The organism is Pseudoalteromonas sp. UCD-33C (genome assembly GCF_001306895.1).
Classification (GTDB): domain Bacteria; phylum Pseudomonadota; class Gammaproteobacteria; order Enterobacterales; family Alteromonadaceae; genus Pseudoalteromonas.
The window spans coordinates 1-46,975 of record NZ_LJTB01000018.1; the positions used below are offsets into that span (position 1 = coordinate 1).

The 46,975-nt window shown below is 40.2% G+C and carries 49 protein-coding genes; 42 read left to right on the forward strand and 7 right to left on the reverse strand.

Going from position 1 to position 46,975, the window contains the following annotated elements; translation table 11 throughout:
- Positions 1-255 precede the first annotated feature (255 nt).
- From AOG26_RS19275 to AOG26_RS19355, 17 genes are all read left to right on the forward strand, one after another.
- Positions 256-804, forward strand: coding sequence for a hypothetical protein (locus AOG26_RS19275; RefSeq protein ID WP_054563950.1), 549 nt, complete (start codon positions 256-258; stop codon positions 802-804).
- A 113-nt stretch (positions 805-917) separates the two neighbouring features.
- Positions 918-1,298, forward strand: a complete 381-nt coding sequence (locus tag AOG26_RS19280) for a hypothetical protein (protein ID WP_054563951.1) — start codon at positions 918-920, stop codon at positions 1,296-1,298.
- Between the two features lie 116 nt (positions 1,299-1,414).
- Positions 1,415-2,041: a DUF3885 domain-containing protein gene (locus AOG26_RS19285; protein WP_054563952.1), complete on the forward strand. Its 627-nt coding sequence runs from the start codon at positions 1,415-1,417 to the stop codon at positions 2,039-2,041.
- A 114-nt stretch (positions 2,042-2,155) separates the two neighbouring features.
- Entirely contained in the window at positions 2,156-2,653 is a 498-nt protein-coding gene (locus tag AOG26_RS19290) for a hypothetical protein (protein WP_054563953.1), read from the forward strand.
- Positions 2,654-2,870: 217 nt separating this feature from the next.
- Positions 2,871-3,149, forward strand: a complete 279-nt coding sequence (locus AOG26_RS19295; RefSeq protein WP_054563954.1) for a hypothetical protein — start codon at positions 2,871-2,873, stop codon at positions 3,147-3,149.
- 133 nt (positions 3,150-3,282) lie between these two features.
- A complete protein-coding gene (locus AOG26_RS19300) occupies positions 3,283-3,813 on the forward strand; it encodes a hypothetical protein (protein WP_152966996.1) in 531 nt (176 codons plus the stop codon).
- Between the two features lie 377 nt (positions 3,814-4,190).
- The gene (locus AOG26_RS19305; protein ID WP_054563956.1) at positions 4,191-4,493 is read left to right on the forward strand and encodes a hypothetical protein; all 303 of its coding nucleotides are present in this window, start codon (positions 4,191-4,193) and stop codon (positions 4,491-4,493) included.
- Positions 4,494-4,603: 110 nt separating this feature from the next.
- Positions 4,604-4,975, forward strand: a complete 372-nt coding sequence (locus AOG26_RS19310; RefSeq protein WP_054563957.1) for a hypothetical protein — start codon at positions 4,604-4,606, stop codon at positions 4,973-4,975.
- Between the two features lie 124 nt (positions 4,976-5,099).
- Entirely contained in the window at positions 5,100-5,534 is a 435-nt protein-coding gene (locus AOG26_RS19315) for a hypothetical protein (RefSeq protein ID WP_054563958.1), read from the forward strand.
- Between the two features lie 107 nt (positions 5,535-5,641).
- Entirely contained in the window at positions 5,642-6,112 is a 471-nt protein-coding gene (locus AOG26_RS19320) for a hypothetical protein (RefSeq protein WP_054563959.1), read from the forward strand.
- A 98-nt stretch (positions 6,113-6,210) separates the two neighbouring features.
- Positions 6,211-6,714 (forward strand): hypothetical protein, encoded by a 504-nt coding sequence (locus AOG26_RS19325; protein WP_054563960.1) that lies wholly within the window; start codon positions 6,211-6,213, stop codon positions 6,712-6,714.
- Between the two features lie 81 nt (positions 6,715-6,795).
- A complete protein-coding gene (locus AOG26_RS19330) occupies positions 6,796-7,248 on the forward strand; it encodes a hypothetical protein (RefSeq protein ID WP_054563961.1) in 453 nt (150 codons plus the stop codon).
- A gap of 84 nt (positions 7,249-7,332) precedes the next feature.
- Positions 7,333-7,596 (forward strand): hypothetical protein, encoded by a 264-nt coding sequence (locus AOG26_RS19335; RefSeq protein ID WP_054563962.1) that lies wholly within the window; start codon positions 7,333-7,335, stop codon positions 7,594-7,596.
- A gap of 175 nt (positions 7,597-7,771) precedes the next feature.
- A complete protein-coding gene (locus AOG26_RS19340) occupies positions 7,772-8,212 on the forward strand; it encodes a hypothetical protein (protein WP_442960165.1) in 441 nt (146 codons plus the stop codon).
- 73 nt (positions 8,213-8,285) lie between these two features.
- Positions 8,286-8,513, forward strand: a complete 228-nt coding sequence (locus AOG26_RS19345) for a hypothetical protein (RefSeq protein WP_054563964.1) — start codon at positions 8,286-8,288, stop codon at positions 8,511-8,513.
- Between the two features lie 126 nt (positions 8,514-8,639).
- Positions 8,640-9,140, forward strand: coding sequence for a YcxB family protein (locus AOG26_RS19350; RefSeq protein ID WP_054563965.1), 501 nt, complete (start codon positions 8,640-8,642; stop codon positions 9,138-9,140).
- A gap of 433 nt (positions 9,141-9,573) precedes the next feature.
- Positions 9,574-10,476 (forward strand): alpha/beta fold hydrolase, encoded by a 903-nt coding sequence (locus AOG26_RS19355; protein ID WP_054563966.1) that lies wholly within the window; start codon positions 9,574-9,576, stop codon positions 10,474-10,476.
- Here AOG26_RS19355 and AOG26_RS19360 read toward each other — a convergent pair.
- From AOG26_RS19360 to AOG26_RS20620, 3 genes are all read right to left on the reverse strand, one after another.
- A complete protein-coding gene (locus AOG26_RS19360; protein ID WP_054563967.1) occupies positions 10,409-11,893 on the reverse strand; it encodes a tetratricopeptide repeat-containing sulfotransferase family protein in 1,485 nt (494 codons plus the stop codon). The genes AOG26_RS19355 and AOG26_RS19360 overlap by 68 nt on opposite strands.
- 145 nt (positions 11,894-12,038) lie before the next feature.
- A complete protein-coding gene (locus tag AOG26_RS19365) occupies positions 12,039-14,624 on the reverse strand; it encodes a TonB-dependent receptor plug domain-containing protein (RefSeq protein WP_054563968.1) in 2,586 nt (861 codons plus the stop codon).
- Positions 14,625-14,921: 297 nt separating this feature from the next.
- Positions 14,922-15,074 carry an oxidoreductase-like domain-containing protein gene (locus AOG26_RS20620; protein WP_082401749.1) on the reverse strand — a complete coding sequence of 51 codons (153 nt, stop codon included), beginning with the start codon at positions 15,072-15,074 and terminating at the stop codon, positions 14,922-14,924.
- Positions 15,075-15,180: 106 nt separating this feature from the next.
- On the opposite strand from AOG26_RS20620, the gene AOG26_RS19370 reads away from it, so the two are divergent.
- Together AOG26_RS19370 and AOG26_RS19375 are read left to right on the forward strand one after the other, a co-directional pair.
- Positions 15,181-15,591: a hypothetical protein gene (locus AOG26_RS19370; RefSeq protein WP_054563995.1), complete on the forward strand. Its 411-nt coding sequence runs from the start codon at positions 15,181-15,183 to the stop codon at positions 15,589-15,591.
- Positions 15,592-15,679: 88 nt separating this feature from the next.
- Positions 15,680-17,041 (forward strand): leucyl aminopeptidase family protein, encoded by a 1,362-nt coding sequence (locus AOG26_RS19375; RefSeq protein WP_054563996.1) that lies wholly within the window; start codon positions 15,680-15,682, stop codon positions 17,039-17,041.
- Between the two features lies 1 nt (position 17,042).
- On the opposite strand, the gene gloA2 is transcribed toward AOG26_RS19375, so the two are convergent.
- Together gloA2 and AOG26_RS19385 are read right to left on the reverse strand one after the other, a co-directional pair.
- Positions 17,043-17,429: an SMU1112c/YaeR family gloxylase I-like metalloprotein gene (gene gloA2, locus AOG26_RS19380; protein WP_054563969.1), complete on the reverse strand. Its 387-nt coding sequence runs from the start codon at positions 17,427-17,429 to the stop codon at positions 17,043-17,045.
- Positions 17,430-17,500: 71 nt separating this feature from the next.
- A complete protein-coding gene (locus AOG26_RS19385) occupies positions 17,501-18,574 on the reverse strand; it encodes a ketoacyl-ACP synthase III (protein ID WP_054563970.1) in 1,074 nt (357 codons plus the stop codon).
- A 151-nt stretch (positions 18,575-18,725) separates the two neighbouring features.
- Here AOG26_RS19385 and AOG26_RS19390 point away from each other — a divergent pair, with 151 nt between their 5' ends.
- The 14 genes from AOG26_RS19390 to AOG26_RS19455 all read left to right on the forward strand — a co-directional run bounded on the left by AOG26_RS19390 (position 18,726) and on the right by AOG26_RS19455 (position 33,562).
- Positions 18,726-20,036 carry a metal-dependent hydrolase family protein gene (locus tag AOG26_RS19390; protein ID WP_054563971.1) on the forward strand — a complete coding sequence of 437 codons (1,311 nt, stop codon included), beginning with the start codon at positions 18,726-18,728 and terminating at the stop codon, positions 20,034-20,036.
- An 8-nt stretch (positions 20,037-20,044) separates the two neighbouring features.
- Positions 20,045-20,449, forward strand: coding sequence for a nuclear transport factor 2 family protein (locus AOG26_RS19395; protein WP_054563972.1), 405 nt, complete (start codon positions 20,045-20,047; stop codon positions 20,447-20,449).
- A 17-nt stretch (positions 20,450-20,466) separates the two neighbouring features.
- Complete coding sequence (locus AOG26_RS19400) at positions 20,467-21,678, forward strand: ATP-binding protein (RefSeq protein ID WP_054563973.1); 1,212 nt, start codon at positions 20,467-20,469, stop codon at positions 21,676-21,678.
- On the forward strand, positions 21,675-22,208 hold the full coding sequence (locus tag AOG26_RS19405; protein ID WP_054563974.1) for a response regulator transcription factor: 534 nt from the start codon (positions 21,675-21,677) through the stop codon (positions 22,206-22,208). Before AOG26_RS19400 ends, AOG26_RS19405 begins: the two co-directional genes overlap by 4 nt.
- A gap of 152 nt (positions 22,209-22,360) precedes the next feature.
- Positions 22,361-22,765: a DUF1761 domain-containing protein gene (locus tag AOG26_RS19410; RefSeq protein WP_054563975.1), complete on the forward strand. Its 405-nt coding sequence runs from the start codon at positions 22,361-22,363 to the stop codon at positions 22,763-22,765.
- Between the two features lie 39 nt (positions 22,766-22,804).
- Positions 22,805-23,056: a hypothetical protein gene (locus AOG26_RS19415; RefSeq protein ID WP_054563976.1), complete on the forward strand. Its 252-nt coding sequence runs from the start codon at positions 22,805-22,807 to the stop codon at positions 23,054-23,056.
- Between the two features lie 112 nt (positions 23,057-23,168).
- The gene (locus AOG26_RS19420; RefSeq protein WP_152966998.1) at positions 23,169-23,630 is read left to right on the forward strand and encodes a hypothetical protein; all 462 of its coding nucleotides are present in this window, start codon (positions 23,169-23,171) and stop codon (positions 23,628-23,630) included.
- Between the two features lie 158 nt (positions 23,631-23,788).
- Entirely contained in the window at positions 23,789-24,058 is a 270-nt protein-coding gene (locus tag AOG26_RS19425) for a CBU_0592 family membrane protein (RefSeq protein WP_054563978.1), read from the forward strand.
- Positions 24,059-24,241: 183 nt separating this feature from the next.
- On the forward strand, positions 24,242-26,224 hold the full coding sequence (locus AOG26_RS19430) for a TonB-dependent receptor plug domain-containing protein (RefSeq protein ID WP_054563979.1): 1,983 nt from the start codon (positions 24,242-24,244) through the stop codon (positions 26,222-26,224).
- 23 nt (positions 26,225-26,247) lie between these two features.
- Entirely contained in the window at positions 26,248-27,987 is a 1,740-nt protein-coding gene (locus AOG26_RS19435) for a sensor histidine kinase (RefSeq protein WP_054563980.1), read from the forward strand.
- Entirely contained in the window at positions 27,984-29,354 is a 1,371-nt protein-coding gene (locus tag AOG26_RS19440) for a sigma-54-dependent transcriptional regulator (protein WP_054563981.1), read from the forward strand. Before AOG26_RS19435 ends, AOG26_RS19440 begins: the two co-directional genes overlap by 4 nt.
- A gap of 213 nt (positions 29,355-29,567) precedes the next feature.
- Positions 29,568-30,527: a porin gene (locus AOG26_RS19445; RefSeq protein WP_054563982.1), complete on the forward strand. Its 960-nt coding sequence runs from the start codon at positions 29,568-29,570 to the stop codon at positions 30,525-30,527.
- Between the two features lie 57 nt (positions 30,528-30,584).
- The gene (locus tag AOG26_RS19450; protein WP_054563997.1) at positions 30,585-32,015 is read left to right on the forward strand and encodes an SLC13 family permease; all 1,431 of its coding nucleotides are present in this window, start codon (positions 30,585-30,587) and stop codon (positions 32,013-32,015) included.
- Positions 32,016-32,149: 134 nt separating this feature from the next.
- Entirely contained in the window at positions 32,150-33,562 is a 1,413-nt protein-coding gene (locus tag AOG26_RS19455; RefSeq protein ID WP_054563983.1) for a coniferyl aldehyde dehydrogenase, read from the forward strand.
- Between the two features lie 18 nt (positions 33,563-33,580).
- Here the strand turns inward: AOG26_RS19455 and AOG26_RS19460 are convergent, their stop codons facing one another.
- Entirely contained in the window at positions 33,581-34,303 is a 723-nt protein-coding gene (locus AOG26_RS19460) for a tetratricopeptide repeat protein (protein WP_054563984.1), read from the reverse strand.
- 545 nt (positions 34,304-34,848) lie between these two features.
- On the opposite strand from AOG26_RS19460, the gene AOG26_RS19470 reads away from it, so the two are divergent.
- Positions 34,849-35,697, forward strand: a complete 849-nt coding sequence (locus tag AOG26_RS19470) for a DUF6279 family lipoprotein (protein ID WP_152966999.1) — start codon at positions 34,849-34,851, stop codon at positions 35,695-35,697.
- A gap of 224 nt (positions 35,698-35,921) precedes the next feature.
- Positions 35,922-36,953: a GGDEF domain-containing protein gene (locus tag AOG26_RS19475; RefSeq protein ID WP_054563987.1), complete on the forward strand. Its 1,032-nt coding sequence runs from the start codon at positions 35,922-35,924 to the stop codon at positions 36,951-36,953.
- A 10-nt stretch (positions 36,954-36,963) separates the two neighbouring features.
- Here AOG26_RS19475 and AOG26_RS19480 read toward each other — a convergent pair whose 3' ends face one another.
- Positions 36,964-37,908, reverse strand: coding sequence for a LysR family transcriptional regulator (locus tag AOG26_RS19480; RefSeq protein ID WP_054563988.1), 945 nt, complete (start codon positions 37,906-37,908; stop codon positions 36,964-36,966).
- Positions 37,909-38,026: 118 nt separating this feature from the next.
- On the opposite strand from AOG26_RS19480, the gene AOG26_RS19485 reads away from it, so the two are divergent.
- The 7 genes from AOG26_RS19485 to ppiC all read left to right on the forward strand — a co-directional run bounded on the left by AOG26_RS19485 (position 38,027) and on the right by ppiC (position 46,215).
- Entirely contained in the window at positions 38,027-39,193 is a 1,167-nt protein-coding gene (locus AOG26_RS19485) for an efflux RND transporter periplasmic adaptor subunit (RefSeq protein ID WP_054563989.1), read from the forward strand.
- Positions 39,194-39,199: 6 nt separating this feature from the next.
- The gene (locus AOG26_RS19490) at positions 39,200-42,346 is read left to right on the forward strand and encodes an efflux RND transporter permease subunit (protein ID WP_054563990.1); all 3,147 of its coding nucleotides are present in this window, start codon (positions 39,200-39,202) and stop codon (positions 42,344-42,346) included.
- Entirely contained in the window at positions 42,339-43,745 is a 1,407-nt protein-coding gene (locus AOG26_RS19495) for a TolC family protein (protein ID WP_054563998.1), read from the forward strand. The genes AOG26_RS19490 and AOG26_RS19495 overlap by 8 nt, the downstream gene beginning before the upstream one ends.
- A 13-nt stretch (positions 43,746-43,758) precedes the next feature.
- Positions 43,759-44,781: a zinc-binding dehydrogenase gene (locus AOG26_RS19500; RefSeq protein WP_054563991.1), complete on the forward strand. Its 1,023-nt coding sequence runs from the start codon at positions 43,759-43,761 to the stop codon at positions 44,779-44,781.
- A gap of 26 nt (positions 44,782-44,807) precedes the next feature.
- Positions 44,808-45,182 carry a thiol-disulfide oxidoreductase DCC family protein gene (locus tag AOG26_RS19505; RefSeq protein WP_268795271.1) on the forward strand — a complete coding sequence of 125 codons (375 nt, stop codon included), beginning with the start codon at positions 44,808-44,810 and terminating at the stop codon, positions 45,180-45,182.
- 58 nt (positions 45,183-45,240) lie between these two features.
- Positions 45,241-45,873: a lysoplasmalogenase gene (locus AOG26_RS19510; RefSeq protein WP_054563993.1), complete on the forward strand. Its 633-nt coding sequence runs from the start codon at positions 45,241-45,243 to the stop codon at positions 45,871-45,873.
- Positions 45,874-45,936: 63 nt separating this feature from the next.
- On the forward strand, positions 45,937-46,215 hold the full coding sequence (ppiC, locus tag AOG26_RS19515) for a peptidylprolyl isomerase PpiC (protein ID WP_054552145.1): 279 nt from the start codon (positions 45,937-45,939) through the stop codon (positions 46,213-46,215).
- The last annotated feature ends 760 nt before the right edge of the window (positions 46,216-46,975 follow it).

Below are 46,975 nucleotides of genomic sequence, written 5' to 3' on the forward strand. Positions count from 1 at the left end.
GTAGCAATTAACTTCCAACAGTTTTTTTTAATGCCTATAGAGTTTACCGTTGTAAGTGCTCTAACAAACTTGTGTCAGATTATAGTTATTCTGTTTTTGTTCACGCCAAGTTCAAATGTTTGGTTCAAAAACAAGAAAGGCGCACAATACACATAACAAGTTACTCAAAAGGACGCAAAACGCTTGGCTTGCGCTCCTTCGTAGCTAATTTTAGCCAAGCATTTATGCGCCCATTAGTAAGGCGTTAGAAAGCCTATGAAGAATTTGAGTTACCTTTTAGCTTTGTTGTTTTTATTTGGTTGCGGGAAGAAGGAGCCGGATCCTGTTTGGGATTGGGGGTATTTACCTTCGCCAGAAATATCGAACTCTAAACGGGAGCAATGTGCTCACGAGTATTACCAGTCTTTTCCAATTTCGACAGATAGTGGAGAAAGCCTTAGGATTGGACAAAGCTCAATTTCTGGCCGTTCTCATAAACACTATATTGGTTCTGGCTGTATGGTTGCTAAGGTAAGCACAAAAGTCTATTTGGATGCTGATAAACAAGCTAATAACTTTTACTCGGTTTCTGTTTCAATGCCAACTTTAGATGATAGATGCAGGAGTAATTCTGACATACCAGCATGTAAGGAAAGCTCAGTTAGTCACACAGTCTTATTTTCTAGAGATATTTTAGCTAGTGAGATTGGTGACTATTTTAAAAGTAAGACTATGAATCAAATCGTAAGTTATGACGAATATAGCCGTGTTGTAACTTTTCAACTTAGAAATAAAAGTCTTGAGTATAGAATCCAGACTTTCTAACAAAGCAAATTAAAAGTGCGGACAAAAAATAGTTGGCTTTGTTCGTACCTCACAAATTTTAGCCAACTGTTTTTAGCCGTTAATTTGCGGCGTTAGTAGCCTCGGAGGCTTTGGTGGAATTTGACGACTTAAAGTCAATCATTGATGTCAGCAGGGATCTGGAACTGACTCTTAAATCACCTAATTGGGAAGTGATAAAATACCCAATCTCTGTCAGTGGGAGCTGGATGTCAAAAGAGCTCTTTCTGAAAGTATTTTCAGAGACATCTGAGTATAAGAATAGTGATGAAGTATTTGCTTTTGAGTCTTTTGAGCGCATGTATAAAGCAACTGGGAAAACTAACAGGCTAAATGCCGAGTTCAATTTAAACTGGGCAGACTTTAATAATTTTCAGGAGTCTACTGAAATTCTTTATTTTTATTTAGTCCCTCAAAATTTAAGTTGGGTGCTTTACGGTAACCGCGACTTTTGGCAGTTTGCAAAAGGCTACTAACAAGTTACTCAAAAGGACACAAAACGCTTGGCTTGTGCTCCTTCGTCGCTGATTTTAGCCAAGCATTTATGCGCCCATTAGTAAGGCGTTATATTCACTTTGGAAGTACTGAGTAAATGGATGACCCTGAAATCAAATTAGAACGATCGTTGTTTTATAAATGTCCTTTTGGATTGAGATTTGAGATAGGTCCATCCGATCTAGAAATTTGGAAGGATGAAAGTAAGTCTTTAAATAGTGAGTATTTTAGCGTTGCACTAGAAAGAGCAATGAGTATCTTCCACGCTGTATTTGAGCCAAGTGATAACATTGCTATTGCGTATCAAATTTTTTCTGACGGACGAAGAAAAATAAAGAAGCGCAGTTTTATCTTCAAGCAGTTGCACTCACTCGATAATGCCAAAATCGATCTATCCGATCATCGGGAAATCTATTCTGAAGACTTAGATTACAAAAGTGAATGCTGGAAAAGAGCAACTATTTCGGGTATCAAAACTACTGAAATAAACACCGAGCAACTTTTTAAAGCTGCAATTAACACTGACTTTTCTAGTTTAAGGCCTCATCTCAATGGGGAGTGTTATCTGATAAACAGAACAAAGCAACTTGTATTAAACCTCTATGATGACCGAGGTATGGATGTAGTTTCAAATCGCAGAGAACCTTTAGATTCTCTGTATAAGAGTCATAATCATTTAATACTCGATTATGACAGGGAGTCCATCGACAAGGTGTTTTCGTGAATATAACAAGTTACTCAAAAGGACGTAAAACGCTTGGCTTGCGCTCCTTCGCCGCTAATTTTAGCCAAGCATTTTACGCCCATTAGTAAGGCGTTATAACACTATGAGGAACGGATGCGTAATTTAATATTATCCCTGATTGTATTCACTGTTGCTGGATGTAATTCGACATCAAATGTTTCAAAAGTGCAGGTACAACCTAAAAACTCTAAATGCGACTTAATTGCTGAGACTGTAGGGCCTATGGTTGCTACTAAATGGGCACTTAAGGAAACAAATAAAACTCAAAAAGATAAAGAGTTAGGTGATTGGAGAATGCTTGGCTTAGTGCATCATGACGCATTTGAAAAAGCTGGGTTTAGTCTCGATGAAACTAAAGCAATAGCTAAAGAAGTGTATGAAATCGATATATCCGATCAAATGGAGTATGACATTCTTTCTTATCGTTATTTTTATAAGGCACAATGTCAACTACAAGCGAAGAACATTAAACCTTTACCTCTAGCTGATACTTATAAAACTCTGGATCAATGTTGGTACCCTGATAAAAACAAAGGTTTAAATGAAGAGATTTGTTTCAAACAAGTTTTATCCGGTGAAATCGTGTTATAAACAAGTCGCTAAACTAGGACAAAATTAAATAAGCTCGTCGCTTCGCTCAATTGTAGCTTATTCAATTTTGCCTGTTAGCTAAGCGTTATACGTAATGAGAATATTCACCTTAATTTTAGCTTTCTTTGTTTCTGCTTGTTCTTCCATAGAAGATGTGTCAAACAAAGATTTCGTAAATATAAGTATGGGCTCTGTTTCATCCACGAAGCCTTTGTTTGTGTGTGGTAATAACCTGGATAGTGAATTAACCAATCAATTGGTTATTAACTGGGGATTCGAAAAGTGCCAGTCAGGCGAGCATGTTATTAGCATTCCAGAAAACTCGCCTTTGAAAATAACGAAGGTTGTAAAGCATACACATACAGCGTTGTTTACTCGTGAACGTTGGCTTGCGCTTGGTAACTTCGAAAATACAGAGTTTTACTATTACCTAGATTGGGTTACTCAAACAGATGGTACTTTTTTTAAACAGTCAAGCAATGTACCTTGGCGATGATTACGTCTAACAAGTTGCTCAAGTTCGTTCGTAAACTCACTGGGACAATTAACAGTTGGCTTGGCGCTTCGCGCAAGTTTAGCCAACCGTTAATTGCCCCTAAGCAAAGCGTTATGTTTCTATGGAGGGGGAAGTGTCTACTAGGTTAATTATATTCTTATTCTTATTTTATCCAGCCGCTTTATACGCAAAAATTGGACCTGTAACTTGGGAAAGTTTAGTTGATGGTTCTGAAATAGTTGCTTTAGTAAAAATTAAGAATATTGAAGTAGTCGATGATGGTCATGGGACGACAAAAGTAATAATAGTTGATTTATTAAAAGGCTCTCAAAGCTCTAATGAAATTAATGTAAGTTGGCATTTAAGCACTGTTAGTAGTGCCTTATATGATATTCATGGTTACCACCTTTTATTTTTAAAAAAGACTGAAGATGGCAAATATAAGCAATCAGTAATAGGTAGATCGTTTTGGAAACTTTATGGTCGAAACAGAGAAAATTTGACTATCAGTCTAGAAGCAAAGGATCCTCGCTTATCTACGATTATAGAGTTACCGAGTGAATTTTATAAAATTGAGTCAGTACCAGTTAGGAATGGTACAATAGGCTATATAGATTCACGTATAGTTAGTTACAAGAAATTAAAAAAGTACTTTAATCAATAAACATAACAAGCCAAGTCAACAGGACAATTTTAAGCTGGCTCCCGTCGCTGCGCTCCTAATTTTAGCCAGCTTAAAAGTTGCTTCTGCTTGAGGCGTTATGTGCTCAGCAGATAGGGCGTTACCAAATAAATATTCTAAAACGTTTTTGCTCCAAGACGAGTTAACCTAAATGATCTAAGGGCAGCTTTGAGTGAATAGCTGACGTTGAATACTTTCTTTTGATATAGTTTTTATATTCAGAATTTACAACTTTCCTCTTTACTCAGTAATATGAGCAGTTGTGTGGTAGAGATATGCGTGATTTGCGCACTATTTAAAATGTTATGTGCTCATGGGAGTTTCCTAGCTTGAACGAAAATTATAAGTATGCAGCCCATATGATTTCTTGGGTAGAGAAGCTTGGTGTGCCGGAAATCCCTTTGGCAAAAAGTGCATTTTCACAACTAAAAGGTTATTGGGTTGAACATATAAATCTTAACCTTGAGCAGTTAAAAGAGGATTTGTGGTCATGGGTTGATAGTAACGATGGTTACAACATATCTGTCCCAGAAGTAGCAAAGATGAGAATTATTTTGTGCTTAGCTTATGAAGAAAATCGTGAGTTAGAAGATGTTGGCTATTTTGAAGATTTATTAGTAAATCTTGGCATCTCACATGAAGATGCATACAAACGCACATAACAAAGTGCTTAAATGGCGGGCACAAAAAGCTTGGTTGTGCTCGTTCCTAGCAAACTTTAGCCAAGCATTTTGTGCCGTTTAGCACGGCGTTATATTTTCATGGAGGAGCGGTGAACTTAGGAAGCTGGGATAGCGCAATTATCAAAAGCTTGGCATGGGTAGCCTTAGGAATAATTGTAATAACTCTTGTTATGGGTTCACTATCCACAACCGCTAGTGATATTGCTGGCTTATTTGTATCAAGTTTACTTTTTCTGGGTGTCTATTTAATTCTATCTTTGGTCGGGTGGCTATGTGTTGGCTTCCCTGTTCATTGGTTAATTTGTAAATATGCAAATGCTTCTTTCAAGGTCTATGTGGTAGTTAGTATCTTAGTAAGCTTAATTTTGTACTTTGTTCAAAGTCAGGATTCTATATTATTTGCTCTGACGGCATTGTCTCAAGCAATGATATTTAGGTTCTATGTGTATAAGAAAACATAACAAGCCAATTCAGTAATGGGACTGCTAACAGTTTGCTCGGTTCCGCTACGCTACACAATTTTAGCAAACTATTATCAGCCCCTGATTGGGGCGTTATATTTTACGGAGAGTCTGAGTCAATCACATGTTCGGAGCATTAATTAAATACCTATATAGCCAAACTAGACAAGAGTTACATTCCGCTTTAACTGTTCTTGTTTTTGCAGCAGCTTATGGAATTGGATTCTTATTCCTATGGCTAATATTCCCACTTTTTGGTTGGCAATTTAATGTTAACTTTGAACTAAGCGGTTATTTCATAGGTTGTATCGGTTCTGGAGAATTAGCTCGTGGAATTGCTAAGTTTACATTGCCTATTAAACACTCAAAAGGTTCGCATGTAACGAATGCTATTGCAGGAGCTACTACAGTTGGCTTATTTTGGCTTTGTGTCACTTTGAAGTGGAATCATGAATTATGGACAGTACCAATTGCGTTCATTGTCGGTGGCTTTTTCTATATTTCTTTAGAGTTTGCGCAACGTTTTGATAATTGGTGTAATAGTAAAATAACAAGCTAATAATGGTAAGGACGCAAAAAGCATGGCTGCGCTTGTGCCTTTCGAATTTTAGCCAAGCTTAATCCGCCCATTATACGGGCGTTAGCTTTTAAAGTAAGGATTGACTATTGAGGAATGTTTTAGCTGTTATAATTGTCACTTATATTTTTTATGGGTGGATTGGTTATTTTTGGGATAATTCAGAAGGATCAAATAAACTAGCTAAATTTAGTAGTCTTACTCTTGAAGATATTGTCTCAATTGAAGCGATAAATTCTGAGTATATTAATGTGACAAATTCAGCATTAAATTCCACCCAATCAAAAGAACTATTAATTAATGCTATTACTAGTGCGGAGCAAGCATCAACCGCTAAGAGACCACCCAAAAACACCAAACTATATATTAGAATTAAAACAAAGAACGACACCATAGGTTTGAATCTGATGGTTCCACTTACCAAAAGAGGTGAAATGTATTTTGTCGTTGTAGATCGGGTTTATGATGGTGAAAGTTACACTCAGAATAGTTATGGTCGCTTTATAACTACTGGGCTTTATGAATTTTTAGTTGAGGCAAAGTTAGTAAACGAGAGCTAACAAGCAATTAAACAGGGATAAAAACTTGCGGACTATTCGCTTCGCTCAATTTTACCCCACAATTTTTTAACCGTTAATATAGCGTTAGGCAATCAGGCATGTCCAAGTTTACATATTATAGAAATCTTATATTAGCTGCTGTTTGTGTTGCTCTTGGTATATCTATTAGCTATGTTCAACTAACTCAAAAAAACGGTGGCTTCCCTTATAAAGAAGAGCTGGTTAGTCGTGATGGGTATATCGATTGGGTGCAGGAGTATGATTACGGAATTCGCTTTGCATTTGTAGATGATAATTATAATTTCAATTATCCTTCTAAATCTAACGGCCAGAGTATAGTTTATGACTCATTATTCAACTCTAAAGGGAAAAGAGTTGAGGTTCTATTTGAACCTAGAGAAAGTACGAAGCCAATATATACAACTAAAGAGTTTCACGATGTATTTGAAGTCAAGATAGAGCAAAATGTAATCCGTTCCTATGCCGAATCAGAAAAGACGTGGAAATCAGATAACCTACTTATGCCGTTTATATTGGTACTATTTTTAATTGGTGGGCCTTATATATGGTGGAAAACCAAGAAAGAGTACAAGAATGCCTAACAAGCTCATGTTGTCGGACTGCTTTTCTGCTGCGCTCCAAATCAGCCGAAAATGTGGGCGTTAAGTATATTGCAGGGAAGTATGATTAGACTTTTAGCTTTATTATTTTTTATTCTACCGTGCTGCTCAGTTGCTACTACTGATGTGGTATTTATTTCCGAGAAAATAATTACGCCTGAGCAAGCGAGTGAATTCGGCATTCACAGGCTAACCGCTGGCAATGACCAGAGCTGGAACGTATTAGTTTATCCTTCTAAAAACGCTAATAATGAGCCAGTCACAGAAGCATCAATGACATTCACTATTAAAGAAAAAGAAGTAGCATTGGTACTTCCTAAAATCAGTAATTTTGAACAGACTAGTTTCAAACGTTCAGATGTCGTTTTAGATACCAACTCTGATGTAGCTGTAAGTTTCGCAGTTACATATGGCTCTCAACGCTTGGTACTAGTTAATATTACCCACTTAAAATCGAGAGATTATGAAACGTTTGCAATGCAATATAACAAACGCCTTATCTCTGAAAATGATTAGTTATCATGGTTTTGGAAAACAACACAAAAAGCCATGCCAACACATTGCTTGTTAAGCAGGCGTTATACATATAAAGGATTCAACTTGGTAAATATTGAAAGTACGGCAGGAATTGTTGCAACGGTAACATTATTAATACTGTTTATGTTCTTTGCTGCCAATCTAGGAATGATCGTTCTAGAGCAGAAAATATCCACAGGCAGCCTACAAGCATTTGGCTCAGGTTTGGTGAAGATGCTCAATAAAAGTGACAATCCTAATAGTTACAAGCAAGCGAGGGTTTACTTGGTTGGAAGTGCTCTATCATTTTTTGCATTCATGGCTCTTTTGGAGTTTGGCTATGCATAACAAACACCTCTATAGGTCACTTTTGAGCTATCAGATATAGTGATTCGCCTAATGATATTGGCTCTGCTCCATAATTTGATATTGCACTAACTTTTATGTTGGTGATGACATAAATACTAAAATGTTATAAATAGGAGGAGTAATTATCGAAGAAATTGAGGAATGGATACATCAGGTGAATTCCTCACATAGGGAAGTGCGTCGGTCTTGCTCCGTCTTTGAAGAGCATTTCAACGGTTTCTACTCGCCTGAATTTCTGAAGACAGCGTTTTTCGTTGTTACCGACGAAATCCCAAAGCCTGATTTTCCAGGACTCCGGGAAGCAGGTTTAGGAGACTTCATCGACATGGATGTGGGAGGTATTACCTACAATGATACCTATTACGTAAAGAAAGAAGCTGCAAACGAGCTTCGGCTGCACTTCCATGAATTGGTTCATGTGCTGCAATGGCGTGAGCTCGGGCCTCAAGGTTTCATAGAGCGTTACATTCGAGAGATTCAAGATTTTCGGTATGACAACGCTCCACTAGAAAAGATGGCCTACGCCTTAGATGGGCACTACCAAAGCAAGGGGCGGCATCTCGGTGTTGAGCAGTTTGTCCGAGAAAATTTATAACAATTCGCGTCACTCGGGCGCACTAAAGTGCGCCGGTGCGCTCCGCGTAATATAACACTCGGGAATCGGAGAAATGAGTAAAATCTTACTAATAATCGGTATAGCTCTAGCAGTTGCAGGTGCACTGGTGTTTATTGCTGACTTCTTACCAGTTGATTTCCTAAAACAGAGCTCAGAAGAAAGCTATCTAAAAATTGAAGCTAGTAAATCATTTTCTCTAATAAGTTACAGGTTACATTTTCTAGTTGTTGGTATTATCTGTTTGTTGGCTTATAAATTTAAAAATGTAATTGGCTTTTAATGTGTTATTTAACAAAGCAAATTAAAAAGGGCGGACAAAAATCAGTTGGCTTTGTTCGTACCTCACAAATTTTAGCCAACTAATTTTTGCCGTTTATTTGCGGCGTTAGATATTCAAGGACGTTAGGTGCAAATTTCATATAAAAATAACTTAGATGATCTGTTAGCTCTAAGTGAAGATGCAATCTCTAATAATAAGCAATGGGCTAAAAAGAAAGCATGGAGCATTTACTATATGCCTTTGCTCATACTTACAGTATGCTCATTATTTGCATTTTTGATGGATAAACCAGCGTTTTATGGTGGCGGTATTGGCGGAGCTCTCTTTTCTTCTATTTGGTCATATTTTTGCTACAAAAATTACCCTAAGAAAATGGCTAAAGAAATAGAACAAAAAGAGGTGTTTTGTGAACACATTATTTCTTTATCTCCTGAGGGCGTAAAAGAAAAAACGGCTAATTCTGAAAGCTTCAATACTTGGGAGTCTTTAACAAGAGTTATATATAATGATGACCATGTGTTTATATATAACACGCCCGTAACTGCGCACATAATTCCTAAAAGAGAAGTTGGTGAACAATCGTTTCAAGACATAAAAAAACAAATTATGGCGTACAAGAATACCTAACAAGCGCATCAAAAATGACGTCAAACGCTTGGCTGGCGCTCATTCTTCGCTAATTTTAGCCAAGCATTATCCGCATTTTATGCGGGCGTTACGAATAAATGCTCTAACATTTTTTCCAAGTATGGTCATGCTCAACATCTGTTCACACTGAATGATGGCCTTTGGAACGCTCATGGCAAAAGGCCATCTCCTCCGCATATGTTAATTACGTAACATAGAAATCATCAAACAATTAGCCAAAGGCTTATGTATCTCGAACTTCTAACATCAATGAATATTGGCTCTGCATTGGTGTTACTATTTAATCAAAATCTCATCGTGCCTGAGATTCTCATTTTGAATGGCAATCGCCACACCAAAAACTTGCTTTGCAGAAGAGACTGGCGTAATTTAACACTGGTACGATGAGTCTATAAGAATAAAAAGGTCAAACGTGACGATTAAACAAGAATCGGTGTTTATTAAACTCGCCGAAAGCCAAACCTTACATTTACGCCGTATTAGTAAGACTGATGCGAAAGGCCCTGCGGTGTTTTTTATGCATGGTGCCGTTGAAAATGGTAAAATCTTTTACACCCACAGCAATAAAGGTTTAGCGCCATTTTTAGCTGAGCATGGCTATGTTTGCTATGTGGCAGATTTACGTGGTCGTGGTGAGAGTAAACCTGCGATTTCAAAGCATGCAAAGTATGGTCAAACCGAGGCTATTTTAGAAGATATCCCTGCATTTTTAGATAAAATTAAGCAGCTTGAAGGCGAGCCTGCGCGTTATTGGGTGGCACACTCATGGGGCGGGGTGTTAATGAACAGTGTGTTTGCCCGTTTTCCTGAGTTGATTGATGATGTGAAAGCCTGCGGTTATTTTGGTTCTAAACGGTCTTTGTATAACCATCACCCAAGCAAGTATATTCAAGGTAATTTGATTTGGTATGGTTTGGCGCCATTAGTTGCCCGTAAGCATGGTTTTGTGCCGGCTAAAAAACTGAAATGGGGCAGTGATGATGAAACCCGTAAGTCACATTATCAAAGTATGCAGTGGGCTAAACGTAAACCTTGGGTCGATACTGACGATGGCTTTGATTACGCCAACGCATTAGCTGATAAGGCACTACCGCCCATTATGCATGTGGCAGGTGTTAAAGATAAAGCCCTATGCCAGCCGATTGATATTGAAAAGTTTATGGAAGAGTCGGGCATCGGCAAGCAAACGATGACCATTTATGGGTGTAAGTTTGGCCATAAGGTCGATTATGATCACATAAATATGCTTACTCACCCACAGGCGCGTTTTGATCAGTTTGCTGACTTGTTGAACTGGTTTGAGACTCACGCATAAGCGTGTGCAATGCGCTCTCGTAGCGTTTGTATTTCTCTAATGCTTTATCAGTTAACGGCTGTCTTACAGCCGTTTTGCTGAGCGTTGCCACCGGTTTTTTTGACTTATAAAAATCTAAAAACTGTGTACTGTACTCAATGTTTAAGAACTTACACAGGGCTGTTAGTGTTTGTTCGCTGTCATTGATAAGTGCTTCATAGCTTAAATCAAAAACCGCCTCTGGCATCACGTTTTGCCAATGCTCCATTAACTGCTGATACAAATCAAAGTATTGCTTAAACTCTGGGAGTGAACAAAAGTAAGGTTCGTTTTCAGCAAAATAGTTGCTAAACACCGACCAAGCAATTGCATTATACTCGCGCTGCATATTAATAAACTTGGCGTTAGGAAAGAGTAAGTAAATCAATCCAAGTGACTGATAGTTAGCAGGCAGCTTATTGATCATAAAGGGGCGTACAACTGGCGCTTGTTTTATTCGTTCGATATAAATATTACGGGCATTGTTAATTAGCCCTTGGTTTAGCTCTGCTAAGCAATCTGGGTAGGGGAGTTGTGTTTGTTGTTCAAGGTATGCAACAACCTGATTACTGATACTGGCATCTTCGCCAAGGCTGGCAAAATCATCATGGCTTGCCAGCATTTGCTCTACCAGCGTTGAGCCACTTCTTGGCATACCAATAATAAAAATGGGTGTAATTGTGCCGGTGAATGTTTTGTCTCTGGCATCAATTAGTTCAGCTGTATTTTGCTCTATGATGCGCTGATAAAAAGGCACTAAGTCACGGGTTTTAAACTGCGTGAGTTTTGTTTGTAGCTTATTAGCTAGGCTAAAGTAGTTAAAAGCTTGTTCTGTATCATTTAACTGATCGTAGCTTTTACCCAGTGCATAATAACACACCATTTTTAAGCGCAGGTTATTGGTCAAAGTTAAAAATTGGTGTAGCTCATTTATGTAATTTTGTTCATTGTTAAAACGCCCAAACTGCACTAACTCAAATAAAATGTACGCCTTTACAGGGTAATTTCCCATACCAAGGGCATGCTTTAAAATACCGTAGGCTTTGTCTAACTCGCCATAGGTTAAATAATGTTGGGCAAGATAGTAGTGTGGCTCAGGGTTGTGGCTGGCAATTGATTTTGCATATTCGAGTACGGTTAAGGCATCTTGTGGTGAATGCACGCCATTAAAAGCATCGGCAAGAGCATGGAGCGGTTCAAGCATATGAGGTAATCGTTCACAGGCTCTTTGTAGAAGGTAAACAGCAGCATCATAACGTTCTAAACGCAGTGCAATACGGCCCAATCCAAATAACGCTTCGCCGTTTTCAGGATCTGAATCGAGAATGGTTTTAAAATGAAACTCGGCCTCTTTAAGCTTGTTTTCATTCAGTAGTTGATTCGCTTTTTCTAACAGCATAGGAATGGCGGGTTATTTGTTATTTTTATTTACTATAAAACGAAAAAGGCGAAATGTCTTTCGCCTTGGTTAACTATAAATATCCAGAATAAATCCGGGGTATCGACTTTCTAGGTTGATTGTTCAACCTAGAAAGCTGTTCTATTTAGAAAGTATACGTAGCTTTCACGTAATAGAAGCCGCCGTTGATACCATATGGCGACGTTTCGTAGTATTTACCACCCCAGTTGTTGTTAGGGATGTCAGTACTGTCATAGAAATCAAGTTTCTCTGCTTCTTGGTCGAATAAGTTGGTCGCACCAACAGAGAAGCTAAGCTCTTCAGTTAGGAAGTAAGTTACTTCTGCATCAATCGTCACTGCAGCATCAGCTGTTTTCGCTGTTGCATCGTAATCTACGTGTACGCCTTGGTATTCGCCATAGTAGTTAACACGTGTAAATGCAGAGAAATTCTCCCACTGTTGTGCCCAGCTAAGCGTTGCACGGTGATTTGGTAAGTCATTTTCTAAACGGCTTACTTTAAACTCACCAGTAATGTCTGTTGACTTAGTTACTTCAGTGTCGTTCCAGTTGTACGCTAAGCTGAATGTTGAGCTACCGCCTAACAAATCAGTTGAGTAGTTAGCTACAGCATCAACACCTTGCGTTGTTGTATCGAAGTCATTAGTGAAGAAGCTTACTTGCGCTAAGTTTTGTACGTTTGGTACGCCTGCTGCTTCAAGTGTGTCTTTATCAGCTTGGCTTAACTCAATTTTATCTGATTGACTGATACGGTCATCAACTTGGATGTTGTAGTAGTCAACTGTGAAGAATAAGTCACCAAGTGTCCAAACTGCACCAAATGTATAGCTTTGTGATTCTTCAGGTTCAAGCTCTGTACCACCTAATTGCACAGCAATTGGGTTTGTTGGTGGTAAAAGTGCTGAGTCAACAAGTACACCGCTGCTTAGGTTTGTTTGAACGTTACTTACATTTGCTTGACCAACAGTTGGTGCACGGAAACCTGTACTGATTGAACCACGAATGTTTAAGTCTTCAGTTAAGTGGTATTGACCAGTTAACTTGTAGTTAGTTGTTGAGCCAAATGAATCATAATCTTCATAACGTAGTGCTAAGCCCATTAAGAAGTCTTCTGTGAATGGTGCTTCAACATCAACGTATGCAGCATAGTTACGACGTGTATACTCGCCCGCATCAGATGGTTTGAAACCAGGGAAACCATTTGAACCGATACCAAAACCTTGTTCTGTTAGTGGGCCAGCTGTGAAAGACGCTTCGTCACCAGAAACAACTGTGAATGTTTCTTCGTGCCATTCTAGACCACCGGCAACGTTTACATCGTAAGCTAAGCCAAAGTCAAAACCTTTTGATAAATCTGCATTAAAGTTTTTCTCTAACTGTGAGTATTTACCTGGGCTGAAATCGCGCGGGCTTTCTGGGCCTAATGATGCATTGATTGTGTCGTAGATGAAGTAACGAGATTCGTTGTAACCAACTGTACCGCTTAAGTCATAGTAAGCACCTTCAAGGATACCAGATGTGATTTCACCTTTAGTACCAATTGTTAATGCGGTATCTGTGATGTTACCACCGAAGTTAGGTGTAAAACCGCCCGGAAGCATTTCGTTAAATGCAAAACAGTCTGGGTTGTTAGCAACACCATTGATGTAATCTGGGTTATCTAAAACGTTGTCATCAATCATGATATCGGTAGGACAGTTACCGCTCATATCGCCAGTTAAATCACCAACAAGCAGTGTTTCACCGCCGTCATTTGAGTAAACACCTGGGCGAGTGTGTGGGTTACGATAGTAGAAACCACCACGTACGTCACGCTCAGAGTAGTTACCAAACATGTAGAATTCAGATGAGTTGCTTAACTCAAGACCAATGTTACCAAAGATTGTAATATCATCATCAACTTCAGGTGCACCCCAAATTTGTGCTAAAGAAGATACTTCAGGTACACCTGCTGCGTTAAGTGCCGCCGCATCAGGGCGTTGTACTGAACGGCTAGTTGCATCAGCTGTTTTGTATTGGAAGCTTAAGTTAGCAAAACCACTATCGGTAAATGGTAGACCCACGTTACCTGAAATTTGTGTTGTATCGCCATCACCTTCGTAGTATTCGCCTTGACGAATTTCGAATGAACCACCTTCAGAGGCATCTTTTAATACAAAGTTCATTACACCAGCGATTGCATCAGAACCGTATTGTGCCGCAGCACCGTCACGAAGTACTTCTACTTGCTTTAGGGCAATACTTGGAATAACTGAGATATCAGCACCTTGAGCACCATCATTGATACCACCACCTAAGAAGGCAATAACTGATGCGCGATGACGACGTTTACCATTAACAAGTATTAATGTGCTGTCAGAAGGAAGACCACGTAAGTTAGCAGGGCGTACAAGTGACGCTGCATCACTAATTGGGTTTTGGTGAACGTTAAAAGAAGGAACCGAGCCTTTTAAAAGCTCTAGCATATCGGTGTTGCCGCCTTTATCTAGCTCTTCACCACCGATGATATCTATCGGTACTGGTGAATCGCCGATTGAACGTGGCGCAGAACGAGTACCAACCACGGCAATTTTTTCTACATTTTTATTAACTTTCGTTTCTTCTGCTGCTTGCTCTGCAGCAACAACTGAACCCGACACAAACAGGCCAGCTGTTGTTGTCGCTAAAGCAAATTTAATTGCTTGTTGTAGCGCATTATTTTTGAATTTCATTCTGACTTCCCCAGTTAGAATATTTATGATTATGTCACCGAAGTTAAATAATAAACTTGGTGTAAATCTCTTATACAGCCTGTAAATTTATTTTGCAAATTGTTAATGTGATGTTGTTTTTGGCGTTTTTATTTGCACGTTATTATTGTTTTTTTAATTATGTGCATGAAATCAAAGGGGATAATTTATTCTTATTTTTTCTTTTAAGCGTAAGAAAGTATATAAAATATCTAAAAATATTTTAAAAAAGGAATTTTTTGATTGGTTTTTAAGCGAAATTGGATTTGGAACGGTCTATTAGGCTTGTTGCGGAATGTTGTTTAATTGCCATTGCTTTAATTTTTCTCGGTATTCATCCCAAACACATGGGCAACAACTACCACCACCACAACATTCATCTGGGGCCGGCTTTTGGGGTTTTGGCTCAGCCTGTTGTATAGGTGTGTTCATGTTTAATACTGAAAAATAATTACGAATAGAGTACTAAGAGTAAAACAAAAACTAATATAAGTAAATTATGCTTTGTGAACTTAACATGCTGTGTGAAAATAGCCAAATGCGATTATACAAAGTTATTCATCGAGCCCCATTCAGAGTGGCCAAAATTACCAAAAAGCGTCAGACACTACGCTTCAAGCGCGCTATGGTAGCACTTAAAATCGCACTAGCCCAAGAAAAGCAAGAAACAAAAGAGATGCTTCATATCTATAGGCGATACACCCAAGGCCAAGCTACTAAAGAGGAATTGCATACTGCCAATGAGCAATTTTTAGATATATTAAAAGGGCTCGGTTTGGGCGTATTTGCTGTATTACCTTTTGCCCCAGTGACAATTCCTTTGGTTGTAAAACTGGGTCAATGGGTTGGTGTTGATGTGCTACCTAGCTCATTCAATATCAATAAGTCGATTAAAGAGATTGATCAACAAGTAGAAAAAGAAGAAAAAGAGAAGCAAAACAAAGACTGATTAGGTTTTGCTTATCTGATTTTGCCTATACCTTTTGTATCAAGATATTGGTATGCTTAAATACCTTTTCTTTATATCGAGTCGTTTAATGAGTTCATTAATTCGCCATTCTTCTACGGGAATTCCCCTGTCATTTATTGCTAAAGCTGACCTATCAACGTGGTTAACCGAGCAGCCGCAAGCCTTACAAAATTGGCTAACAAATTGTGATTTTAAAAACAAAGGCATGGCCTTAATTGCTGATAGTGAAACCGGTTCTCTTGAGCATGTGTATTGTTTAGTTAATGATTTACAAGACTTTTGGTTAGCGGGTGACTTATCAACAAAACTGCCAGCAGGTTGTTATCAAATTCAAGGTGATGACAAGTTTGTAGAACAAGTAGCGCTGGGTTTTGTGTTAGGTGGTTACGAGTTTAGTGAATATAAAGAAAAACCATCGCCACGTGCCACACTAGCTATTAAAGATGAAAGCTTAGTTAAGCGTTTATCGCAGCATGCAAGTGCCATTAATTTAGTGCGTGATTTAGTTAACACGCCTGCTGCAGATATGATGCCGCAACACCTATCGCAAGTGATGGCTGATTTAGCCGACACCTTTGATGGTGAGTTTAGCGAATGGGTTGGTGATGAATTATTAGAGCAAAACTACCCAACAATTCATATGGTTGGTCGCGCGTCTGAGAATAAGCCTCGCTTACTTGATTTACGTTGGGGCGCAAAAGATGCTCCACAAATTACATTAGTTGGTAAGGGTGTTTGTTTTGATTCTGGTGGTTTAGATTTAAAACCAAGCTCAGGCATGCGAAATATGAAAAAAGACATGGGCGGTGCCGCGCATGTTATTGGTCTTGCGCAGTTAATTATGGCTGCCAACCTACCAATTCGTTTACGCGTATTGGTACCTGCAGTTGAAAATGCGGTTTCTCGAAATGCATTTAGACCGGGTGATGTGATCAAAACTCGCAAAGGGATCACAGTAGAAATTGATAACACGGACGCTGAAGGTCGTTTAGTGCTGTGTGATGCACTTGCTGAAGCACAAAACGATAACCCTGATCTTATCGTTGACTTTGCTACCCTTACTGGTGCTTGCCGTGTAGCCCTAGGTACTGAATTACCGGGCTTTTTTGCAAATAACCGTGATGTTGCTAACAAATTGATGGATGCAGGCGAAAGCTGCCATGATCCTGTATGGCAACTTCCGTTATTTGATCAATATAAAGCATTATTAAAAAGTGACGTAGCTGATATTGCTAACTGTGCTTCCACTCCTTTTGGTGGTGCGATCACTGCAGCTCTTTACTTAAAAGAGTTTATTGAGCCAAGCACTCCTTGGGTTCACTTTGATGTCATGGCTTGGAATCTACGTGCATTACCGGGTCGCCCTACAGGTGGTGAAGCATTGGGTATTCGCGCTGTGTTTAATTACCTACAAGATCGCTTCCAATAATCTAGAGTTGGTAAAGCTCTAAAGGTAAATCATCGGGATCGGCAAAAAATGTAAATTGCTTCCCGGTGATTTCATCCACTCTTATTTCTTCAACCGAAATGCCTTGTTGTTCTAAGTACTGCTTAGATTTTGCAATATCGGCAACTTTAAACGCCAAATGGCGTAGCCCTTGTGCCTCTGGATAGCTTGGTCTTTGTGGCGCTCCAGGAAACGAAAATAATTCTAATTGGCTACCATCAGGAAGTGCTAAATCTAATTTATACGAGTCACGTTCAGCACGGTATAGTTCGTGGGTAATCGGCAGTTGTAATACTTCATTATAAAAATGCTTTGATTTTTCATAGTTGCTACAAATGATTGCAGCGTGATGTATGCCTAATAATTCCATTATATAGTCCATTTTTTGCTCATAAAAAAACGCGGACTAAGCCGCGCTTTTCTACTAAAGAGTGTCGAGGATTACTCTGCCGCTTTACATGCTGCAACAGCTGGTGCAACAAGTTCAAGGCCTGTTTTATCACATTCAGGTAAAGCTGCATCAGACACTGCAATAGGTGTCACGCGCTCGCCCCATTTAATGTAACTCGCCGCCCAAGTTAAACCAGCGCCAAAGGCTGCTGACATAATGTTTGAGTTTGGCTTGATAAGGCCTTGCTCAACAGCTTCACAAATTGCAATCGCAATTGTTGCAGCAGACGTATTACCGTAGTCGGCAATGTTTACCATTACTTTTTCGTCAGCTACTTTCAAGCGTTGCTGAATCGCTTGGATAATACGTAAATTTGCTTGGTGAGGAACTAATACGTCAATGTCATCAAGCTCTAACTGTGCTTGGTTTAGCACGTCGTCACAAGCTTCACTCATTCCCTTAACAGCACGTTTGAAGATCTCGCGACCTTCAAATAATAAGTTAGACGGGCCAATTGGCTCGTATTTATTTAAATCGCTACCAAAGTTTTCGATGTGCAAGATATCGCGATCTTCACTGTCACACCCGGTTTTAGTCGCAAGTAAACCAGATGGTGTATCTGAGGCTTCTAATACAACGGCACCAGCACCATCACCAAATAATACAGCACTGTCGCGGCGCGCCCAGTTGATGTACCAAGTCATGCGCTCAGCAGCAATAACGACCGCTTTTTTGATCATGCCTGCACGAATTTGTGCCGTTGCTGCTTGTAATGCATATAAAAAGCCTGAACATGCAGCGTTAGTATCCATTGCTGCTGCGCCAACCGCACCAATATTTTTCTGCACTAAAGAGGCCGTATTTGCCACCATAGTTGATGGTGTACAAGTCGCAAGAAGCACAAGATCAATGTCTTTACCATCAACACCAGCACAAGCAAGCGCTTGCTTTGCGGCAACGGTAGCTAAATCGGCAGTAGAAACATGGCTGACACGGCGAGATTTGATGCCTGTACGTGTTGTGATCCATTCATCATTGGTATCAACAATATTGCTAATTTCATCATTGCTGATGCTTGCTGGTGGTATACATTTACCCCAGCCAGTAATTTGGGCATAAGACATAATGTGTTCTCTTTATGTGGTCAGACTTGTTAAATTTTTCCGAAGTTATATCAAAATTCACTTGTTAACACTAGTTCATTGCTGCGCTATGTCGTAAATAATGGCATTTACTCAGTATTTAAGTTAAACCTAGTATAAAAAAGAGGCGATTATGAAAAAAATAAACCTAAAAATAAGCACATTATCGGTACTGTCTTTATTATCTTCGTTTGCTGTTAATGCACAAACCACCATTATTCATGCTGGAAAGATGCTGGTAGGCACTGATCAAGATGTCAAAGAGCAGCAAACGCTGGTTATTGAAGACAATAAAATTGCCGCAATAAAAGCTGGTTTTCTAACAAAGCAGCAATTAAACCTCAGTGATGCAGATGTTATTGATTTAAAAAATCAGATGGTATTGCCGGGTCTGATTGATATGCATGTTCATGTAACCTTTGAGCGAGATGCAAAACGTAACCCACATCAATGGGCAACTGAATACGAAGCCGATTACGCACTTCGTTCATTAAAGTACTTACAACGTACGGTTGATGCAGGTTTTACCTCGGTGCGTGACCTAGGCAGCAGTTATCAAGTTATCTTCCCATTAAAGCGAGCAGTTGCACGTGGCGACATTGTTGGCCCGCGCATTTTTGCTGCAGGCGATATGATCACACCGACCGGTGGTCACGGTGATATGCATGGTTATCGTCGTGATATCACCAAAGCGACAGAAGGGGGTGGCTTGGGTGTGTGTGATGGCGCAGCCGATTGTACTCGTGCAGTGCGCGATGTAATTAAAAGCGGTGCCGATGTGATTAAAATAACCGCGACAGGTGGTGTTTTAAGTAATACAGCGGCAGGGGTTAATCAGCAATTTACTGATGAAGAACTCAGTGCCATTGTAAACACAGCCCATCATTTAGGCCGCAAAGTGACCGCTCATGCTCATGGCACAGAAGGTATAAAAGCAGCACTTAGAGCGGGTGTTGATTCAATCGAACATGGCTCTTTTTTAGATAAAGACACGGTTAAGCTTTTCAAAAAGCAAGACGCGTATTTAGTTCCAACCTTACTCGCTGGCGCAACAGTAAAAGAAGAAGTGCTAAATAACCCTAATATGCCAAAAGCAATTGCTGATAAGGTCGAAGTAGTAGCGCCAAAAATGGAAGCATCGTTTAAATTAGCGTTAAAAAACAAGGTTAAAATAGCCTTTGGTACAGATTCAGGCGTATCTAAGCATGGTGATAATGCTAAAGAGTTTGAGTTATTAGTTAAATACGGCATGACACCAAAGCAAGCAATTAAATCAGCCACCGTTGAAGCTGCTAAACTATTAGGTCAAAGTGATAACCTCGGTGACTTGAGTGTTGGTAAACAAGCAGATATTATCAGCGTGAATATGAATGTGCTTGATAACATTAGTGAACTTAGTCAGGTTCAGTTTGTTATGAAGGGCGGTAAAGTGCTCAAACAGTAAGGGTTACTATGGGCGGTAAAATTAAAGAGACGTTATTTAATCATTTAATTGATGCAGAGCGGCAGCTTCTTGAGCCAGAGGTACGGCAATCTGCTGAAGCGCTTGATGCATTACTTGATGATGATTTTATTGAAATAGCCGCTGATGGCACGTCATTTAATAAGTTCCAAGTTTTAACCCGCCTGCCAACTGAGGTGGTACCGCAGTTTTATAATCAACATTTTAAAGGCCGAATGCTCAGTGATGATATTGCACAGCTAAGCTATCAAGCGGCCTTTAGACGTTCAGCTCGCTCAGAGTTTAACTACTCAGTTCGTATGTCACTGTGGCGTTTTAATGGTAAACAATGGCAAATGGTGTTTCATCAAGGAACGCCTTGTGCTGTTTTTACAATTTCAATGGACGATGATTAAGCTTTAAAGAGTCCGTTATGCAAACCGATCCGGCGATCAGTCGCCTACTAATTTTAAGAAGCGCCGCAATCGCCGTGCAGTTTATTGCTGTTATTGCGGTATATTTTCTTTTTGAATACCAAATCCCCTTACTGCCTTTACTTGCTGTAATTTGTATTGAAGCAATCTTTCAGCTGTTAAGTATATTTGCTTACCGAAATGTCACGAAAGCCAAGCCTGCAGCTGTGTTGATGCAGTTGACAGCCGACTTATTGTTTTTAACTATTTTGCTTTCACTAAGTGGTGGGGCAACCAATGCATTTGTTTCGTTATTACTGTTACCGATAATGATAGCGGCGGTGACTGTTAATGCGAAAGGGCTTGCTTACACAGCTGTGTTAGCAATCGCAGCTTATAGTTTTTTACTGATAAAAATGCCCGAACATACCATGCACCAAATGCAGATGACTCATCATTTTATTGGTATGTGGATTAACTTTGTTATAAGCGCCATCGTTATTGCCTTTGTAATTGGCACATTAAACAGCACGTTAAGAGCCAGAGAAGCTACTATTGCACGTACCCGCGAGCAACAATTAAGGCATGAGCAGTTATTAACGCTTGATGGGGCAGCAGCACAAGTAACGCACCAACTTGCAACGCCGATAGCAAACTTACAGTTATTATTTGAAGAGCTAAAAGAGCAACAAGCTGATGACCCTATTGTGCAAGAAATGGCTAAGCCATTAGCCCAGTGTAAAGAGCAACTTGCTCATTTTAGGTCACTTTCAAATGCACTAAGAACCGGTGAAACACAACAAGTGATTAGTGCTAAAACACTGCAAAACACGATTCAAGATGCGATGACTCTGCATTTTCCTGAGCAAAGCTTACAGTGGCTAAATGACGCCCCTGATTGTTCGATTTTAAGTGATGCCATGCTGTTACCGGCTATTTTAAACTTGTTGCAAAACGCCGTATCGGCAAATAACCATAATCAGCAACACAACATAGAAGCTAAATGGCAAATTGATGAGCAAACACTTTCATTGTTGTTACGTGATTTCGGTCAAGGATTTAGCGAGCAACAAATGGCATCATTAGGCGGTCAGCTCATGCCAAGTAGCGATGGAATGGGAATGGCAGTTATGCTTTCTAATGTAACCTTAGAGCGCTTAAATGGCTCATTAACACTAAGTAATCACCCACAGCAAGGCGCGATTGCGATGGTTAGTTTAAAAATTGTATGAAACTTTTAATTATTGAAGACGATGTAAACCTAGCCAGCACGCTTGCGAGGCGCTTTACAAAACAAGGCTTCACATGTTCACTTGCTCATAACGCGGAGCAAGCTTTACAAAAAACAACCACTTTTGAGGCAAGCCACTTTCTGGTGGATTTAAAACTTGGGGATGATAACGGCCTTGCGCTAATTAAACCTTTAAGAGAACAATTTCCTTCAGCTCGTATCGTATTGCTCACGGGGTTTGCCAGTATTGCCAGTGCAGTAGAAGCGATACGTTTAGGTGCTGATGACTACTTACCAAAGCCTGTCGATTTTAATTCATTATTAAAAACAATCTTGGGTGATGTTGAATCAGGCGTTTCGTTGGAGAGCACAGAGCCAAGCCAAATAATGTCGCCAGAGCGTCTTGAGTGGGAGCATATTCAACATGTATTGCATAGCAACAATGGTAATATCTCTGAAACTGCGCGCCAACTGAATATGCACAGAAGAACCCTACAGCGTAAATTGCAGAAAAAACCCGTACAACACTAAATTGATTGTTTATTAAACTGAAATAATTCTGCGGTTAATCCTAAAGTATGGTTTAGATATTAATAGGTACAAAACTCAGCCTTTTTGATTTGCTGCATCGCTGATCCTTAACTAAAGTCAAATTAAACCTGTTAGTTGTATGAGTCTGGCGTATGCATTTTTCAGAACTTAATTACTTCGCGATCTTTTTTGCTGCCCTTGCATCTTTCTTATTGGGCGCTGTGTGGTATTCACCTTGGCTTTTTAAACGTATTTGGATGGAAAGCTGTGGTTTAACTGAACTTGACCTTCAGAGCATCAATCCGGTTATGGTGTTTGGCGGCAGCTTTGTTTTATGTTGTTTAATTGCATTTAGTTTATCGTTATTTATTGGCGCAAATGTCAATGTGGGAGTGGCTGTTGGCACAGGGTTTATTATTGGCTTGTGCTGGGTTAGCTGTGCCTTAGGTATTGGCTATATTTTTGAACAACGCCCATTAAAATTGTTCTTAGTTAATGCAAGTTATTCAATATTACAGTTTTCTGTTATCGGCTTAGTTTTGGGGCTTTGGCCTTAACATGTTAAGGTAAGGTTTTATTTTAGCAATGTAGTTGTAATGGCAAAACCAAACAAAAAAGGCCCGACCAAAACAGTCGATATTTTTTGCTCACAATGTAAAACCCAGTTATTTAAATACCGCAAAGGCGGAAAAGGGGCGTTGGTTAAGTGTTTTGTTGAACGTATTAGCCAAGACTTTACCAATGAAACAGGTATCTGCCCTGACTGCCAACGTCAATTCGCCCGCGAAACAATGATCCGCGGTGCACCTGCTCTAAAAATTATCGGTGGTAAGGTAACGCATAAGTAGATTAGTATTTGCCACATTTTTGATGTTTAATTTAAAGTTAGTTAAAGAGTATTAATACCATTTCTGTAAATTGGCTTTACTGGGAAACACGATCAAGAAGGAAAAGATTAACTTGGTTAAACATGGATTTGCTGCTTTGCTTATGGTTTTTGGCGTTTTACCCATTTTGACTTCATGTGGAGAGACAGCTTCAAAAATAAACATAAATGAATATGTGTTCGTAAGAGCTATAAACCCAAGCGATAACCTATACAAATATGGCGCATTTAGACTTAAGCCTATAGAAAATAAAGCTAATCTCGTCCAATTTGATTGGATTACTGTCGAGTCCCCAAACAGCATATTGAAAATAGAAAGTGACACTACTCATTTAGGCAAATCATCCTTTTATGTGGCAGATGGTCTAAAGTTTGATGTTTTTTACCTTTCTTTATCTATTGCTGATCGAACCTCTTGGTGGGTAAATGAAGTGCCTGCGGAGTTTAAAACCATGTATACCACTGAATTTTGTCAATCATCTTTGACAAAGTTAGAGCAGCTTAACCATGAAGATCTGAGTATTTGCTTTGAGTAAATATTAACTGTAATTAAAATACGGACATTTATCCTCGTTTATCCCTCATGCTCTGATACTATTGACCGGTTTGCTGTTTCAATGAATGAAAACAACCCTCCCCATGGATTGGGCCAGTTGTATGGGTATAAACACATGAACAAAATGGACTCACGCACGTGATAGCACTTTTATTTGATATTATTGGCATGACAGGCACATTCTTAGTGGTTGGTGCTTTCTTTTTATTACAACTGAATAAAGCATCGCCAACCGGCCTTGTGTATAACATGATGAACTTAACAGGCGCGATTCTGTTACTAATTAGTCTTTGTTATAACTTTAACCTTGCTAGTTTTGTTATCGAAATTTTCTGGATAGCGGCGTCACTTATTGGTTTATATAAGTACATCAAGGCAAAGCGTACTGCTAATGTTGAAACAGCTTAATTAAGCTTAGCTCAATAAAATTAAAACCCATTTTTAGCTGAAAGTGGGTTTTTTTGTATCCACTTTCGAGAACTCTTCAACTAAAACTATAAAAACATTGCAAGCTTGCCAATCTTTTGTATTAATAGTGTAAACAAGGTGTTGCTTTTGCAGCATAGGCTATTAGTACAGGTATCTCGCAGCGTGAAGCTTTTAAGATGTTCAGCACTTTTTTCAATTGCAGTTGCCTCAACCATTCCATTGGTTGCAAACGCGACTGACGAGCAAGACTTATTCTCTTTAAGTTTTGAAGACTTGCTTAATGTGCAAGTCGATATTGCTAGTAAAACCAGCGAAACCTTGTCATCTGTTCCTTCAACCATGAGTGTATTTAGCCGTAAACAAATTCAAGCGCTTGGTGTTGATAACGCCTATGAGGTAATGAACTTTGTGCCAGGTATGCAATCAACCCGTGGAGATTGGGTGGGTGCTGTGCCTAAAGATCATGCTCGGGGTGTATACCTTGATAGCGGCAATGTACTGGTGATGATCAATGGTGAGCGTGTCAATGAATCATCATTTGGTAAAGCCTCTGTTTACATGCCTTATATTCCTATTGAAATCATTGAAAAAATAGAGTTTATTCGCGGTCCTGGCTCGGCGCTGTATGGCAGTAATGCGTTTTTAGGGGTGATGAATATTGTTACCTCTAAAGAGCGAAATACTCTGCAACTTGTGGTTGGCAACAATGGTCGCTACGGGGCAACAGGGCAGTTTAATACCTCTTTTAGTGATGATACCGCACTCTTCGCGAGTTTTTCTTATGATCAAAAAGACGGCGAAAGCTACCCGCAAGGTGTAAAAGATCCTCTTGAAGCAATATACCTAGAAGCAGGTGTTGATTACAAAAAGCTGCAATTACGTGCTCGTTACAACGAAACATCCCTTGATGAATTTTTAAACCTTGCTGGCTATTCAACACAAAATCAACACACCAGTGATAACACTTTTGTTGGCATTAAATATAACTGGATTAATAACGACAAGTTAAAGCTGGATTCTAGTTACTCGTACACTAAACATAATATCTCTAGTGCTGGTTTAATCGCTGCTTTTGACGATATACCTGACTTTTTACTTGGCCCAGCTTGGCAAACAACTGATAGCAAATTTGAGACTGAACTGAGTTATCAATTTGAAAACCAATGGCAGCTTGCAGCAGGTATAGAATACGCAGAGGCTAAACAGGTCGAGGCTGGGGTGCGTACTAATTACTATGATGATGAGTCGATGTTAGTCATTATTGACCCCGCTTATTATCAGCAAGGTATTGTGACTGTGATGGACTTTCCTGAATTTGCATCACTTAAATATACCTTCGAAACATATAGCGCCTACGGGCAGTTAAAAATACCTTATTCAGATTCACTTACTTTATTTGTAGGGGCACGCTATGACGATGTGAAAGACATCGACAGTAAACTTTCGCCTCGCCTTGCGGGCGTTTATGTAATAAACCCAGAGCATACCGTAAAAGTGCAATATGGCGAATCGTTCAGAACTCCGGTTACTAATGAGCTTTTTTCAAATGATGATGTCACCGTAGGTAACTCGTCACTTCGCTCTGAGTCGGTCAAAACCACTGAGCTTGTTTGGCATTATCAAACCTCAGAGTTACAAGCTAATGCGGTGCTTTTTTATAATGAACTCAATGATTTTATAAACATTGAGCCAACGCAATCTAATGATGCCTTGTTTACTTTTACAAACTCATTTAATACTCAAAACAGTGGTATCGAGCTTGATGGTACTTGGCAATCAAGTAAAGAGTTTTCTGTAACGGGCACTTACACGCAATACTTTGAAGATCCAATTAATGCGAGCTTTAAGCGTTTTGCAAGCTTAGTGAGTAGTTATAACTTATCTGACAGCTGGCAAGTGAGTTTAAACTTATTGTGGCGTGATAAAGTTGAGGTAAGTTCGGTTACCGGTGCTCACTTCAAACAGTCTGCCTATAGCTTATTAGGTGGCAGCTTAAAGTGGCAGTTAAGCGCTAACAGCCAACTGATGCTGAAAGCAGAAAACCTGTTAGGCAAAAAATATAACGTGTTTGATCCACGAATGGACAATGGCGCTGTCGCTGGTACAACAGAAGATTTATCGTTACACTACCAGTTCAATTTCTAGTTGCGCTGCTCGCAAAGGTTTGAATGTCGTCATTAAGTAAAAAGTTAGTTATTGCAGGTGCAATGCTTTTATTGTTGCTTGTGTTAGTTTTTTACGTTGGACGCGCTCACGACTATCAACAAGCAGAGCAACAAAGCCGTGTTCAAGCTACTCAGTTAAGTCATTACTTTTCAAGCGAATTAGCCCGATTTAAAACAATTCCGACCTTAGTCAGTGCCAATGATTTAGTTAAATCTTTTGTGGTTAAGCAAGGTATAGGCGAGCAGGCTGTTAATTATTATTTAGAAGATATCCAACGTGCTAGTGGTGCATCTGACGTCTATTTAATGGATTTAACAGGCTCGGTGGTGGCAAGTAGTAACTGGCAAGTTGATTACACCTTTTTGGGTAGTAACTTTGCTTTTCGACCTTATTTTTATTTAGCCAAGCAGGGTGAAAAAGTAGCTTATTTTGCTTTAGGTATGCGCTCAAGTGAGCGGGGCATTTACTTTTCAGAGCCGGTTATTGATAAAGGCAAAGTTATTGCCGTTGTCACTTTAAAAGTGAATGCTAAAAAGTTTGAACAAGACCGCCAGCTACTTAATGCATCAGACAGCACCCACTTTTATATTGCACTAGAAGATAGCGTTATTGTGATGTCAGACGTTGAGGACTGGCGATTGAAGTCACTTGAATCGCTTAACGACGAACAAATGACTGCTTTGGTTAAGTCGCGCCGCTACTTGTCTCATAAACCGAGTTTACTTAATCACAATCATAAGCCTTTAAGTGAACAAACCGCACAGCAAAATATTCAGCTTAATGGCAAGCAAGCGCGCTTTATTAGTGCCACAGAAACAATAGACATTATAAACGCCAAAGCCAGTGTGCTGGTGGATGTAACTAATGTGGAGCTTGCGCAAATACCTCGACTGCTTTGGTTTAGTGTGTTTTATGCTATTGCTGTTGTGCTTATTCATATGGCGATGGTGCGCTTTGCGGGTTACAAAAAGCTCTTGTTTTCAAGACATAGCCTTGAGCAAGAAGTAATTGAACGAACCCAAGCGCTCGAAAAAGCGCAAAAAGCACTGATCCAAACAGCCAAGCTTGCAACGATAGGTCAATTAAGTGCGGGCATTAACCATGAAATCAATCAGCCCTTAAGTGCCATGAACACTTATTTAGTAAGTGCAAAGAGGCTGCTTATTAAAGGCAATATTGAGCAAGCCAGCGAAAATTTAGTGCTGGTGCAATCTCTAATAGAGCGTGTTCACAAAATTGTCGCTCAGCTTAAGCATTTTAGTAAACCCGCACAAACCCAACTTCGGCAGCAAAGCTTAGCGAGCATGTTAAAGAATGCGTTAATGATCGCCAGCGCCCAGTTAAAGCAAGACGATATCGAGGTAAAAGCTGCTGATATTGATGCAAACATAACGGTGTGGGTCGATAGCGTTAAGTTTGAACAAGTCTTGGTCAACGTGATCACCAATGCTAGCCAAGCAATGAGTGAATCTGAAAAGCGTGAATTAAGTTTTGATCTCGAACTATTCGACGACCGAGTGAAGCTATCAATTCTTGATACAGGCCCAGGTATTGATCAACATGCATTGGGTAATATCTTTGAGCCATTTTACAGCACTAAAACCAGTAACGGTTTAGGTTTAGGTTTATCTATTTCACGACAAATTATCGACTCATTTAACGGTCGATTATCTGCGCATAACCGCCCTGAAGGCGGCGCACAATTTATAATAACCTTACAAACAAATAAGGAACCATCATGAGTGTAGTTGCATCGACCTGTAATCAGGTAATCGTTATTGATGACGAAGCGGTGATACGCGATTCATTAAAGCAACTCCTTGAGATTGAAGGTTATCAAGTTCAGTGTTTTAGTGAGCCAACGGCGGCACTTTCAAAATTGAGTCGTCGCTTTGAGGGAATTGTATTAAGCGACATAAACATGCCCAAAATGGACGGTTTGGCATTTTTAGAACAAGTTAAGGCCTTTGATAGTGAGCTACCGGTTATTTTTCTTACCGGCTTTGCCGATGTATCTGTTGCCGTTAAAGCCATGCAACTTGGCGCTTATGATTTATTCGAAAAGCCACTCACAGAGCAATTGTTAGACTGTATCGCGCGCGCTTCAGAAAAACGTGCTTTAGTGATGGAAAACCGCGCCTTAAAAATCGCAGTAGAAAAAACCTCTGCGCCCGGTGTGCGAATTTTAGGTGAAACTGAGCAAATGCAACAAATGATGCATTTACTCAATGCGGTTATCGACACTCCCGCTGATGTTTTAATAGAAGGTGAAACTGGCACAGGTAAAGAATTAGTTGCCCGTTACTTGCACGATCAAAGTAACAGATCAGCGGCTAATTTTGTTGCCATAAACTGCGGCGCAATCCCTGAACAGCTTATCGAAAGCGAACTTTTTGGTGCAGCCAGTGGCGCATATACAGGTGCTACGCAATCTCGCCAAGGTAAGTTTGAATTTGCTAAAGGCGGTACTGTCTTTTTAGATGAAATAGAGTCAACGCCTGCAAGTTTACAAGTAAAGTTATTAAGGGTGCTTGAAGAGCGTAAAGTAACGCCTGTAGGTGATAACCACGCCATTGATTTAGACGTGCGTATAGTTGCTGCCACCAAAGTAGACTTAATGACACTAGTCGAAGCTGGGGAGTTTAGAGCCGATTTATATTACCGATTAAACTTAGTTAAAGTGAGTATTCCGGCATTACGAGACAGAAAGGCCGATATTCCACTGTTGTTTAAACATTTTAGCTCGATAGCGGCAACACGTTTTCATAAACCACCTGCACCACTAAGTAGTGAAGCAAAACAACGACTTCTTGCCTACGATTGGCCGGGTAATGTACGAGAGCTTAGAAATCAGGCTGAACGTGCGGTATTGCTAGGCTCTGATCTGGCCTTTGCCTCGTACAGTGATGCAAATAGTGACAACGAGCTTGCTCAAGACTTAAGCCTTGCCGAGAAAATTAGTTTTTATGAGCAATCACTTATCGAAGAAGCGCTCGAGCGTAATAACGGCAGCATAAAAGAGACTATGGCTACATTACAAATTGCTCGTAAAACCCTTTATGACAAGATGACCAAGTACGGTATTAATCGCGAAATGTTCAAAGACTAAGCAACCCTCTCACATTAAACTCTTCACAATGGGTGGAACTGGTGACAGCATATTTTTAAAAATGTGTGGATATCCACCCATAAAAAACAGCTCCTTTTACGTCAATAAAGTTAATTTACTGTTATTTAACAGCTTTTTTAAAATTAACTAAGTTGGCAACCAACTTGCCTTAATAGTTAGGAACAACAATTTGAACCTAATAAGGGGCGCATAATGACAACAATATTCACTCATACAAAAACACGCGTAGCAGCGGCTGTGATTTTAGCTAGCACAGCAGGCTCAGCAATGGCAGCAGACTACGCGGTATACGGTAAAGCAGAAGTTCAAATAGCAAACACAGATACAGGCGTTATGCGCTATGCAGATGAAGGTACGCAAATCGAAGCACCTTTTTCTCGTATTGGTATTAAAGGTAGCCACAAACTAACTGAGTCGCTAAAAGCAGTATTCAAATACGAAGTTCAAGTAAAAGGCTTTGAGCATGACGATACGAGTGAGCCATTTTCAGCTCGTAATACCTACTTAGGCCTTGCAGGCGATTTTGGTGAAGTGGTTGTCGGCCGTAACGACACCCGTTTTAAATACTCAGAAGGTAAGGTAGACGGTTTTAACGAAACCCAAGCTGATATCGCTCAGCTGATCCCTGGTCAAGACCGTATCGGCGATACCATTACCTACAGCTCAAAAACATACGGTGGCGCATCTCTAGCGCTAACTTATGCACCTAAAGATGACAGTAGCAACGATGAAGATGGTTTTGCGGCAACGGTTATTTATGGTGACCGTGCATTAAAATCTAAAGACTATTATGTTGCTATCAGCCATGTTGATGCACTTAATAAGTTAACAGCAAGCCGCGTTGTTGCAGCATGGAAACTTGATAACCTACAGTTAGCGGGTTTATTCCAGCGCAGTGAATCAACCGACGGTACGAAAGAAGGCAATGGCTATGCACTTAGCGCAAGCTATGCAATCGATAAATGGGTACCTAAGCTGCAATATGTTAAAGACGACTCAAAAATTCGCCATGCTGAAGAAGGTAAACAATGGACAGCAGGTGTTGACTATGTTTTTGATAAACAAACCACAGCATACTTATTCTATACTGATTTAGATTTAGAACTTGAATCAGACAACAGCGTTGCAATTGGCCTTAAATACAAGTTCTAAGGAGTCGGTATGTCATTAGTAAATCAAACAAAAGATGGCTCACAGCCACGCCCATTAATGAGCACAGTAATGTTACTGCTGGGCCCATTAGTAATGTTATTAACTTGCTTAATCGATCCACCAGCGGGTATGAGTGTATCAGCATTACGTACCGCAGGCCTTGCATTTTGGATGGCTACTTGGTGGGTCAGTGAAGTTGTGCCAATTCCTGCTACTTCATTATTGCCACTGGTTATATCACCTCTTGCTGGCATTGCAGCAATCAAAGGGGTCGCATCACCTTATGCACACCCTTTGATCTTTTTATTCTTAGGCGGCTTTTTGATCTCAATCGCGATGGAGCGTTGGGGTTTACATAAGCGTATTGCGCTTAATACCATGCTTCGTGCTGGTACTAAGCCAAGCCTACAAATTTTAGCCATGATGCTAGTAACGGCATTTTTATCAATGTGGATGTCAAATACAGCAACTGCTGTGATGATGTTACCGATTGCTATGTCGATTACTATGTTGGTTAAACAGTCTAACCCTGAAAATGATCAATTTGGTAAAGCGTTGTTATTATCAATCGCTTATGGTGCTAGTATCGGTGGTATTGCTACTTTAATTGGTACCCCACCTAATGCACTTATGGCTGCGTATTTATCAGACAGCTACAAAATTGATATTGGCTTTGCACAGTGGATGAAAGTAGGTGTACCACTTGCAACTGTTATGCTGGCTTTATGTTGGGTTTGGTTAACTAAGTTTGCTTATAAAGTAGATACCGATTGTGCCAAAGCAGCAAGTAAAGATACTAAATCGTTATTCTTATCGCAGTTACAAGAGCTTGGTGCAATGCAACGCGCTGAAAAAGGCGTAGCAGCCGTGTTTGTTTTAGCGGCAGTATGCTGGATCTTCAGACCTGTACTTGCCGACTTATCGGGCTTAAAAATCTCTGATACCGGTATTGCTATTGCTGCAGCATTATTATTGTTCGTGTTACCGGCAAACAAAGGTGATGGTGAGCGTATTCTTGATTGGGAAAGTGCAGCTAAAGTACCGTGGGGCGTGTTGCTTCTATTCGGTGGTGGCTTAACATTGGCTGCGCAAATTAAATCATCTGGTCTTGCTGAATACATTGCTCACATGATTGAAGGGGCGAGTGCAATTCCATTGGTGTTAAGTGTTCTAGCAGTGGCAACCTTAATCACTTTCTTAACTGAGATCACTAGTAACACAGCTACAGCGGCAGGTTTCTTACCACTATTAGGCCCAGTTGCTGAGTCAGTATTTGGTACACCGCTGGTATGGGTCATTCCAGCGGCTATTGCGTGTAGCTGTGCGTTTATGATGCCAGTTGCGACACCGCCTAATGCGATAGTATTTGGCTCTGGGCAAATTCAAATGCGCGATATGATCCGCTCTGGCTTTGCACTGAACATAATTGCTATTGCGATGATCACTGTAGTTACTATGACTATTGCCGCAGTGGTATTTGGTTTTTAGTTAAGCCTTTAAGTTTTCAACCTATTCCAACCAATAACAGCGCTCACTATGAGCGCTGTTTTTACATTTATTAAGTTGCTCAGATAAATATAGCTAGTTATAGTGGCTAAAATCGTTTATCAAGAGATGATGTTTTGACTGATATACACGCACAATTACAGAGCGAGTTTATAAAACTCAATGACGCCTTTTTGGCAGAGCCTTATTTAGCGATTGATAAGCGTATTAAGCTGTTAAAAACGATTAAATCCCGCCTAATTGAAAATGAGCAAGCCCTAGTTGCAGCAACAAGCAAAGACTTTGGTTACCGTACTGAGTTCGATACAGTACTGGGGGATTTACTGCCAACGGTAAAATCATTAACTGACATCATCAAGCGCTTACCCAAATGGTCACGAAACGAGTCACGCAGTGTGGGTATCAGTTTATGGCCTTCATCGGCACACATTCATTATCAGCCTAAAGGAGTCGTGGGCGTTATTGCGCCGTGGAATTACCCAATTCAATTAGCATTAGTACCGGCTATTAGCGCATTAGCGGCGGGTAACCGCGTGATGTTAAAACTGAGCGAATTCACCCCACATACCAATGCTGTTATTAAGCAGGTAATGGAAGGTGCACTTGCTGAGCACTGCATTATTGTTGAAGGCGAAGCCGACACCGCGGCGGCGTTTTGCGATTTACCTTTTGCTCATTTACTATTTACTGGCTCAACATCAGTAGGGCGTAGAGTGATGCAAGCGGCCAGTAAAAACCTCACCCCAGTTACCCTTGAGTTAGGTGGTAAATCACCGGTTGTTATTCTTGATGATGTGAATATCAAAGAGGCTGCAAAAACCCTGTTATTCGGCAAGCTAAATAACGCAGGGCAAATATGTGTTGCTCCTGATTATGTGTTTGTGCCCAAAAAGCTTGAGCATCAGTTAGTCTTACAACTTAGTGAATTGTATAAAAAGCATTTTAAACAAGGTGTTGAAGGTAAGAATCTAACGTCTATTGTCTCTGATAGGCAATATCAACGTTTAATTACAACTTTGCAGGATGCAAAAGACAAAGGGGCTCAAGTATTCGAGCCAATAGAAGGGCATCAAGTTGATGAACTCAAACATCGCATGGGGTTACATATTTTAACGCAAGTAAATGACGATATGCGGGTAATGCAAGAAGAGATCTTTGGTCCTTTACTGCCAATTATGAGTTATGAATCACTGCAACAGGTGATTGACACCATCAATGCCGATTCATCACCTCTTGCCTTGTATATTTTGGGTCATGACAAAGACAAAATAAGTAAGTTAAGTTCATCAATCAGAAGTGGTACATTGGCAATTAACGATGTACTGATGCAGGTAACAGCCGATCAGTTACCATTTGGTGGTATTGGTGAGTCAGGGATGGGGCACTATCATGGTATTGAGGGCTTTAAAACCTTTAGCCATGCAAGAAATACCCTAGTATCAGGTAAGTTTAATCCACGTACCAGCTTGTTGCTAAAGCAAAATAAGTTGCTGATCAAACTATTAAAATGGATGTACTTGCGCCGTTAAGCGCAAGTACACTGCTTGTTATAGACGCCCATCAGGTGCGTATAAACCAGCCTGAATTTTTGCATAAATCGCGTCTGCTTTTTCTTTTGCAGCTTCAATTTCTGCAGGCATCATATTGCGCTCATCAAGCTTACGGCTATGGCTTGCATCCATGTTGCCGTTGTATTCAGCAATGGTATTCCAAATGTATGATTTCTCGAGGTTCTTAGGAACACCTAAACCTTCATAATACATCAAGGCCATATTGAACTGAGCAAGAGTAAAGTTATTCGCTGCCGCCTTTTGGTACCAACTGAGTGCTGTGCGGTAATCTTGAATTACCCCTTCGCCATTGGCGTACATAACCCCTAAATTAAACTGAGCTGCCGGGTGATTTTTTTGTGATGCCATTTCATATAATGAAATTGCTTTTTCTTTATCAAGTTTTACACCTTTACCTTCTTGATAAAGTACACCTAATGCAAACATTGAATCAGCATGTACTTTTTTAACTGCCTTTTCGTACAACTCTGCTGCTTTACGGTAGTCGCGTTGCACACCAAAGCCACCTTCGTACATTTTAGCAAGCTCATACATTGCAGGGGCATAACCTCTGTCTGCAAGGTAATTAAATTCATGAAGCGCTTCTTCAAAACGACCTTCATTTGCCGCTAATTGGGCATCTTCAAGACTGGCATTTGCTAAAGGTGACAAGATTAACGTGCTAGCGAGCAATAGTGATTTAAAATTAGGCTTGATCATAGTCTGCCTCCAAATGTGTGTTAGGTATCAATAACAAAGCATTGAGCTATTGATAAAATGCATTGCCAAACAGCCACTGAGCAAAACATCACTTTTAGTTTAGACCCAACAGCTGCAAATGCCCAATTTATAGACAGCGGCAAGCTTTGCAATTAACAAGTAGGCTTAAGATACAGATTTTACAGAAAAATTAAAGAAATAAAAAAAGCCCGTAGCGGGCTTTTTCGTGTCATATCTACCGTCACCGATATGAGCAATGTAGCAAGTAAAGTGTAACGTTTTATGTCTATGTTTGGGTCGAGGAAACAGATGACAATCAAGAGTTACGTCTTGAACTAACTTGGTTAAACAGCATCAAAGCCTTTAACAGCATGATGTTGCTGTGAGAATAGTTTAGCAAACCAAGTTGTTGATAACGATTATTACTTAGGTTTAGTTGTTCGTCAATACTTAAATGATAATTAATTTCATTTAATTGCTGTTGCTGAATATTTGTTCTCGGTGGTATGTTTACTTTGTTTTGAAACAGGATTTGAAAAACTACAATGAAAAAGCTATCAAAGTATCTAATCGTATTTAGTTTGTTGTTCACCGTTGCTGGTTGTTCTCCTAGCTTCACTTACAATAACTTAGGTTGGTTATCAGGGTTTTGGATTGATGATTATGTTGACCTCAACAGTGACCAAGCTGATAAATTTAAGCATATCGTCAAAACCAGCCGCGATTGGCATCGAGAAACACAACTTCCTTTATACAAACGTGATCTTGAAAGCTTAAAGACTATGTTAGATAAGCAAGTTGATCATAACGAACTTAAAGAACACTTTGTACAAGCAAAGCAGCATTGGCAAACGCTGGTTGATAAAATCGAGCCTGAACTTATTGATTTAGCAAACTCTCTTTCATATGAACAGCGAGTTGAGTTTGTTGCTGCGCTGCAAGAAAACATTAATGATGAATACAAAGAACACGAAGAAAAATCGCCTGAGCAACATAAAAAAGAACGTTTAGAAGAAAACCTTGAAAACTATAAAGAGTGGTTCGGTACCAAGCTATCTGCACAGCAACAAACACTGATAGAGAACTCATCAAATACTCGAGTCAGTACATTCTTACTGTGGATGCAGTACAAGCAAAAGCGTTTAGATGCATTAAAAGCGCTATTTATGCAAAAGCAAAAAACAGCAGATTTTGATAGTCAACTCGCTGTTATCATTAATGACCGTTTTGCATTTATGAGCGATGAGTTAGTTGCCGCCGATGATAAAAATCTCGATAACTACGTTAACTTACTATTGGAGCTAAAACCTACATTAACCGATAAACAGCGTCGTAACGTACGCGATGAGTTTGATGAGTTAATTGAAGAGGTCAGTGACTTGATTAATGATTAGCTGCTAGTTGATCGCTGTGTTTGGACGCGCTTTAAAATCGCTTCTTGTTAGCATCGTGTACCTCATTGCACATTTTCTCATTTGAAAATCAAAGTTAAAAAGTATTAGTTTTTCTGGTGTTTATGTAAACGTTTGCATTTTTATGCAAGTTTGCTTAATAACTTGTTCCTATAATTCTTGTTTCGCGTTAAAATTAGGCAACTTAAACAATAACGAGAAACCTGATGGATATTGGGGCGCTAAGAGGCACTCAAGCATTACGAAATAACGTTCTTAAATGGATGGGCTTTTGTTTGGGTGCATTGGCAGGAATATTCGCCGGTTTTAATCTTTTTATTAATGACTTTTTTGTCCTTGGGGCATTAGAAGTCGTTTTTGCATCGTTTTGTTTTTATATCTTTTTTTATACTCGAAAACGCAATGGCCATCTTTGGCAGTCGCTTACCTTATGCGTGTTTTTAACGCTACTCATCACATTGGGCACGTATCTCAGCAATGTTAAAAGCTTGCTGTTTATTTGGACTTGCTCATTACCGGTTTTATTTTATCTATTATTAGGTAAACAATACGGCAAAGTCTTGTCGCTTCTAGTGGCTGTGCTACAAGGTGTTATTCTATTAACCAAATCAAGTCTTGAACCTCTCAATAGTGTTAACTTTTTACTTAATTTTTCGTTTACTTACATCAGTATCTGGGCGGTATCGCATACTTTTGAGAATAGTCGTGCAGAATATGGTAAGCGGCTCGAAAACTTAGCATTACTTGATCCTTTAACCGGGGCAGGTAACCGCTTGGCGATGACCCATTATTTTGAAGTTGAACTAAAAAACAAAAACGGCTTGTTCATCTTAATGCTCGACCTTGATTACTTTAAGAATATTAATGATCAGTATGGCCACGATGTGGGCGATCGCATTTTAATTGAAGTCACCAGTTTCTTTAGGCAACGCATTAGTAAAGGCTACGTATTTCGTATCGGCGGTGAGGAGTTTGCTATCTTCTTACCTGACAGCGACCCGCAAAGTGCCTATGAATTTGCAGATATGCTGCGCGACCACTTAGCAACAACTATCCACAACATTGATGAGCAAGCTATTAATTTGACCATTAGTATTGGTGTTGCTTGCTACATGCCAAATCAAACCCTGAAAAACTTTATTAAGCGTGCTGACGATGCGCTATACCAAGCCAAACAGCAAGGTCGAAATAGAGTGGTAACGGCGTATGAGTTAAGCCAACAAAATAAAGCGAGTTAACGTTTTAAACTTAACCTTTGTACATAGTGTCAAAGTCAGGAATGTTTGCTTCCCATACTGGAATATCTTTGCCTATGTATTCACGCATAGCATCAAAGAATAAACGTGTTCTTACAGGCAAGTCTCTGTGTGGGTAAACCGCATACACCGCGCTGTAATCGAGTAATTCCATATCGGTTAAAATTGGTACGAGATCGCCACGTTTAACTTCATCATCAAGAATAAAGGCCGGTGCTAAAACATATGCATTGCCTGAGATAGCCTTCATCAAAAGTACTTCGGCATCGTTCGCACGAAAGACGCTTTTGATATTTTGCTCAATAATATCGCCGTCGCCATTGCGATAACGAATACCACTAATACGTTTACTCGGGCTTGAATAGCTCGCAGCAGGTAGCTCTTTTAAATCCTCAACATGTTTTGGCATACCGTAGGTTTCAATAAACTCAGGTGAAGCAAGCAATAACATACGATTGCGGGCAATTTTACGGGCAATAAATGATGAGTCTTTTGGTTCGCCAACACGGAAAGCCAAATCATAGCCCTCTGATACTAAGTCAATCAGTCTGTCGTCTAAACGAAGCTCTACTTCAACTTGCGGGAAACGTTTTTGAAAGTCGTTAATGACTGGTTGGATATAACGCTTACCGATAATACTTGATGAGGTGATTTTTAACGTACCACGGGGTTCTTGGTGGTAATTCTCTGCCAGTCTTACGGTATCTGATAACAAATCTCTGAGTTCAGCTGCTTTTTTTACCATTTCTGCGCCAGCAGCAGTCAATGAAAAAGATCGTGTAGTACGATTAAGTAAACGCACCCCTAATTCATCTTCAAGACGGCTAATTTGTTTTGAAATGACTGAGCGGTCTATATTTCTAGACTCAGCAGCTTTAGCAAATGAGCCTCGTTCAATCACTTCAAGCAACATTAATAAACGGCTGGTGGTATCCATAGCAGTTCCTCAAACTTTATTGGTGCCATTCTGGCATTAATGAATTTAAAAATCTATCATTTTTATCCGCTAATTAGTTCCGTAACATTGTCTCCAATCTATTAACAGGAGAGTCGTGATGAACAAATCTATTCTTGCAGTGGCAGTGACCATTGCGAGCTTAACGCTTGCAGGGTGTGGCACAGAAGCCAATCAAGCAGCGCAGCAACAGCATTTACAACCAATCGATGTAGCACAAGTGCTTGTTAAGCCGGTACAAAATTGGCACACCTATACAACGCGTTTAGAAGCACCACAAGAAGTCGCGCTTATGCCGCGTGTTTCGGGTGTTATCGATAAAATTAACTTTAAAGAAGGTGACAGCGTTAAAGAAGGCGATTTGCTTTTCACCCTTGATGCTCGTCCATTTGCTGCCGTAGTAGATAGCTTAAAGGCACAAATCGAAAGTGCTAAGGCAGCACTTGAGCAAGCTAAAAGCGAAGCAAAACGCGCAGATCGCTTAACTGAGCGTAAAGCGATTTCAACGGAGCAAGCTGAGTCTCGTAAATCAACACTAAGACAACGCGAAGCACAATTGCTAGCACTACAAGCTGAGCTTACTGCCGCTGAGCTTGATTTAGCATTTACGCAAGTGCGTTCGCCAATTGATGGCGTTGTATCGCGCGCGAATATCACCAAAGGTAACAACGTGCTTGCAGGTCAAAGTGTATTAACAAGCATTGTTTCAAACCAGCAAATGTATGCTTATTTTGATATTGATGAGCGCACGTGGAATCGGTCATTTGCTGATGTGACAGCGCAAAGTGAACAAGCTGTTGTGATGCAAAAAGTGGGTCAAACCAGCTTTAACTACAATGGCAAAATCAACTTCATTGATAACCAAATCAACGAAACTACAGGCACTCTTCGTGTACGTGCAGTGTTTGAAAACGATGAACAACAATTACGTGCAGGTTCATTTGCTCGTATCAAACTTGCTGCCAATAAAGTGAGCGAAAAAGTAATCGTGCCAGAACGTGCGATTGGTACTGATTTAAAGAATCGCTTTGTACTTACCGTAGGTGAAGGCAATGTTCTTGAATATAAATTAGTGACTGTGGGTGAGCGTTACGGCAGCTTACGAGCGATTACGTCAGGTCTAAATGAAAATGATGTGATTGCTGTGAATGGCCCGGCGCGTGTTGGTCCTGGTATGCCTATTTCACCAAACACAGTCACTATTAATAGCGACGGAATTGCATTCACTCTTTCAAATAATCACTCAGATTTGGTTGCTAAACAGTAGGTCAAAATGAAATTTTCACACTTTTTTATCCAGCGACCCATCTTTGCAGCGATGCTGTCGCTTATCTTTCTCATTGCAGGGGCAATCTCGTTATTTCAATTGCCAGTGAGTGAGTACCCAGAGGTAGTGCCGCCAACAGTTGTAGTAACGGCAAGTTACCCGGGTGCAAACCCAACGGTTATTGCTGAAACAGTGGCAACGCCGCTTGAGCAAGAAATTAATGGTACTGAAAACATGTTGTATATGTTTTCGCAAGCAACCAGTGATGGCCGTATGACTTTAACAGTAACCTTTGCATTAGGGACTGATTTAGACCGTGCGCAAGTCCAAGTGCAAAACCGTGTTAACAGTGCGCTTCCACGCTTACCGCAAGAAGTTCAGCGTTTAGGTGTTGTAGCCGAAAAATCATCACCAGATTTAACCATGGTGGTGCATTTATATTCACCAGAAAAAACGCATGATACGACCTACTTAGCGAACTATGCTGATTTGTATATCAAAGACCAAATTGCACGTCTTCCGGGTGTGGGTGATGTGCGTATGTTTGGTGGTGGTCAATACTCAATGCGTGTTTGGCTTAACCCTGATGCGTTATCGGCACGTGACTTAACAGCCATGGACGTAGTAAATGCATTACGCGCGCAGAACCAACAGGTTGCTGCGGGTAGTTTAGGTGCACAACCAACTTCGAAAAGTAATCAATTTCAAATTCTGATGAATGTAAAAGGGCGCTTAAGCTCACAAGAAGAATTTGAAAATGTGATCATCAAAGTAGGTGAACAAGGTCAGCTTACACGTTTAAGTGATGTTGCACGCCTTGAATTAGGCCAAGACACTTATGCACTAAGAGCGATGTTAGATGGTCAACCAGCACTTGCTATGCCTGTTTTCCAACGCCCTGGTTCTAATGCGATAGAGCTTTCTGATCAAGTGCGTGAAACCATGAAATTATTATCAAAAGACTTTCCTGCAGGTGTTGAATACGACATTGTTTATGACCCAACTGTATTCGTACGTGGCTCAATTGATGCTGTTATTAAAACGCTACTAGAGGCAATCGCATTAGTTGTAATCGTTGTTGTGGTGTTTTTACAAACTTGGCGTGCATCGGTTATCCCGCTTATTGCGGTACCGGTATCTTTGATTGGTACGTTTGCGGTTATGCAATGGTTGGGTGTGTCGATTAATACCTTATCGCTATTCGGCTTGGTTCTTGCCATTGGTATTGTTGTTGATGATGCTATCGTGGTGGTTGAAAACGTTGAGCGTAATATCGAGCAGGGCTTATCGCCACTTGAAGCAACCCGTGTCGCAATGACCGAAGTAACAGGACCAATTATCGCCATTGCACTTGTACTGTGTGCGGTATTTATTCCAACGGCTTTCATTACGGGTTTATCTGGTCAATTTTATAAGCAATTTGCCTTAACTATCACAATTTCGACGGTTATCTCAGCGTTTAACTCGTTAACTCTATCACCTGCATTATCAGCGCTGTTACTAAAAGGTCATGATGCAAAACCAGACCGTTTAACTAAGTTATTAAACCGCGTATTCGGTAACTGGCTGTTTAAACCATTTAATCGCTTGTTTGATAAAGGCGCTAATGGCTACGAAAAACTGGTACAAAAACTAATTCGTATGAGTGTTATTGTATTAGTTGCGTATGTTGCGCTTGTTGGTGGCACAGTTAAATTGTTCGATGCTGTACCAGGCGGCTTTATCCCACAGCAAGATAAGCAATATTTAGTGGCTGTGGCACAGCTACCCGATGCGGCAAGTTTAGACAGAACCCAAGAAGTTGTGCAAGAAATGGAACAAATTGCATTACAAGTACCGGGTGTTGCAAATACAGTATCGTTTCCTGGCTTATCGGTGAATGGTTTCACAAATAGCCCTAATAGCGGCATTATGTTTACTCCACTTGCACCTTTTGAAGAGCGCCAAGATCCGAGTATGTCAGCAATGGCAATTGCGGCTCAATTAAATCAAAAATTTGCCACTATTGATGAAGCGTTTGTTGCGGTATTCCCGCCACCGCCAATTCAAGGTTTAGGGACAACAGGTGGCTTTAAACTACAAATTGAAGACCGTGCTAACAAAGGCTTTGAGGCACTCTTTAATAGCTTACAAGCAACTATTGCTAAAGCGCAACAAGACCCTGCGTTAATGGGCCTATACTCAACCTTTAGAATTCAAGTACCACAAATGGATATCGACATTGACCGTGAGCAAGCGCTTATTCAAGGTATTCCACTTGATGAAGTATTTAATGCCTTACAAGTGTACTTAGGTTCTGTGTACGTCAATGACTTTAACTTGTTTGGTCGTACTTATCAGGTTAATGCACAAGCTGATGCCGATTACCGTCAAGAGCCAGATCAAATCTTGAATCTTAAGGTACGTAACCGTATGGGTGAGATGGTGCCATTAGGCTCTGTATTAACTGTCACGCCTACAACAGGCCCAGATCGAGTAATGCACTATAACGGTTATCCAACAGCTGAACTAAATGGTAGCCCTGCGCCAGGTTATAGCTCAGACCAAGCACAGCATGCGATTGAAGTAATCCTTGCCGATACATTACCAAATGGTATCGAGTTTGAATGGACAGAAGTAACGTATCAGCAAATATTAGCAGGTAATACCATGGTGTATGTTTTCCCACTGGTTGTATTACTTGTGTTCATGGTACTTGCTGCGCAATACGAGAGCTTAAGATTACCACTGGCTATTATTTTGATTGTGCCTATGACGATTTTCTCGGCCTTGTTAGGTGTGTGGCTTGTTGGTGATGACAACAACATCTTCACGCAAATCGCATTAATCGTACTGGTTGCACTGGCAAGTAAAAACGCCATCTTGATGGTTGAGTTTGCACGAGATCAGCATAAAACGGGGCTGTCTCATCTTGAAGCTATTATCAAAGCGTGTCGCTTACGACTTCGCCCAATTTTAATGACGTCAATTGCCTTTACAGCAGGTGTTGTACCCCTTGTTTTAGCAACAGGTGCTGGTGCTGAGATGCGTCATGCCATGGGTAACGCAGTGTTCTCAGGCATGATTGGTGTAACTGTGTTTGGCTTATTGTTCACCCCGGTGTTTTATATGTTAGTCACTAAAAAATCGCAGAAGGAGCAACATGATGCATAGGCCTCTTCAAGCAATCTTTAAACACGGCAAACTAGTTAGTGCAATGCTATTAACTGGAGCACTAGCAGGCTGCGCACAAAGCGTCGATATGCAAGAGCAGCAAGTGAGCCTGACACAATTTGTTAGCGATACACAAATTGGTGAACAAAACGAAGGTGCGAGCGAAAATAATTGGTGGCGCCGTTTAGATTCAACCCAGTTAAACAATTTAGTGACTGATGCATTAGCAATGAATCACGACTTAAAAACCAGTCAACTTCAACTTGATGCAGCAATTGCCCGTTTAGGTGCAGCCCGCGCGGATTATTATCCGCAGGGTAGCCTAAGCGTAGGCGCAGAGCGAAGCAGCTTAGATGGTGTTATTACCCGCCAATCAAACGCTGGTGTTAATGTTAATTGGCAGCTTGATTTGTTTGGCCGTATTACCGCACTTGTCGATGCTGCTAATGCGGGCGCGCTAAACCAAGCAGAGCAGTTAAGAGCATTACAGGTTGAAGTGGTTTCAGCCGTGGTGCAAGGCTATGTAAGCTATCAAGGTAATGTGCAAAAGCAAGCTATCATTGAGATGCAAATCGAGGCGCTCGAGCAAAGTATTGATGTATTAAAAGCGCGAGTAGAAGAGGGGGTTGCGAATGAGCTTGATCTTAACCGAACTCTTGCGCAGTTAAAACAGCAACAAGCGCTTATTCCTGAGCTTAGTTATTTGCAATATCGCGACCTCGCAACCCTTGCGGTGCTAACCGGGCGACTTGCAAGCGATATAACATTGGTTGAAGAGCCTGAGTTACTCAGCCACGAATTTAGCGTGTCGTTTAATAAAGCCAGTGAAGCAATGGCACTGAGACCAGATATCACCAGTGCTTTGTATCAGTTTAGTCAGGCTTATTCATTGAGTGTTGCCGCCTCAAAAGCATTACTGCCAGATATTAGTTTGGCAGGGTTTGCAGGTGTGGTGAGCTTAACCAGTAATGGTTTAGAAGATACTGTGCAACAATGGCAAGTAACGCCAAAAGTTGAATGGTCATTACTCAGCTATCCTGCACTATTAGCTCAGCGTGATGCACAGCAGTTTTTAAGTGAAGCCGCTTACAGTGACTATCAAAGTAAAGTATTAAAAGCCATTAGCGATAGTGAACTTACTTTACAAAGGCTAGTCAAACAGCAGCAACAGTTAAGTTATGCTGATCAGCGTTTTAATTATGCGAATAAAGCATTTGGTCAAGCTCAAGCAATGTATCAAGAAGGACAAATTCCTTACTTAGAGTTGTTAGATGCGAGACAGGATGTTTTAATAGCGCAAGAGAACGCTGTTGATTCAACAATTGCTTCATTACAGGCCAAAGTAAGTGCTTATCAAGCATTTAATGGTCGTTGGAGCTTTGAACTAAACAACCTTTAACCCAGAGTATTAAATGTCACATATTCAACAAACTACAGATCTTCCGTCAACAATGCGCGCGCTTGCACTGCTTGAGCCAAATGACGCGATTGCGTTATCTGAGCTTTCTGTGCCAGTACCGAGCCCTGAAGGCAATGAGCTCTTGATAAAAGTTGAATATGTGGGCTTAAATCATGGTGATGCCAACTTTGCAAAACAAGGCTTTTGCAAATGGCATTACCCCCATGTATTAGGCCATGATGCTGTTGGGGTGGTTGTTCAAGCCAATAAAGGTGTATTCCCTGGTGTGGGGGCACGTGTGGTATGGCACGCCAGCCTTGGTGATCAAGGCGTGTTATCTGAATACACAACGGTACCAAACTATGCGGTATCGGTTGTGCCAGATAACGTATCACCGGCAGACGCTGCAACCTTACCTTGTTCAGGTATGACAGCATTAATTGCTCTTGATAAGTTACAGCTAAGCGAAGGGGATTCACTGTTTATTGATGCAGGTGCAGGCGGCGTTGGCCAATTCGCTATTCAATTTGCTAAGCAACGTGGTGCAACCGTGTTTACGACTGCCAGCAAACACAATCATAAGTTACTTAAGCAATTAGGTGCTGATGTGGTGTTTGATTACAAAGACCCAAAACTTGAAGATAAAATTCGCCGTGAATTAGGTCCGCAAGGTTTTGATGCAGTGCTTGATTGTATTGGTGGCGATACCACCATTCGTAATGTTGAGCTAATGCGCTTTTGTGGCCATATTGCCTGTTTAAATGAATTACCTAAATTTGAACAAGAACTAATGTTTAGGCGAGCACCAAATATTGGCATTGTATCGTTAGGCGGAGCGTGGCTTGCAAATAGCTTATGTGCACAGCAAAAGCTAAGCTTTATGGGTAACTTATTACTCGATAATGCAGCCCGTGGCGAGATTAAACTGCCACAAATTCATGCCGTTGATTTTACCGCAGAGGCTGTTTCAGCAGCTTTAAATAAACAACTTGCTGGTGGTTTTACCGGAAAACAAGTAGTGCAAGTAAGCGGTTGATTTTGCAAACTCACTGCCCAGTCATCTTGTTTGATGGTCAGTGCAACCTGTGCCATTTTTGTGTGCAGTTCATTCTTCGCTTTGATAAGCAAATAACCTTTAAGTTATGCCCCATGCAAAGCGATAAAGGTGAGCGTTTATTAAAGGCGTATCAAGTTGACGATCCACTTTCCTCAATGTTAGTGATTGATAAAAACCAGCTATATAAACAAAGTGACGCTGTGTTATTTATCGCAACTCAATTAGGTTTTCCATTCTCTTTAGCTAAGGTGTTCAAGCTACTGCCAAAAGGTTTTCGCGATGGAGTGTATGATTGGCTTGGCCGTAATCGGTATCGTTTTTTTGGCAAGCAAACACAGTGTAAGTTACTGACCGAAAAACAAAAGCAGCATTTTTTATAAACATTTAGAGTAAAGCTTGCTATTCTCGTTATTGGGAACAAACCACAATAATAAGAATATGAACACACTCTTTCTAATCCTAAGTTCGGTCTACATTGCTTTATTGCTATTACAACCAGCATTACCTCAGCCTTTTATGGCGCTATTTAAAACATTACCAATCGGCCTTTTGATTGTGATGGTGTTAAAAGCGCGCAGTCAGCTACAAAATCGCACTTTTACCACTTTATTATTCGCTCTTAGTTTTTCAGTACTAGGTGATGTGTTGTTAGCCTTTGATACAGGGCAACTTTTTATAGGTGGTTTAGCTGCATTTTTTGTAAGCCACGCTTTTTATATCATTACTATGTTGCCAATTAAAAACTGGCGACTAGACGTTGTACTCCTTTATCTATTTTTGGCCATCATCGTTTTTTGCTTATTCTATCCAAACCTGAATAACATGCTCATTCCCGTGCTTTTCTATATGTTGGTGCTCACCATAATGGCAAGTATTACTTGGATGACGGATAAATCGAACGGTTTTTTAGTGTTAGGTGGGGCCGTGTTTGTAATATCAGACTCTATTCTTGGCCTTAACCGTTTTTATTTAGAAACAGCGCATGCAGATATCGCAATCATGGGGAGTTATTATTTAGCGCAATTTTGTTTGGTAATAGGATTTTTGCAGGCAACAAGTAAACATAAATAGCCGCATTGGCTCAGTGTTGATTGCCGTGATAAAATACGCGCGTTTTAATTTTCGAGATTTCCCATGGCAAATACAGCGCACGCACTGCACATTCTTGTTAAGCACAAAGAACAAGCTGAAGACATCATCAAGCAACTTAAAAAAGGTGCGAAGTTTCAGACGTTAGCTAAAAAATATTCAACCTGTCCGTCGGGTAAAAAAGGCGGCGATTTGGGTGAATTCAGACGCGGTCAAATGGTGCCCCAGTTCGACAAAGTAGCATTCAGCGGCGAAATCTTAGAGCCACATTTAGTGAAAACGCGCTTTGGTTGGCATGTAATCAAAGTGCTATACAGAACGTAAAGTTTAAAGCCACACTAAATTTAAAAAGACACGTTGTTAGTCTTAAACTTTTCATTTCAGTGAGTTAAAACGCAGGTTTTAACTCATTTTTGGACAAATACACGTTAGAGTATTTAATCAGTAACGCCTCAGTTAAAAGGCAAAATTTAGTTGGCTATAATGTGAAGCGGAGCGAAACCAGCCAACTGAATTTTGTCCGCTTTTAAACTGTTTGTTAGGTGCGATTTTGGTCAATATCGTTACCACAGTTATAACAATTTGAAGATGGTAGGCGATATTTGTAAAAACCTTGCATTACTTGATTTCTATTACACTTTTGGCAGGTATAACCCAAAGCTTTAATTACTAATAGAACACCAAGAACCATGCTACCGATATAAAACGGGTTAACAAAGAAGTCATCAACGGTTGTATGTTGGAATTGGTAGCCTATGATGCATAAGATTAACAAAACCAAATATATTTTAAACTGAACACTACGCTTCAATTTAACCTCTCTTTCACCGGAGCACCTAACGCCTTACTAATGGGCGCATAAATGCTTGGCTAAAATTAGCTACGAAGGAGCGCAAGCCAAGCGTTTTGCGTCCTTTTGAGTAACTTGTTATGTGTATTGTGCGCCTTTCTTGTTTTTGAACCAAACATTTGAACTTGGCGTGAACAAAAACAGAATAACTATAATCTGACACAAGTTTGTTAGAGCACTTACAACGGTAAACTCTATAGGCATTAAAAAAAACTGTTGGAAGTTAATTGCTAC

Excerpts from the sequence above, each read along its gene's own strand:
- AOG26_RS20620 (WP_082401749.1), bottom strand. The coding sequence starts at position 15,074 with ATGAACACACCTATACAACAGGCTGAGCCAAAACCCCAAAAGCCGGCC.
- AOG26_RS19400 (WP_054563973.1), top strand. The coding sequence starts at position 20,467 with ATGCAAACCGATCCGGCGATCAGTCGCCTACTAATTTTAAGAAGCGCC.
- AOG26_RS19490 (WP_054563990.1), top strand. The coding sequence starts at position 39,200 with ATGAAATTTTCACACTTTTTTATCCAGCGACCCATCTTTGCAGCGATG.
- AOG26_RS19450 (WP_054563997.1), top strand. The coding sequence starts at position 30,585 with ATGAGCACAGTAATGTTACTGCTGGGCCCATTAGTAATGTTATTAACT.
- AOG26_RS19345 (WP_054563964.1), top strand. The coding sequence starts at position 8,286 with ATGAGTAAAATCTTACTAATAATCGGTATAGCTCTAGCAGTTGCAGGT.
- AOG26_RS19470 (WP_152966999.1), top strand. The coding sequence starts at position 34,849 with ATGAAAAAGCTATCAAAGTATCTAATCGTATTTAGTTTGTTGTTCACC.
- AOG26_RS19500 (WP_054563991.1), top strand. The coding sequence starts at position 43,759 with ATGTCACATATTCAACAAACTACAGATCTTCCGTCAACAATGCGCGCG.
- AOG26_RS19395 (WP_054563972.1), top strand. The coding sequence starts at position 20,045 with ATGGGCGGTAAAATTAAAGAGACGTTATTTAATCATTTAATTGATGCA.
- AOG26_RS19485 (WP_054563989.1), top strand. The coding sequence starts at position 38,027 with ATGAACAAATCTATTCTTGCAGTGGCAGTGACCATTGCGAGCTTAACG.
- AOG26_RS19330 (WP_054563961.1), top strand. The coding sequence starts at position 6,796 with ATGATTAGACTTTTAGCTTTATTATTTTTTATTCTACCGTGCTGCTCA.
- AOG26_RS19370 (WP_054563995.1), top strand. The coding sequence starts at position 15,181 with ATGCGATTATACAAAGTTATTCATCGAGCCCCATTCAGAGTGGCCAAA.
- AOG26_RS19460 (WP_054563984.1), bottom strand. The coding sequence starts at position 34,303 with ATGATCAAGCCTAATTTTAAATCACTATTGCTCGCTAGCACGTTAATC.
- AOG26_RS19475 (WP_054563987.1), top strand. The coding sequence starts at position 35,922 with ATGGATATTGGGGCGCTAAGAGGCACTCAAGCATTACGAAATAACGTT.
- AOG26_RS19435 (WP_054563980.1), top strand. The coding sequence starts at position 26,248 with ATGTCGTCATTAAGTAAAAAGTTAGTTATTGCAGGTGCAATGCTTTTA.
- AOG26_RS19440 (WP_054563981.1), top strand. The coding sequence starts at position 27,984 with ATGAGTGTAGTTGCATCGACCTGTAATCAGGTAATCGTTATTGATGAC.
- AOG26_RS19415 (WP_054563976.1), top strand. The coding sequence starts at position 22,805 with ATGGCAAAACCAAACAAAAAAGGCCCGACCAAAACAGTCGATATTTTT.
- ppiC (WP_054552145.1), top strand. The coding sequence starts at position 45,937 with ATGGCAAATACAGCGCACGCACTGCACATTCTTGTTAAGCACAAAGAA.
- AOG26_RS19390 (WP_054563971.1), top strand. The coding sequence starts at position 18,726 with ATGAAAAAAATAAACCTAAAAATAAGCACATTATCGGTACTGTCTTTA.
- AOG26_RS19365 (WP_054563968.1), bottom strand. The coding sequence starts at position 14,624 with ATGAAATTCAAAAATAATGCGCTACAACAAGCAATTAAATTTGCTTTA.
- AOG26_RS19305 (WP_054563956.1), top strand. The coding sequence starts at position 4,191 with ATGATTTCTTGGGTAGAGAAGCTTGGTGTGCCGGAAATCCCTTTGGCA.
- AOG26_RS19290 (WP_054563953.1), top strand. The coding sequence starts at position 2,156 with ATGCGTAATTTAATATTATCCCTGATTGTATTCACTGTTGCTGGATGT.
- AOG26_RS19375 (WP_054563996.1), top strand. The coding sequence starts at position 15,680 with ATGAGTTCATTAATTCGCCATTCTTCTACGGGAATTCCCCTGTCATTT.
- AOG26_RS19495 (WP_054563998.1), top strand. The coding sequence starts at position 42,339 with ATGCATAGGCCTCTTCAAGCAATCTTTAAACACGGCAAACTAGTTAGT.
- AOG26_RS19325 (WP_054563960.1), top strand. The coding sequence starts at position 6,211 with ATGTCCAAGTTTACATATTATAGAAATCTTATATTAGCTGCTGTTTGT.
- AOG26_RS19275 (WP_054563950.1), top strand. The coding sequence starts at position 256 with ATGAAGAATTTGAGTTACCTTTTAGCTTTGTTGTTTTTATTTGGTTGC.
- AOG26_RS19315 (WP_054563958.1), top strand. The coding sequence starts at position 5,100 with ATGTTCGGAGCATTAATTAAATACCTATATAGCCAAACTAGACAAGAG.
- AOG26_RS19285 (WP_054563952.1), top strand. The coding sequence starts at position 1,415 with ATGGATGACCCTGAAATCAAATTAGAACGATCGTTGTTTTATAAATGT.
- gloA2 (WP_054563969.1), bottom strand. The coding sequence starts at position 17,429 with ATGGAATTATTAGGCATACATCACGCTGCAATCATTTGTAGCAACTAT.
- AOG26_RS19445 (WP_054563982.1), top strand. The coding sequence starts at position 29,568 with ATGACAACAATATTCACTCATACAAAAACACGCGTAGCAGCGGCTGTG.
- AOG26_RS19385 (WP_054563970.1), bottom strand. The coding sequence starts at position 18,574 with ATGTCTTATGCCCAAATTACTGGCTGGGGTAAATGTATACCACCAGCA.
- AOG26_RS19405 (WP_054563974.1), top strand. The coding sequence starts at position 21,675 with ATGAAACTTTTAATTATTGAAGACGATGTAAACCTAGCCAGCACGCTT.
- AOG26_RS19510 (WP_054563993.1), top strand. The coding sequence starts at position 45,241 with ATGAACACACTCTTTCTAATCCTAAGTTCGGTCTACATTGCTTTATTG.
- AOG26_RS19410 (WP_054563975.1), top strand. The coding sequence starts at position 22,361 with ATGCATTTTTCAGAACTTAATTACTTCGCGATCTTTTTTGCTGCCCTT.
- AOG26_RS19360 (WP_054563967.1), bottom strand. The coding sequence starts at position 11,893 with ATGCTGTTAGAAAAAGCGAATCAACTACTGAATGAAAACAAGCTTAAA.
- AOG26_RS19480 (WP_054563988.1), bottom strand. The coding sequence starts at position 37,908 with ATGGATACCACCAGCCGTTTATTAATGTTGCTTGAAGTGATTGAACGA.